Here is a 56,013-nt window from a genome sequence, read left to right on the forward strand (position 1 = left end):
GTTGCCGCTCAGCGCGCTGGTGGTGCAGCTCTCTGAAATGAGCTGGTCCCAGTACTGGGAAGTGGTCACTAACCCGCAGGTGGTGGCCGCCTATAAGGTCACGCTGCTGTCCGCGTTTGTGGCCTCAATATTTAACGGCGTGTTTGGCCTGCTGATGGCGTGGATCTTAACCCGCTACCGCTTTCCGGGCCGCACGCTGCTCGACGCGCTGATGGATCTGCCTTTTGCGCTGCCGACGGCGGTGGCCGGTTTAACGCTGGCGTCGCTGTTTTCCGTGAACGGCTTTTACGGCGAATGGCTGGCAAAGTTCGATATCAAAGTTACGTACACCTGGCTCGGCATCGCGGTGGCGATGGCCTTTACCAGCATCCCGTTCGTGGTGCGTACCGTGCAGCCGGTGCTGGAAGAGCTGGGCCCCGAATATGAAGAGGCCGCAGAAACGCTGGGCGCCACGCGCTGGCAGAGTTTTCGCAAGGTGGTGCTGCCGGAACTTTCGCCGGCCCTGCTGGCGGGCGTGGCGCTCTCCTTTACCCGCAGCCTCGGTGAATTTGGCGCGGTTATTTTTATCGCCGGGAACATCGCGTGGAAAACCGAAGTCACCTCGCTGATGATTTTTGTGCGTTTGCAGGAGTTTGATTATCCGGCCGCGAGCGCGATCGCCTCGGTGATCCTTGCCGCGTCGCTGCTGCTGCTGTTCTCGATTAACACTCTGCAAAGTCGCTTTGGTCGACGTGTGGTAGGTCACTGATGGCGGAAGTTACGCAATTGAAGCGCTATGACGCGCCCCGCATCAACTGGGGCAAATGGTTTCTGATTGGTACCGGCGTGCTGGTTTCCGCCTTCATCCTCGTTGTGCCAATGGTATACATCTTCGTTCAGGCCTTCAGCAAGGGGATCATGCCCGCGCTGCAAAACCTGGCCGATCCAGACATGCTGCACGCCATCTGGCTGACGGTGATGATTGCCCTCATCACCGTTCCGGTGAATCTGGTGTTTGGCGTATTGCTCGCCTGGCTGGTGACGCGCTTTAACTTCCCGGGGCGTCAGCTGCTGCTGACCCTGCTGGATATCCCGTTTGCGGTTTCGCCGGTAGTGGCGGGCCTGGTTTATCTGCTCTTCTACGGATCCAACGGCCCGCTGGGCGGGTGGCTTGATGAGCACGACCTGCAGATCATGTTCGCCTGGCCGGGTATGGTGCTGGTGACGGTCTTTGTGACCTGCCCGTTCGTGGTGCGCGAGCTGGTGCCGGTGATGCTAAGCCAGGGCAGCAACGAGGATGAAGCGGCCGTTCTGTTAGGCGCTTCCGGCTGGCAGATGTTCCGCCGCGTGACGCTGCCGAATATCCGCTGGGCGCTGCTTTACGGCGTGGTGCTGACCAACGCCCGCGCGATTGGCGAATTTGGTGCGGTGTCGGTGGTATCCGGCTCGATTCGCGGCGAAACGCTGTCGCTGCCGTTACAGATTGAACTACTGGAACAGGACTATAACTCCGTCGGTTCCTTTACTGCCGCAGCGTTGCTGACGCTGATGGCGATTTTGACCCTGTTTTTGAAGAGTGTGGTGCAGTGGCGTTTAGAGAATCAGGAAAAACGTCAGCATCAGGAGGGAAATCATGAGCATTGAGATTGCCAATATTAAGAAGTCTTTTGGTCGCACCCAGGTGCTGAACGATATCTCGCTGGATATCCCTTCCGGACAAATGGTGGCGCTGCTGGGGCTGTCGGGATCCGGTAAAACCACGCTGCTGCGTATTATCGCCGGCCTTGAGCACCAGAGCAGCGGGCATATCCGCTTCCACGGTACCGACGTGAGCCGTCTGCATGCCCGCGACCGCAAGGTGGGCTTTGTGTTCCAGCATTACGCCCTGTTCCGCCACATGACGGTTTTCGATAACATCGCCTTTGGCCTGACCGTGCTCCCGCGTCGCGAGCGTCCGAATGCCGCAGCCATCAAAGCGAAAGTGACCAAACTGCTGGAGATGGTGCAGCTTGCTCATCTGGCCGATCGCTTCCCGGCGCAGCTTTCCGGCGGGCAGAAACAGCGCGTGGCGCTGGCGCGCGCGTTAGCCGTTGAGCCGCAAATCCTGCTGCTGGATGAACCGTTCGGCGCGCTGGATGCGCAGGTGCGCAAAGAGCTGCGCCGCTGGCTGCGCCAGCTGCACGAGGAGCTCCAGTTCACCAGCGTCTTCGTGACCCACGATCAGGAGGAGGCGATGGAAGTGGCCGACCGCGTGGTGGTGATGAGTCAGGGCAACATCGAGCAGGTTGATGAGCCGGAACAGCTCTGGCGTGAACCGGCGACCCGCTTTGTGCTGGAGTTTATGGGCGAAGTAAACCGCCTGAAGGGCACCATTCGCGGCGGCCAGTTCCACGTCGGCGCGCATCGCTGGCCGCTGGGCTACACCTCCGCGCATCAGGGGCCGGTCGATCTGTTCCTGCGCCCGTGGGAAGTGGACGTCAGCCGCCGCACCAGCCTGGATTCACCGCTGCCGGTGCAGGTGCTGGAGGCTAGCCCTAAAGGGCACTACACCCAGCTGGTGGTACAGCCGCTGGGCTGGTACACCGAGCCGCTGACCGTTGTTATGCGCGACGACGAGCCGCCGCACCGCGGTGAACGCCTGTTTGTGGGGCTGCAGCATGCCCGTATTTATTACGGCAGCGAGCGCATCGAGACGCGCGAGGATATTGCTCTGGCGGAGTCAGCCTGATAGGTTAGTAGGATATTTATCGCCCGGTGGCATCGCGCCTGCCGGGCGTACAGTTATCACTGCGTCTTGTAGGCCGGGATCGCTACGCGTCACCCGGCTTTTTTATTGAGTAAAAATCGTGAATACACTCGAACACACCATCGGCAATACTCCTCTGGTCAAGCTTCAGCGCATGGGGCCGGACAACGGCAGCGAAATCTGGGTCAAACTCGAAGGCAATAATCCGGCAGGCTCGGTAAAAGACCGCGCGGCGCTGTCGATGATTGTCCAGGCCGAAAAGCGCGGCGAGATAAAGCCCGGCGACGTGTTAATTGAAGCCACCAGCGGTAACACCGGGATCGCGCTGGCGATGATTGCCGCCCTGAAAGGCTACCGCATGAAGCTGCTGATGCCTGACAACATGAGCCAGGAGCGCCGTGCGGCCATGCGCGCCTACGGGGCCGAGCTGATTCTGGTGACCAAAGAGCAGGGAATGGAAGGGGCGCGCGACCTGGCGCTGGCGATGGCCGAGCGCGGGGAAGGCAAGCTGCTCGACCAGTTCAATAACCCGGACAACCCGTACGCGCACTACACCACCACCGGCCCGGAAATCTGGCAGCAAACCGACGGGCGCATTACCCACTTTGTCTCCAGCATGGGCACCACGGGCACCATTACCGGCGTGTCGCGTTTTCTGCGCGAGCAGGCAAGCCCGGTAACGATTGTCGGCCTGCAGCCGGAGGAGGGGAGCAGTATTCCGGGGATCCGCCGCTGGCCTGAGGAGTATATGCCGGGCATCTTTAACGCGCAGCTGGTGGACCAGGTGCTGGATATTCACCAGCGCGAGGCGGAGAATACCATGCGTGAGCTGGCCGTGCGTGAAGGCATCTTCTGCGGCGTCAGCTCTGGCGGTGCCGTAGCGGGCGCGATCCGGGTGGCAGAGTCCACGCCGGGGGCGGTTGTCGTGGCGATTATTTGCGATCGCGGCGATCGTTACCTTTCTACCGGCGTCTTTGGTGAAGAGAGTTATTCGCAGGGGGCGGGGATTTAAGCGTCATGGAGATGATTTTATTCCGGGATAAAACCCGGGCGCAGCAAACCGATATTGTCGCCGTACAGTCGCAGGTGGTGTACGGCAGCGTGGGTAACAGCATTGCGGTACCGAATATTCGTACCCACCGGCTTAACGTGACCGCCGTGCCGACGGTGCTGTTCAGCAATACGCCGCACTATGACACCTTCTACGGCGGCGTGATCCCGGATGAGTGGTTCAGCGGCTACCTTAAGGCGCTCGAAGAGCGCGAAATCCTGCGCGAGCTTAAGGCGGTGACCACCGGCTATATGGGCAGCGCCAGCCAGATCGTTCTGCTGGCTCAGTGGCTGAAGGCGATCAAAGTGCTGCATCCTGAACTGCTGGTGCTGGTCGATCCGGTGATCGGCGATATCGACAGCGGCATGTACGTGAAACCCGATATTCCTGAGGCCTATCGGGAGCATCTGCTGCCGCTGGCGCAGGGCATTACGCCCAACGTGTTTGAGCTGGAAGTGTTAAGCGGAAAGCCGTGCCGCACGCCGGAAAGCGCCATTGCCGCCGCGCAGGGGCTGCTGTCTGATACGCTGAAGTGGGTGGCGATCACCAGTGCGCCCGTGGCCGACGATCCGCAGAATATTCACGTCGTGCTGGTGAGCAAAGCGGGCGTTACCGTAAGCGCGCACCCGCGCGTCGAGACGGATCTCAAGGGAACCGGCGATCTGTTCTGTTCAGAACTGGTGAGCGGTATTGTGGGAGGGAAAACCGTTGCTGACGCTATCCGCATGGCAGGCGATCGGGTGACTGACGTCATGATCTACACGCAGTCGAAAGGCTATGATGAGCTGATCCTGCCCGCATAAACAAAAATGGCGCCCGAAGGCGCCATTTTTCTGTGCGGTAAGAATTACTTCTTGATGCGGATAACCGGGGTTTCACCCACGGTGACGCTGCCGGACAGTTTGATCAGCTCTTTGATTTCGTCCATGTTGGAAATAACAACCGGAGTCAGGGTAGACTTCGCTTTTTCTTCCAGCAGAGGCAGATCGAATTCAATTACCGGGTCGCCAACCTTAACACGCTGGCCTTCTTCCGCGATACGTTTGAAGCCTTCGCCTTTCAGTTCAACGGTGTCGATACCGAAGTGAACAAACAGTTCGATACCGCTATCGGACTCGATAGAGAACGCATGGTTGGTTTCAAAAATCTTACCAATGGTGCCGTCAACTGGAGCAACCATTTTGTTGCCAGTTGGTTTGATAGCAATGCCATCACCAACGATTTTCTCAGCAAACACTACATCCGGCACGTCTTCGATGTTGACGATCTCGCCGGAGAGCGGAGCAACAATCTCAATAGTTCCGGAGTCGCTATTGCTTTTGTCACCGAACAGTTTACTAAATAAACCCATTAGACTTATCTCCTAAGCAGTAATTTGGGCCGCATCTCGTGGATTAGCAGATTGTTTTTTCTTCAATGAACTTGTTAACCAGCGTCATTAACTCGTCCGTTGTCGGTTGAGCAAGAGCCTGCTCTGCTAATACCTTCGCATCTTCGAAGTTCGTGTTACGGATAATCTTCTTAATGCGCGGGATGGAAATGGCGCTCATAGAGAATTCGTCCAGACCCATACCCAGCAACAGAAGTGTAGCACGTTCGTCGCCTGCAAGCTCACCACACATGCCAGTCCATTTACCTTCTGCATGAGAAGCATCAATAACTTGCTTGATCAAATTCAGTACAGACGGTGACATTGGCTGGTAGAGATGTGAAATCATATCATTACCACGGTCAACTGCCAGGGTGTACTGCGTTAAATCATTGGTACCGATACTAAAGAAATCAACTTCTTTGGCTAAATGACGCGCAATGGTCGCGGCTGCCGGTGTTTCCACCATCACGCCGATCTCGATTGACTCGTCAAACGCTTTACCTTCGTCACGCAGTTCCTGCTTGTAGATTTCGATCTCTTTTTTCAGTGCACGCACTTCTTCAACAGAGATGATCATCGGGAACATGATGCGCAGCTTACCGAAAGCGGAGGCACGCAGGATAGCGCGAACCTGGTCACGCAGGATCTCTTTGCGATCCATAGCGATACGCACGGCACGCCAGCCCAGGAACGGGTTCTCTTCTTTAGGGAAATTCATGTACGGCAGCTCTTTGTCGCCGCCGATGTCCATGGTACGGACGATAACTGCCTGAGAGCCGCAGGCTTCAGCAACAGCTTTGTACGCCGCAAACTGCTCTTCTTCAGTTGGCAGGGCGTCGCGGTCCATGAACAGGAATTCAGTACGATACAGACCTACGCCTTCCGCACCGTTGCGCTCAGCGCCATCAACGTCGCGTACGGTACCGATGTTGGCACAAACTTCAACCTGATGGCCGTCCAGCGTGATGGCTGGCAGGTCTTTCAGTTTAGCGAGTTCTGCTTTCTCGGTAGCAACCTGCTCCTGAACGGCACGCAGTTGCTCGATCACATCGTTAGTTGGGTTGACGTAAACCACGTTGTTTACGGCATCCAGAATCAGATAGTCGTCGTTTTTAACCTGAGAGGTGACGCTACCGGTACCCACGATGGCTGGCAGCTCCAGAGAACGCGCCATGATTGAAGTGTGGGAGGTACGTCCACCTGCGTCAGTAATGAAACCCAGCACCTTGTTCAGGTTCAGCTGTGCGGTTTCAGACGGGGTCAGGTCAGCGGCAACCAGGATCACTTCGTCCTGAATCGCGCTCAGATCGATGATGGCCAGACCCAGGATGTTGCGCAGCAGGCGCTTACCGATGTCACGTACGTCAGCCGCACGCTCTTTCAGGTATTCATCGTCCAGCTCTTCCAGGGCAGATGCCTGACCTTCGATAACTTCATGCGCAGCCGCGTCGGCCGTCATGCCTTTATCTTTAATCAGGGCTATGATTTCCTGCTCCAGCTCCTCATCTTCGAGCAGCATAATGTGCCCTTCGAAGATGGCTTCTTTTTCTTCACCGAAAGTTTCGCCAGCTTTAGTTTTGATCGCTTCCAGTTGCGCAGATGCCTTGGCACGACCGCTCAGAAAACGTTCAACTTCCTGATCAACCTTGTCGGCAGAAATTTTTTTCCGGTCAATGACGATTTCGTCTTCTTTCAGCAGCAGTGCTTTGCCGAAAGCGATACCCGGGGATGCTAAAATGCCTGAAATCATAACCCTACCTTACTTGTGACTGATATTGAAAAGATCCCGGTAAACTTACTCGAGCTCAGCCATCAGCTTAACCAGATGCTCAACTGCTTTCTGCTCATCTTCACCTTCTGCGGAGATGGTCACAACGGTACCCTGAGTCAGACCCAGAGTTTGCAGTTTGAACAGGCTTTTCGCGCTAGCGCTTTTGCCGTTAGAAGTCACAGTGATTTCAGAAGTGAAGCCTTTCGCTTCTTTAACAAACTGAGCAGCAGGGCGGGTGTGCAGACCGTTCGGAGCGGTAATGGTAACTTCTTGCTGGAACATTGTATTTCCCCAACTTATAGGTTTAGTGTTGTGGAACTAAAGTCTAGCCTGGCGACTTAACTTTAGCCTGTATAGTTAGCGCTGACGTTTCAATCGTCATTAAACATTATGCAGTGAAAGCAAGACTTGAACCAAATCATAAAATCGATTCAGCAGCGCTATTTCGTTCACTGATTAATTTCGCGCATCAAAATAATTGCTGGTTTAAATACCAGACCCAACGGGGTGAAGCAATGCCAGGAGGGGTAAAAGTTTGAAGCAGGCCACAAAAAAGCACCTGAAAAGGTGCTTTTTTACGCGTTTTTAACATACTGGCATCACTGTTGCAGCTCTTTCTCTGTGAAGAGATCGGCAAACAGTGCGGTGCTCAAGTAACGCTCACCCGAAGACGGTAGGATAACCACAATATTCTTGTTGGTAAAGGTTTCATCTTCCAGCAGCTTAAGGGCTGCCGCAACTGCCGCACCGGAAGAGATGCCTGCCAGAATACCCTCTTCGTCCATCAGGCGACGCGCCGTAGAGATAGCTTCTTCATTGGTAATGGCCACGACTTTATCAATCAGCTTAAGATCCAGGTTGCCTGGAATAAAGCCCGCGCCGATACCCTGAATTTTGTGCGGGCCTGGTTTGATCTCTTCACCCGCCAGCGCCTGCGCTATAACCGGAGAATCGGTTGGCTCAACGGCAACGGTAATCAGATCTTTTTTACCCTTCGTGCCTTTAATATAGCGAGACACGCCGGTCAGCGTGCCGCCGGTGCCGACGCCGGAGATAAACACATCGACCTGGCCGTCGGTATCTTCCCAGATTTCCGGGCCCGTGGTTTTCTCGTGGATTTCCGGGTTAGCCGGGTTGCTGAACTGCTGAAGCAGCAGATATTTTGCCGGATCGCTGGCGACAATCTCTTCCGCTTTCTGAATCGCACCCTTCATGCCCTTCGCGCCTTCGGTCAGGACCAGATTTGCTCCCAGCGCCTTCAGCAGCTTACGGCGTTCAATGCTCATGGTTTCAGGCATGGTCAGCGTCAGCTTATAGCCGCGCGCCGCCGCAACATAGGCCAGCGCGATCCCGGTATTGCCGCTGGTTGGTTCAACCAGCTCAACGCCCGGCTTCAGCACGCCACGTTTTTCAGCATCCCAAATCATATTCGCACCGATACGGCACTTAACGCTGAAGCTCGGGTTACGTGATTCGACCTTCGCCAGAATGCGTCCATTACCGATACGGTTCAGTCGAACCAGGGGCGTATGACCGATAGTCAGCGAGTTGTCTTCATAAATCTTACTCATGGCCTGTCCTTAACTGTATGAAATTGGGATACCGACCCAGCATACCTGTTGAACAGGTATGGGGAAGTAAGGAAATCGCATATCTATATGCTGCAAGGAAATAATGGGGATCAGTATGGAATAAGGGATAGCATAAGCTACCCCTTGTTTACACATTTTTGCATTATTTCCATAACGCGTGCTTTGCACGATAGCAGTCAACCCACATCGCCGTCGCACCGCATACCGCAACCGGCATGATGAACAAGTTGAGGAAAGGAATCATGGTGAACAGGCTGGTGAGCGCGCCGAACTGCATATTGGCGACCTTCCGGGTGCGCAGAGCCGTGCGCATCTCCCTAAACGGCACCTTATGGTTATCAAACGGGTAGTCACAGTACTGGATGGCAAGCATCCAGGCGCTGAACAGGAACCACAGCACGGGCGCGACCGTCTGGCCGATGCCGGGCACAAAATAAAGGATAAGCAGCACGACCGCGCGCGGCAGGTACCAGGCAAACTTTTGCCATTCGCGCTTCATAATGCGGGGGATGTCTTTCATGATCCCCAGTACGCCCGTGTCGGGTGGCGTTGCACCGGTAAGGCGCGCTTCCAGCTGTTCGGCCAGCAGGCCGTTGAACGGCGCGGCTATCCAGTTCGCAATCGTCGAGAAGAAATAGCCGAAGACCAGCAGCACGGAGATAACCGCAATTGGCCAGAGCAGGTAGTTAAGCCACTGCAACCAGTCCGGCACATAGCTCATAAGAGACGGGATCCAGCTTTCCAGCCTGGTGAACAGCCACCAGAAGGCGCCGCCCATCAGAATAATGTTGATCAGCAACGGCAAGATCACGAAGCGCCGAATGCCCGGCAGGGAGACAAGTTTCCAGCCCTGAGAAAAATACCAGACCCCGCTGCGTGGGGCAGAAGAAGATGTTGAAACCATACCAGGCTGTACTCCTTTTTACACAACCAGTGGAATTGCCCGCCTATATTATCCAGTTACGGGACAATGACCAGTTCGGAAATGTTCGAAAAACCAGCAAAAAGCACGATTTAGTTCATCTTTATGCTGTGAATGCTCTGCACACACTTGCACTTGACGTAAACGGCAAATACTCTTAGTGAGTAAATGTTTGCCGTGGTGGCAAGGTGTTAGAACAACAGAGAATATAATGATGCAGGATTTGCGTCTGATATTAATCATTGTTGGCGCGATCGCCATAATCGCTTTACTGGTACATGGTTTCTGGACCAGCCGTAAAGAGCGTTCCTCAATGTTTCGCGATCGTCCACTGAAGCGCATGAAGTCCAGTCGTGATGACGATGACGTGGAAGACGACATCGACGGGCTGGACGATGACGGCGTGGGTGAAGTTCGTGTGCATCGGGTCAATAGTGCGCCCGGCGCGGCTCATGGGGAGCATGAAGCCCCCCGCGCTCCGCAGCACCAGTATCAACCGCCGTACGCCTCAGCCCAGCCGCGCCAGCCAGCGCCGCAGCCGGTGGAAGAGCCTGTACGTCAGGCACCGCCGCAGCCTGTGCAGCAGCCCGTGGCGCCACAGCCGGTACAGCCGCAACCCGTGCCACAACCTGCGCCGCCAGTTCAGCAGCCGCAGCAGGTGCAGCCGCCGCAGCCTGAACCCGTGCAGCCTGCGCCACAGCCCGCACCTGCTCCGCGCGTAGAGCCTGAGCCGGTCGCAGAGCCAGAACCGGTTGTTGAAAAGCCGCAGCGTAAAGAAGCGGTGATCGTCATGAACGTGGCCGCCCATCATGGCACCCATCTGAACGGCGATGTGCTGCTTAACAGCATTCAACAGGCGGGCTTCAAATTTGGCGATATGAATATTTTCCATCGTCATTTGAGTCCTGACGGCAGCGGTCCGGCACTGTTTAGCCTGGCCAATATGGTGAATCCAGGAACGTTTGACCCGGAAATGACCGGTGATTTCGTCACGCCGGGCGTAACCATCTTTATGCAGGTGCCGTCCTACGGTGACGAACTGCAAAACTTTAAGCTGATGCTCCAGTCCGCTCAGCACATTGCCGACGAAGTGGGCGGTGTGGTGCTCGACGACCAGCGTCGAATGATGACGCCGCAGAAGCTGCGCGAATATCAGGACCGCATCCGCGAAGTTAAGGAAGCTAACGCGTAATCGTCGCGTTTACTTCAACTCCTCCTCAACCCCCGCCTGTCGGGGGTTTTTCTCATTGATGGTGCGATATGGACCCAATCGAACAACAACTTACTGAACTGCGAACCACGCTTCGCCATCATGAATATCTCTATCATGTTATGGACGCCCCGGAAGTGCCGGATGCGGAATATGACCGCCTGATGCGCGAGCTGCGCGAGCTGGAAGCCCGCCATCCGGAGCTGATTACGCCCGACTCCCCGACGCAGCGCGTCGGTGCGGAACCGCTTGGCGCATTCAGCCAGGTGCGCCACGAGGTGCCGATGCTGTCGCTGGATAACGTGTTTGATGAAGAGAGTTTTCTGGCTTTCAACAAGCGCGTGCAGGATCGCCTGAAGAGTGTCGACAACCTGAGCTGGTGCTGCGAGCTGAAGCTGGACGGTCTGGCCGTCAGTATTCTTTATGAAAACGGCGTAATGGTGCGTGCCGCGACGCGCGGCGATGGCACCACCGGGGAAGATATCACCACCAACGTGCGCACCATCCGTGCGATCCCGCTGAAGCTGCGCGGCGATAACATTCCCGCGCGGCTGGAAGTACGCGGGGAGGTGTTCCTTCCGCAGGCGGGCTTCGAGAAGATCAACGAAGAAGCGCGCCGCACCGGCGGAAAAGTATTTGCGAACCCGCGTAACGCGGCGGCAGGCTCTCTGCGTCAGCTCGATCCGCGCATCACCGCGAAGCGACCGCTTACTTTCTTCTGCTACGGCGTCGGGATTCTGGAAGGCGGAGAACTGCCTGATACCCACCTGGGACGTTTACTCCAGTTCAAAGAGTGGGGCTTGCCGGTAAGCAACCGCGTGCAGCTTTGCGACTCCCCTGAGGCGGTGCTGGCGTTCTATCACAAGGTAGAAGAAGATCGTCCTGCTCTCGGGTTTGATATTGACGGCGTGGTGATCAAGGTTAACTCCCTGGCATTGCAGGAGCAGCTGGGCTACGTGGCTCGCGCGCCTCGCTGGGCGGTGGCCTTTAAATTCCCGGCCCAGGAGCAGATGACCGTCGTTCGCGACGTGGAGTTCCAGGTTGGCCGTACGGGAGCGATTACGCCGGTAGCGCGTCTGGAGCCGGTGCAGGTGGCTGGCGTGCTGGTCAGTAACGCCACGCTGCACAACGCCGATGAAATCGCGCGTCTGGGCCTGCGCATTGGCGACAAAGTGGTTATTCGCCGCGCGGGGGATGTGATACCGCAGGTGGTTAACGTTGTGGAGTCAGAGCGTCCCGCCGATACCCGCGCCATTGAGTTTCCGGCCCACTGCCCGGTATGCGGTTCGGACGTAGAGCGCGTGGAGGGTGAAGCGGTAACGCGCTGTACGGGCGGGTTAATCTGCGGGGCACAGCGTAAGGAGTCGCTCAAGCACTTTGTCTCCCGCCGGGCGATGGACGTCGACGGAATGGGTGACAAGATTATCGATCAGCTCGTTGAAAAAGAGTACGTTCATACGCCAGCAGACCTCTTTACGCTGACGGCAGGTAAGCTGACCGGCCTTGACCGGATGGGGCCGAAATCTGCCCAAAACGTGGTCAATGCGCTGGAAGCGGCAAAAAATACAACCTTTGCCCGTTTCCTTTACGCGCTCGGCATTCGTGAAGTGGGGGAGGCGACGGCGGCAGGTCTGGCGGCCTATTTCGGCACGCTGGACGCGCTGGAGAAAGCCAGCATTGAAGAGTTACAGAAAGTCCCGGATGTGGGCATTGTGGTCGCAACCCACGTCTTTAACTTCTTCGCCGAAGAGAGTAACCGCGAGGTGATCGGCAAATTGCTGGAGCAGGGCATTCACTGGCCCGCGCCGGTAGTGGTTAATGTAGAAGAGATCGACAGCCCGTTCGCGGGTAAAACGGTGGTCCTGACCGGTAGCCTGAGCCAGCTCTCGCGCGATGATGCGAAGGCGCGGCTGGTGGCGCTGGGGGCAAAAGTGGCGGGCAGCGTGTCGAAGAAAACGGATCTGGTGATTGCCGGGGAAGCGGCCGGCTCCAAGCTCGCCAAAGCGCAGGAGCTCGGCATTGACGTGATCGGCGAAGCGGAAATGATGCGTCTGTTAGGAGAATAACGTGGAAAAAGAGCAGCTCGTTGAGATCGCCAATACGGAGATGCCGTTCGGTAAATATAAGGGCCGCAGGCTCATTGATTTGCCGGAGGAGTATCTGCTGTGGTTTGCCCGTAAGGACGAGTTTCCCGCCGGGCGTCTGGGCGAGCTGATGGCCGTCACGTTACTGATCAAAACCGAGGGGCTGACCCAGCTGGTTCAGCCCCTGAAGCGTCCTTAAGCCTTTGCGGCGCGGGTCTCTTCCTGCGCCAGTTTTTCCTTCTGCGCCTTGTAACGGCGCGCCAGGACCGCACAGACCATCAGCTGGATTTGGTGGAAAATCATCAGCGGCAGCACCATCATCCCAATGACCGAGGTCGGGAACAAAATATTGGCCATCGGAATCCCGTTGGCCAGGCTCTTTTTCGAGCCGCAAAACACGATGGTGATTTCATCGGCTTTACTGAAGCCGCATTTGCGGGCCACGAAGACGTTAACCGCGATGACGATCGCCAGCAGAACGATACTGACCACAACAATAAACAGCAGCGAACCGGCCCCCACCTTGTGCCAGATGCCGTTGACAACGGCTTCGCTAAAGGCGGTGTAAACCACGAGCAGAATCGAGCTCTGATCCGTTTTCGCGATCCATTTTTTGCGTTTAGCCACGAACGCGCCGATCCAGGGGCGGGACAGGTGCCCAAGCACAAACGGCAGCAGCAGCTGCAGGCAAATTTTACCCACCTGCTCCAGGTTACCTTCCGCGCCGTGCATATTCATCAGCAGCCCAACCAGCAGCGGGGAAACAAAGATCCCCAGCAGGCTGGAAGCGGAAGCGGAGCAGACCGCCGCCGCGACGTTGCCGCCCGCCAGTGAGGTAAAAGCGATGGCGGACTGTACGGTGGCCGGCAAAATACACAGATAGAGGAAACCGGTATAAAGCGCCGGATCGACGTTCACCGGTGCCCACCAGGCAAACAACACCCCCAGAACCGGGAAGAGGATAAAGGTGCTGCACATTACCCAGAGATGCAGCCGCCAGTGGCTGCCGCCTGCAATAATCGCTTCCCGGGAGAGCTTGGCGCCGTGCATAAAGAACAGCAGCGCGATGGCGGCCGTGGTCAGCCCTTCAATAACTGGAACGAAACTTCCGCGCGCCGGGAAGAAGGAGGCCAGCAGGACGACGGCAATTAGGGTCAGCGTAAACGGATCAAGGATACGAAAAAGTTTCATAATCACTCCTGAAATCAGATATCGCTATTGTGCTTTCTTCCCTTTGAGAAATAAAATTGATTTATTGCATTTATTCATGAATTAATTAGATGAATTATTCACTACGTCAGCTTCGCGTTTTTGTTACCGTCGCGCAGGCCCGCAGCTTTAGCCGGGCAGGGGAGATGATCGGCCTCAGCCAGTCGGCGGTCAGCCATAGCGTTAAGGAGCTGGAAACCCAGACCGGCGTAAAGCTCCTTGACCGCACGACGCGGGAAGTGGTGCTCACCGAAGCAGGACAGCAGCTGGCCGCGCGTCTGGAGAGGCTGCTGGACGAACTGAACAGCACGCTGAGGGATGTGGGCCGGCTTGGGCAACAGCTTTCCGGCACCGTGAGAGTGGCGGCGAGCCAGACGATCTCCGCGCACCTTATCCCCCAGTGCATCGCTGAAGGCAACCTGCGCTACCCGGATATCGATTTTGTTTTGCACGACAGGCCGCAGCAGTGGGTGCTGGAGAGCATCCGCCAGGGCGAGGTGGATTTTGGCATCGTTATTGACCCCGGCCCGGTGAGCGATCTGGTTTCGGAGGTTGTCCTGTCTGAACCCTTCCTGCTGCTGTGTCGCGACGACGATCCGCTGGCATTGTTACCGCAGGTGGGCTGGCAGTCGCTCCAGGGGGCGAATCTGGTTTTGCAGGATTACGCGTCGGGAAGTCGCCCGCTGATTGACGCAGCCCTGGCGGCGCAAGGCGTTCAGGCTACCATCGTTCAGGAGATCGGCCACCCCGCAACGTTATTCCCCATGGTAGAAGCGGGAATCGGTATCAGCGTATTGCCAGCGCTGGCGCTGCCCCTGCCGCAGGGAAGCCGCCTGGTTGTTAAGCGTTTTACGCCGGCTATCGAGCGTCAGCTGATGCTGGTACGCCGTAAAAATCGCTCGCTCTCGGGAGCGGCGCAGGCTATCTGGGAAGTGGTGCGCATACAGTCTCAGAAATTAACCCAGGCCCGCACGCGCGACCCGCTGTTTAGCGTTTCTGATTGTCAGATATAGACATCAATCTGACGATCGTCGGAAGGGTGATTAACCCCTTCGGCTTTACCCAGCATTTGCTCCTGCTTTTTCTGCGCTTCTTCGGCCTGCTGGCGCTGCAATTGTGCCAGCTGCGCCTGTAGCATTTTGATTTGCGTCTGGATCAGCTCCTGCTGCTTTTTCTTTTCTTCTGCGCTGGCGGAGCTATCGGCAAGCTCTTTTAACTGCTGAGTCAGCTTTGTGATCTGCTTCGTGATCCGCATGATTTGTGCGGAGATATCGTTGCCGCTCACATTTCCGCTGCTGCCGGTGCTTTGGCTCTGAACGGATGGCGTTGATGCATGAATGGTGGTCATCTTTATTCCTCTTGCCATAAATAAGAGGTATCGGCACGGCGGCGGGGAGCTTGAGAAAAACTGCAGCAGAAGGTGCTGTATCGCAGATAGCAAAAAAGCGCCTTTAGGGCGCTTTTTTACACTGGTGGGTCGTGCAGGATGACTCGCTTCGCTCGCCCTTCGGGCCGTCGTCGTAAACGACTCCGGTGCCTCACTGCGTTCGGCTCGAACCTGCAGCAGGTTCGAATCATCCATATTGCAGATAGCAAAAAAGCGCCTTTAGGGCGCTTTTTTACATTGGTGGGTCGTGCAGGATGACTCGCTTCGCTCGCCCTTCGGGCCGTCGTCGTAAACGACTCCGGTGCCTCACTGCGTTCGGCTCGAACCTGCAGCAGGTTCGAATCATCCATATTGCAGATAGCAAAAAAGCGCCTTTAGGGCGCTTTTTTACATTGGTGGGTCGTGCAGGATTCGAACCTGCGACCAATTGATTAAAAGTCAACTGCTCTACCAACTGAGCTAACGACCCGAAATGGTGGGCGATGACGGGCTCGAACCGCCGACCCCCTCCGTGTAAAGGAGATGCTCTACCAACTGAGCTAATCGCCCATTTCGGAACTGCTGCGATAAGGTGAGAATGGTGGGCGATGACGGGCTCGAACCGCCGACCCCCTCCGTGTAAAGGAGATGCTCTACCAACTGAGCTAATCGCCCAATCTCAATTCTTATCTACACTGCGAGCCTACCGAAGTAGATGGTGGGTGATGACGGGCTCGAACCGCCGACCCCCTCCGTGTAAAGGAGATGCTCTACCAACTGAGCTAATCACCCCCGCTGTGTGGAGTCGCATTATAGGGAGAGTTGAAAATGAGTCAACGCATTTTCTAAAGTTTTTATTCGTTCGTCGTAAAATTAGTCAAAACGATCGCAAAACCGACTGCGGTGCATGATTTCTAAACAAAAACAGCAATCTCGGGCCGGATAAAGTGATCGACATTGAGGAATCGGCCCACAGTGATAGAATATTGCCCATTGTTTTCTCCCCAGGATTTGCCGATTACCGGCATCTTTATAACGTAAGGCCATTTCATGAAAATCAAAACTCGCTTCGCGCCGAGCCCGACAGGCTATCTGCACGTCGGTGGTGCACGTACTGCTCTCTATTCCTGGCTTTTCGCACGTCACAACAAAGGTGAGTTTGTGCTGCGTATTGAAGACACCGATCTTGAGCGCTCAACGCCGGAAGCAATTGAAGCCATTATGGATGGGATGAACTGGCTGAATCTGCAGTGGGATGAAGGCCCTTACTTCCAGACCAAACGTTTTGACCGCTATAACGCCGTGATTGACGAGATGCTGGTCGCAGGTACCGCCTATAAGTGTTACTGCTCCAAAGAGCGTCTGGATGCGCTGCGCGAAGAGCAGATGGCAAACGGTGAAAAACCACGCTATGACGGCCGCTGCCGTCATGACCACAGCGAACATGCCGCTGACGAACCGTGCGTGGTGCGTTTTGCTAACCCGCAGGACGGCTCCGTTATTTTTGATGACCAGATCCGTGGCCCAATCGAATTCAGCAACCAGGAACTGGACGACCTGATTATCCGTCGTACCGATGGTTCTCCTACCTATAACTTCTGCGTGGTGGTGGACGACTGGGATATGGAGATCACCCATGTGATCCGTGGGGAAGACCATATCAATAACACGCCTCGTCAGATCAACATTCTCAAAGCGCTTAACGCGCCAGTGCCGGTGTATGCGCACGTATCAATGATCAACGGTGACGACGGTAAAAAACTGTCCAAGCGTCATGGTGCGGTGAGCGTGATGCAGTACCGTGATGACGGCTATCTGCCGGAAGCGCTGCTGAACTATCTGGTGCGTCTGGGCTGGGCTCACGGCGATCAGGAGATCTTCAGCCGCGAAGAGGTGATCGAGCTGTTCTCTCTGAACTCGGTGAGCAAATCAGCCAGCGCGTTCAACACTGACAAGCTGCTGTGGCTGAACCACCACTACATCAATACCATGCAGCCAGAATATGTGGCGACGTACCTGCAGTGGCATATTGAGCAGGCAAATATCGATACCCGTACCGGCCCCGAGCTGGCGGATCTGGTGAAACTGCTCGGCGAACGTTGTAAAACGCTGAAAGAGATTGCCCAGAGCTGCCGCTACTTCTATGAAGAGTTTGACGAGTTCGACGCCGACGCGGCGAAGAAGCATCTGCGTCCGGTTGCGCGCCAGCCGCTGGAAGTGGTGCGCGACAAACTGGAAGCCATTACCGAGTGGACTGCTGAAAATGTTCACCACGCGATTCAGGCTACCGCTGATGAGCTGGAAATCGGCATGGGTAAAGTTGGCATGCCGCTGCGCGTTGCGGTGACGGGTGCTGGCCAGTCTCCGGCGCTGGACGTGACCGTTCATGCGATCGGTAAATCACGCAGCATTGCGCGTATCAACAAGGCGCTGGGTTTTATTGCCGAGCGTGAAAGCCAGCAGTAATTCTGGCGTGTTACGGTAAACGGCAGGGTGACCTGCCGTTTTTTATGTCTGCTATTCAGCAATACCGAGACGTGTAAGAAAACCCTGCAAGCCTTCGCGGGCGAGCAACGTGCGTAAACGTTCCTGTTCGGCAGTCGTCATGTTTTCCAGCGAGTCGATGATTTGCGGAAGCAGGCTCGCTGAGGTCGCCACGCCATACGGGGAAGGACTTTCCGCCAGCTGGTATACGGCGCGACGGTTACGAATGGCAGGAAGGCTGATGATATGCTCTTTTACGTGAGCATCGATACAGACCACCCTTGCTCTTCCACCCTTTACACCGTTAATGCCCTCTGTTTTCCAGCCTTTTTGTCGTATCCAGCGATTAACGGTTTGTCGGGCTACGCCCAGACTGTCCGCCAGCTCTTCCGTGGTCATTTTGCTGCGTAATCTTTTCATATCAGCTCTGTTCGCGAATCCCTAAACGTTGCAATAATCCGGTAATCCCTTCCCGCAGTAACAGAGAGGTTAACTGCTTTTGCTCATCCGGCGTCATTTCATTCGCCAGCGTCAGAAGCAGGGCATGAAGCGAACCGTCGTGGTAAGCATTTTCCGGCATGTCCGGCGTCTCTGTTGCCCGGCGCGCGCTGCGAATAAAGTCGCGCACCTTATCATTGACGTGTACCAGACGCGCCTTGCCGCCCTGAACGCCTGGCTTTGGCGAAGTAATCCAACCCTCTTTACGTACCCATTTATTGATGGTCTGTCGGCTATAGCCAGTCAGCAAGGCTAACTCTTCTGGCGTCATTCGTTCCTTGATCATGCAATTTCCTGAATATCTGTGGGGTTAATTTAGTGGTTCATCTTATAGCACCGTTTTACGTGAAAACGTGACAGGCTTAACTCCTGACTGCGAGCAGGCTCGCAAAGTGGTTTATTTGCATGATTTTTCGGCGATTGAAAGGCAGAGACTGAATTTGCCGTTGACACTCTGCGGCGGAATTCATATTATGCCGCCCGTCAACATGACAGCTTTACGATGGGGCTATAGCTCAGCTGGGAGAGCGCCTGCATGGCATGCAGGAGGTCAGCGGTTCGATCCCGCTTAGCTCCACCAAACTCTGAACCCAACAGAGTGCGGTCGGTAAAGTAACATGTGGGGCTATAGCTCAGCTGGGAGAGCGCTTGCATGGCATGCAAGAGGTCAGCGGTTCGATCCCGCTTAGCTCCACCAAAATTTAAACCCTCGTCGCAAGACGGGGGTTTTTTTATATGTTGTAAAATATTTTTACTGGTTTTGTTGCCAGTTACGTCGTTTTCTATACCTCACCTCAATCCAAATCAATAAACATGTCCATAATTAGACTTGAACTTGATTCGTGCAATTAATAAACCTATTATCCATGCGGTCAATAAGACGATGGTAAAATAGATTTTCTTAATTAATGAATAGAAAAATATACAATAATGTAAAGATATTTATCATTGCCCTGGCGCTATGCCTGTTTGTGATCCCCCTTTCCCGTTATGTTTCTCCGCGCGCCATTGTAAACGAAAATGATGTTTATTTAGCATGGCTGCCGCTGAGCGCCATGCTCGCCATCGTGCTGTTATTCGGGCGACGGGCAGTCATTCCGCTGCTGTTTGGTTTTAGTTTTACTAACATATATAACCTTGATTTAGCGCCGCTACAATCTGCCGCGCTATTATTTTGCCAGACGTTCGCGGTTTTTGCGGCATGCGGCGTAATCCGCCTGCTGCTGGGCAAGCGCTGGCGGTACAGCATGCCAAATAAGTCTGTTGGTATTCATATATTCTGGCTCGGTTTTATGGTACCTGTCGGTATCAAATTATCAATGTATCTGGCTGGCTATTTATTTGATTTTCCGGTGACAATCTCCTCTTATTTCGGCGAAGGCTCCGCAATTTATAATGTTATCGATATTCAGAGCCTGATTTGCGCCGCGCTGATTTTTACCATGATGTTCTATTATCCATTAAGAATGATTATTAATCCCCGTTATGCCCGCACGTTCTGGCGACGCAGCGTTAAGCCTCTCTTCGCAGACAGAAAAGCCGTATTTACAGTAGTGTGGCTAATGCTTTTAGTCTCCCTCATTGCAATTTTGTGCGCGCCTTTTGAATCGCAGATTATTGCAGGCTATTTGATGCCTTTAGTTTTCATTCTTTTCACGCTTGGTATTGGTCGCCTGAGCTATGCTCCCATCTCGCTGCTGTGGGCGGCGTCGGCGCTCATGCTATTGACCTATAATTATAATTTCCTCAACGGCGTCGAGTCGGGTCACTCGCTCTCCTTTATCCTGTCCGTTCTGATCTCATTCGCCATCTGCCTGCTTTTTATGTCGCGGATTTACCAGAAAAGCGAGTGGCTAAAGCAGGGCTGGCAGGACAGGGCACTTACCGATCCGCTCACCGGTTTGCCCAACGTCCGCGCGCTGGAAGCGTTCCTGCAAACACATCCAGACGCCAGGGTGTGTTGTCTGCGCCTGGATAACCTCGAGTTCCTGAGCCGCTACTACGGCATTCTTATGCGCGTGCACTGTAAAAAGATGATTGCCACGTCGCTGCAACCGCTTTTGCAAAAAGACGAGAAGCTCTTCCATTTGCCTGGAAGCGAGCTGGTTCTGGTATTGCTGGGGCCGGGCACCGCCGAGCGGCTGCAATACATGGTTGACCATCTGAACAGCCGTAAGATTATCTGGAACAAGACGGAGCTGGACATTGAGTTTGGCGCATCCTGGGGAGAAGTGCCGGATGGTGAAAGCCTGCACCACACGCTGGGACAGCTGAGCTGGCTCTCCGAGCAGTCTTGTGCCGGGCATAATGTGCTGGCGTTAACGAACAGCCTGGACGATGTCTCCGGGCAGACAACGGACAGGGTGCTGATGCTGGCCCGTATCAAACGCGCCCTGGATATCGGCGGGATTCACCTGTACGCCCAGCCCATTCAGAACGCGCGCGGGGAAGGCTACTTCGAAATTCTTTCTCGCCTGGAAAGTGAGGGTGAGATCATCACCCCGGACCGTTTTATCCCGCTGATTGCGCAGTTTAACCTGAGCCACCGGTTCGACCTCAACGTGGTGGAAAAGCTGCTGGTCTGGCTGCGCGATCACCCGTCCAGCGAGGCCGGAACGCGTTTTTCCGTTAATCTGATGCCGCTGACGTTAATGCAAAATGAGAGTGCAGCAGAGATTATCGCGCTTTTTGAACGCTATGCCGTCGCGCCGCAGGATATCGTTATCGAGATTACCGAGGAGCAGGCGTTTTCCGACTCGGGCAGCAGCATGAAAAATATTCAGCTGCTGCGGGATTACGGCTTTCGTATCGCTATTGATGACTTTGGTACCGGGTATGCCAACTTTGAGCGCCTGAAGCGGCTGGAGGCCGATATCATCAAGATTGATGGCTGCTTTGTGAAAGATATCTGTACCGACAGCATGGATGCGATGATCGTGCAGTCCATTTGCAATCTGGCAAAAACAAAATCCCTTTGCGTGGTGGCTGAATATGTGGAGTCACCGGAACAGCGTGAGGCGCTGCTGGGCCTTGGCGTGGATTACATGCAGGGGTACTTAATCGGCAAGCCTGTGCCGCTCACGGCGCTGGAGAAATAAAAAAACTGGGAGCAAAAGCTCCCGGTTTTCGTTAAGCGGTCAGGATTACAGAACCAGAGCTGCAATAGAGGCAGACAGTACGCTCACCAGCGTTGAACCGTAAACAAGCTTCAGGCCGAAGCGAGAAACCACGTTACCCTGCTCTTCGTTCAGGCCTTTAATCGCGCCAGCGATGATACCGATAGAAGAGAAGTTCGCGAAGGAGACCAGGAACACGGACAGAATGCCTTCCGCACGTGGAGACAGCGTGCTGGCAATCTTCTGGAGATCCATCATCGCCACGAATTCATTGGAAACCAGCTTGGTTGCCATGATACTTCCCACCTGCAGCGCCTCGTGCGCCGGCACGCCCATTACCCAGGCGACCGGATAGAAGATGTAGCCCAGGATACCCTGGAAGGAGATCCCCAGAACGGCCGCAAACAGGGCGTTCAGCGCTGCAATCAGCGCGATGAAACCAATCAGCATCGCGGCAACGATAATCGCGACCTTGAAACCAGCCAGAATGTATTCACCCAGCATTTCGAAGAAGCTCTGTCCTTCATGCAGGTTGGACATCTGGATGTTCTCTTCGCTGGCGTCCACGCGGTATGGGTTGATGATCGACAGAACGATAAAGGTGCTGAACATGTTCAGAACCAGCGCCGCAACCACGTATTTTGGCTCCAGCATGGTCATATACGCGCCCACGATAGACATGGAAACGGTAGACATTGCGGTCGCCGCCATGGTGTACATGCGGTTGCGGGACATCTTGCCGAGGATATCTTTATACGCGATAAAGTTTTCAGACTGGCCCAGGATCAGCGAGCTGACGGCGTTGAACGATTCCAGCTTGCCCATGCCGTTGACTTTGGACAACAGGAAACCAATCGCACGGATAACCACGGGCAGAACGCGGATGTGCTGCAGGATCCCGATCAGGGCGGAGATGAAGACGATAGGGCAGAGAACCTTCAGGAAGAAGAAGGCCAGACCCTGATCGTTCATGCTGCCAAAGACGAAGTTTGTCCCTTCGTTGGCAAATCCGAGCAGTTTTTCGAACATTTCGGAGAAGCCTTTCACGAAGCCGAGGCCTACGTTGGAGTTCAGGAAGAACCACGCAAGTAAAACTTCAATGACCAGCAGCTGGACAACATAGCGAATACGAATTTTTTTGCGGTCTGTGCTGACCAGCAATGCAAGTGCAGTAACGACAACGAGTGCCAGGACAAAATGAAGGACGCGGTCCATATTTGCTCCAAATATGAGGCAGGTTTAATTTCCGTGCACATTCTATGTAACAAGCACAAAGAAAACGAGATCAAGGCCACACTATAGTTACATCCTGTGACGAGTCTCAAAAATAGTGATCAACAATACATTTTTGTTATGTTAGGTAAATGAGTGAAAAGTTAAGTTTGTGTGCTACGCTTCACAAATGTTCGTGCATTTTCACATTCTGTGATATCGCTCCACCTGCCTGTCTATCGTTCCCGGCTATCAGAGAAATCATGTTAACCACTTTAAATGATCTTGATAATCATTCTCATTTTGATAGCATAAAACATAGCAAAGGCTATATTTCCAGAGGCAGAAATGACTAACAGTCGCGTAGAGCGTAGCAGCGGCAGGGCGGCACGCAAGTTGCGGTTCGCATTAATGGGACCTGCATTCATTGCCGCTATTGGCTACATCGATCCGGGTAATTTTGCGACCAATATTCAGGCCGGAGCCAGTTTCGGCTATAAGCTGCTGTGGGTGGTGGTGTGGGCTAATCTGATGGCAATGCTGATTCAGATGCTCTCGGCCAAACTCGGCATTGCCACCGGAAAAAACCTGGCGGAGCAAATCCGCGACCACTATCCGCGACCGGCGGTATGGTTTTACTGGGTTCAGGCGGAAATTATCGCCATGGCCACCGATCTCGCCGAGTTTATCGGGGCGGCGATCGGGTTCAAGCTCATCCTCGGCGTCTCCCTGCTGCAGGGGGCTGTGCTGACGGGTATCGCCACGTTTCTTATACTGATGCTTCAGCGGCGGGGACAGAAGCCCCTGGAGAAAGTTATCGGCGGCCTGCTGCTGTTTGTCGCTGCCGCCTATATCGTTGAGCTGGTATTCTCTCAGCCGAACCTGGCGCAGCTGACGAAGGGAATGGTAATCCCTTCGCTACCTACGTCCGAAGCCGTATTTCTGGCGGCCGGGGTGCTGGGGGCAACCATCATGCCGCACGTTATTTATCTCCACTCTTCCCTGACCCAGAACCTGCATGGTGGGACGAGTAAGGAGCGTTACTCCGCGTCGAAATGGGACGTGGCTATCGCGATGACCATCGCCGGATTTGTGAATCTGGCAATGATGGCGACCGCCGCTGCCGCCTTCCACTTTAACGGACATACCGGTGTCGCCGATCTCGATCAGGCCTATCTGACGCTGGAGCCGTTGCTGAGCCATGCCGCTGCCACAATTTTTGGCTTGAGCCTCGTTGCCGCCGGTCTCTCTTCGACGGTTGTAGGCACGCTGGCAGGCCAGGTGGTTATGCAGGGTTTCGTCCGTTTCCATATTCCGCTGTGGGTGCGTCGCTCGGTAACTATGCTGCCTTCTTTTATTGTCATTCTGATGGGGCTGGATCCAACCCGCATTCTGGTGATGAGCCAGGTATTGCTGAGTTTCGGAATTGCGCTTGCGCTGGTGCCGCTGCTGATCTTTACCAGTGACAAAACGCTGATGGGCGAGCTGGTCAATACGGCGCTGGTGAAACGCACCGGATGGGCCATCGTGCTGGTGGTCGTGGCGCTAAACCTGTGGCTGCTGGTCGGCACAATCGCAGGGCTATAAAAAAAGGAGCCGCAAGGCTCCTTTCAGAATTAATGGTGATGGCCGTGTCCGCGGCCTCTCCCGTGACCCCTGCCGCCGTGGCGGTCATCGCGGTCGCGCCAGCCTTCACGGTAGCCGCGTTCATAGGCTTTGCGTTTATCCCAGCCGCGGTGATAGCCGTTGTCGTGTTTCCACCAGCGGTTTTTACGCCATTCATAATGACGATGCCAGTAGTCACGGTCGCGCCAGTAGCCACCGTCCCAGTATCTGCCGTAGTCATCACGATCGCCAATTTGTAATTTTACGGATGGCAACAGGGTGATTTCGCCCGCGTTGGCGACCAGCGGGGCCGAAGCCAGTAATACCGCTGCAAGAATCAGTGACCTGAACATACTTTTCTCCTTCACGATCGGGGCCGTTGTCCGGCCTGTTAACGCAATATTAAGGGGTGGTAAAGTCCCTTATCATCGCCTCAACTCCGAAATCTCAGGTGAGAGCACTTTTTGCTAAAGATGATTTTATGTTGTGCTACTGAGTATGTTGTCGATCGCGATTAACTCGTCCGCAGAGAAATGCAAATTCCCCAGCATGCCGACCGCATCATCGATTTGTGCGGTCTTACTTGCACCAATCAGCACTGAGGTAACGGCTTCATGGCGCAGTACCCACGCCAGGGCCATCTGCGACAGCTTCTGCCCGCGGCTTTCGGCCAGAGCGTTAAGCTGTTGTACCTTTTCCCGTTTCTCTTCGGTTATCTGCTCTGGGTTAAGAAACTTACTGCCGCTGGCTGCGCGGGAATCTGCGGGTATCCCGTGGAGATAGCGATCGGTCAGCTGTCCGCCCGCCAGGGGAGAGAAGGGAATACAACCCACCCCTTTCTGCTGCAACACCTGGAGCAAACCCGCTTCCGGGGCGCGTTCGAACATGGAGTACTTCGGCTGGTGGATAAGACAGGGCGTGCCCAGATCCTCCAGTATTTCAATCGCCTGTCGCGCCAGCTCTGCCGGGTAGTTGGACAGGCCGATGTACAGCGCTTTGCCCTGGCGCACCAGATGGTCAAGCGCTTTCATCGTTTCACCGAGCGGCGTTTCCGGATCGGGACGGTGGTGATAGAAAATATCCACATACTCGAGTCCCATGCGTTTGAGGCTCTGATCCAGGCTGGAGATCAGATATTTACGCGAACCCCAGTCGCCGTAGGGCCCGTCCCACATGGTGTAGCCCGCTTTGGTGGAGACGATCACCTCATCGCGCCAGGGCAGGAAATCTTCCTGCAGGATGCGCCCGAAGTTGCGTTCGGCTGAGCCGGGAGGCGGGCCGTAGTTATTGGCAAGGTCAAAATGCGTAATACCTAAATCAAAGGCGCGCTGTAAAAGTTGACGGCTGTTTTCGAGCAGCGTCGCGTCGCCAAAATTATGCCAGAGGCCCAGCGAGATGGCGGGTAACCTGAGTCCGCTCTGCCCGCAGCGGCGGTACTGCATTGTCTGGTAACGATTTTTGTCAGGCTGATAGCCCATAGTCATGTCCTCTGGCGCAGGTAAGAAAAGTCAGTGTATGCGTTTACACAAACCTGAAGAAAATGAGAATAGCCGAGCTTTTTTCGTAAAGCATTCTTTCCATAACCTGTTTGTCGCCAATTCTGGACACGCTTCACGCTTATTTAATACTCAGAGGGAGGTCAACGTCAGAAGGACACCTGTATATGCGTACCCCATATTGCGTCGCCGATTACCTGCTGGACCGTCTTACAGATTGTGGTGCCGATCATCTGTTTGGCGTGCCGGGCGACTATAACCTGCAGTTTCTCGACCATGTGATAGACAGCCCGGACATCTGCTGGGTGGGCTGTGCCAACGAGCTGAACGCGTCTTATGCCGCGGACGGCTATGCCCGCTGCAAGGGCTTTGCCGCGCTCCTGACGACATTCGGCGTTGGGGAATTAAGCGCCATGAACGGGGTGGCGGGCAGTTTTGCTGAACACGTTCCGGTGCTCCATATTGTGGGGGCACCGGGCATGGCGTCCCAGCAGCGCGGTGAATTACTTCACCATACGCTGGGCGATGGTGAGTTCCGCCACTTCTACCACATGAGCGAGCCGATTACGGTTGCGCAGGCGGTGCTGACGGAACAAAACGCCTGCTATGAAATTGACCGGGTGCTCACCACCATGCTGAGGGAGCGTCGTCCGGGCTACCTGATGCTGCCTGCCGATGTTGCAAAAAAAGCCGCCACTCCGCCTGTAAGCGCTCTCACGATGGACCCCGCTCCGGCCGATGCTGCCTGCCTGCAGGCATTCCGTGAAGCTGCCGAAAAACGCCTGTCCGTGAGTAAACGCACGGCGCTGCTGGCGGATTTCCTGGTGCTCCGCCATGGGCTGCGGGCTGCCCTTCAGAAATGGGTCAGCGAGGTGCCGATGGCGCACGCGACCATGCTTATGGGCAAGGGAATTTTTGACGAACGACAGAGCGGTTTCTACGGCACCTATAGCGGATCGGCCAGTGCCGATTCGGTCAAGATGGCGATTGAGAGGGCCGATACGGTGCTGTGCATTGGTACGCGCTTTACCGATACGCTCACTGCCGGGTTTACCCACCAGCTGACTTCCGCCCAGACGATAGAGGTTCAGCCCCATGCTGCTCGCGTGGGTGACGTCTGGTTTACGGGGATCCCGATGCGCCAGGCCATTGAAACGCTCACTGCGCTGTGCAAAGCGCACGTTAGCGATATGCGAGCGCCATCGGATCCCAGCGGCTATTCCTTCCCGACCGTCGAAGGCTCGCTCACCCAGGAGAGCTTCTGGCGCACGCTGCAGACGTTTATTCGCCCCGGCGACATCATTCTGGCCGATCAAGGCACGTCCGCTTTTGGCGCTATCGATCTGCGGCTACCGGCAGACGTGAACTTTATCGTCCAGCCGCTCTGGGGATCGATCGGCTACACGCTGGCAGCGGCCTTTGGCGCGCAAACGGCGTGCCCGGACCGACGTGTAATCGTCCTGACGGGGGACGGCGCCGCGCAGCTGACCATTCAGGAGCTGGGGTCCATGTTACGCGACAAGCAGCGCCCGATTATTCTGGTACTGAACAACGAAGGCTACACGGTTGAAAGGGCCATCCACGGGCCAGAGCAGCGGTATAACGATATCGCCCTCTGGAACTGGACGCAGATCCCGCAGGCGCTGAGCCTGGCGCCCGAGGCCGAGTGCTGGCGCGTCAGCGAAGCGGAGGAGCTGGCGGAGGTGCTGGATAAAGTGGCGCACCATGAGCGGCTTTCGCTGATAGAAGTAATGCTGCCGAAAGCCGATATCCCACCGCTGCTGAGCGCGCTTACGAAAGCGCTGGAGGCGCGTAATAACGCCTGATTACCTGTCGTTTCGCCATCCCATCATTATCGGTTTGCCCGCCAGCAGGAGCCAGGCGGGCAACATCACGATGCAGAGCAGCGGCAGAAGCGTGGTATCCGGAACGACCACGGCCGCCATAAACAGGCTCAGCCAGGCATCGCGCGTCACCACCAGTACCAGCCCCAGAATGGAGCAGGAGACGGTAATCGCCGCAGGAACAGCGTCAACATGCTCATGCAGCATAAGCCCCAGCGCGACGCCAACAAACACCGCCGGGAAGATACGCCCCCCGCGGAAGCCGCACGCCGCGGCCACCACCAGCGCCGCCAGCTTCACCAGCGCAAACAGCAGATAATCTGAAACGCTGAAGACCTGGCTGAACGCCAGCTGCTGCATCTCGTCCAGGCCCTTGAACAGGGTTACCGTCCCGCCGATCGCGCCTAACGCGCCCAGAACAAAGCCACCCGTGCCCAGAATCAGCACCGGATGCTTCAGCCTGTGCATCAGACGATGCAGGCGCGGAAGGCACCACACCGCGACCATCCCCAGCGCGATCGCTATCGCAACGACGACGGCACCGCTGAGAATATCGGCTATTTGCATCTGGCCGTAGTGGGGGATAGGGAGGGAAAAGTGGGGATTGAAAAACAGGCTGGTGGTAAGTGCCCCCGCCGCCGCCGCCATCAGCGGCGCAAAAAGTTTATCCCACAGCGGCACGTCCTGGTTACTGCTGAGGGTTTGAGAAAAGATGAGCGCAGCCGCGACGGGGGTGCCGAACAGCGCTCCGATGGTCCCGGCGGAGGCGAGGATCGTCCAGTCCAGCGCGCCGACGCGCGGGAAGAGACGCGCTCCCAGAAAAACCGCCAGCGCGATGTTAACCGCCATAATGGGATGCTCGGGGCCGAGGCTGACGCCACCCGCAAGGCCGAGAATCAGCGCGATAATGAGCCCCGGCAGCGCAGAGGGAGCGATCGGCTCGCCAATCAACGGCTCCAGTGCCGGATCGGGACCGGCATGACCCGGGCTGTAGCGGATAACCAGACCCACGGCTATCCCGGTCAGGGTCAGCATCATCACGATCCATCCCGGCGAGTCAATGCTGATGCCGAGTTTTACCGGAAGCGCTGTCCATAATATCGTTTGCAGCACCGACGCCACTTTCATGACGACAATGAGCACCAGGCTCGACGCTACGCCAATAATCAGCGCCGGGATAGCCAATAACAGCATGGTTCTGGCTCGCGGATGGAGCATGATGATTTCCTTGTACAAAACGGCTTAACGTTACTTTGCACAATCAGCATTGTGGCAATAGTGCAAAAGGTGCTGAAACGGTAAAGTTATTATGTGACGAAGATCGATAATCCATGGGCAGTCACCTTCTGGTCGTTGTTGTTATCACGCCTTGAATTTACAGTGTCCCAAAGATTTATTCTGACTTTAGCGGAGCAGTAGAAGAATGACAAAGTATGCTTTGGTAGGTGATGTGGGCGGCACCAACGCGCGCCTTGCCCTGTGTGATGTGAATAGCGGTGAAATTTCCCAGGCGAAAACCTATTCAGGGCTGGATTTCCCAAGCCTGGAAGCGGTGGTTCGCGTCTATCTGGAAGAGCATCACGTTAACGTGGAAGACGGCTGTATCGCCATTGCCTGCCCAATCACCGGCGACTGGGTGGCGATGACCAACCACACGTGGGCATTCTCCATTGCCGAAATGCAGAAAAACCTCGGTTTCTCTCACCTTGAAATTATTAACGACTTCACCGCGGTCTCCATGGCTATTCCGATGCTTAAGCCCGAGCATCTGATCCAGTTCGGCGGCACCACACCGGTGGAAGGCAAGCCGATTGCCGTTTATGGCGCTGGCACGGGCCTCGGGGTAGCGCACCTGGTCCACGTCGACAAGCGCTGGGTGAGCCTGCCGGGCGAGGGCGGTCACGTGGATTTTGCGCCGAACAGCGAAGAAGAGGGGATCATTCTTGAGGAGCTGCGCGCGGAGATTGGCCACGTGTCGGCCGAGCGCGTGCTGTCCGGGCCGGGGCTGGTGAACCTGTATCGCGCAATTGTGAAATCAGACGGCCGTCTGCCGGAAAATCTGCGGCCGAAAGATGTAACCGAACGCGCGCTGGCCGACAGCTGTATCGACTGCCGACGTGCGCTGTCGCTGTTCTGCGTAATCATGGGACGCTTCGGCGGCAACCTGGCGCTGAATCTCGGCACCTTTGGCGGCGTCTATATTGCGGGTGGGATTGTGCCGCGCTTCCTCGACTTCTTTACCGCCTCCGGTTTCCGCGGCGGCTTTGAAGACAAAGGACGCTTTAAAAGCTACGTGCAGGACATCCCCGTTTACCTGATTGTCCACGACAACCCCGGCCTGCTTGGGGCCGGTGCGCATCTGCGTCAGGTGCTCGGTCAGATCCTCTGACAACCGTCTCCCTCTCCTGCGGGAGAGGGAACATTCTACAGGTGCATGAGCTGGCGGAACGCTTTTACCCTGCTGCGGCTTACCGGCACCTGAAAATCCAGATCCTTAAGCCGCAAAATGTAGGTGTTATTAAACCAGGGTTCGATTTCGCGGATCTTGTTCAGGTTCACGCAGAACGAACGGTGGCAGCGGAAGAAGTGGGCGGCCGGCAGTTTGTTGCAGAATTCGGTAATGTTCATTGCCATCACGTAGGATTCATGCCGCGTATAAACAAACGTCATTTTTTCATGCGCTTCGGCATAGTAAATATCGTCGATCGGCGTGACGATAATCCGCTCGTCCTTCACCAGATTAATGGTGTCGTTTTCCCGCGCTGCCGGGCTGTTGCCTGCGGGCTGCGCCTGCTGCTGCCATGCCGCCTCCAGCTTATGCAGCATGCTGATAATCCGCGACTCCTGGTACGGCTTGAGAATGTAGTCAAACGCCTCCAGCTCGAAGGCCTCCACCGCATGCTCTTTCCAGGCAGTGACAAACACGATAAACGGCTTGTGGGCGAACTGGTTGATATTTTGCGCCAGCAGGACGCCGTCCAGCGAGGGAATATTGATATCGAGAAAAATGGCGTCGACCCGGTTATGCTGCAGAAATTTCAGCACGTCCAGACCGTCGTCAAAACAGCCGACAATCTCCATCTGGCTGTGGGTTTTAATCAGCCAGCTCAGCTCCTGTTGAGCCAGAAATTCATCTTCTACGATGATTACTTTCATGCGTTACTCCGGCTTACGGCAACAAGGATATGGGGGCATGAACGGGGGTTCGTTCATTTGGAACATAAAAGGCGATTTCGGTGCCCGGCTCAAGGCGGTGAATGTGCAGCCCGTCGCCGAACAGTAGCTTGACCCGGTGATGCACGTTCAGCAGCCCAATTTTATTGCCCGGCATTTCGTTAGATTCAACGCGTTCAATCACTTTTGGATCAATGCCGTGTCCGGTATCGCGGACGGCAATACGCACGCGGTTGCCGCTTTCCGTCACGCTAATCGTTACCACGCCCTTGCCTTTACACGGCTGAATGCCGTGAACAATGGCGTTTTCCACCAGCGGCTGGATCAGCAGGCTTGGGATCACGCAGTTGACCTCTTCATCAATATCGTAAATGACGGTGAGCTTATCGCCAAAGCGCGCCTGCTCAATGGCGATGTAATCCTTGATTTGGTATAGCTCTTTTTTGATGTCGATCTGCTCGTCGTCTTTCAGCTCAATGTTGTAGCGCAGATAGCGTGACAGATTGAAAATCAGCTGGCGTGCGGTGTCCGGATTAAGACGGATGGAGGAGGAGATAGCATTCAGGGCGTTGAACAGGAAATGGGGATTGATTTTACTTTGCAGCGCACGCAGCTCTGCCTTATTTGCCATCTCGCGCAGCTGCTCGGCGCGGGAAACCTCAAGCTGGGTAGAGATGATCTGCGACAGGCCAATCGCCATCTCCTGAAGCGAGGAGGTAATTTGGTGCGCATGGCAGTAGTAAATTTTCAGCGTCCCCGTCACCACGCCCTTTTCCCACAGGGGGATCACCAGCATCGAGTGGATCTCTGGCGTTCGGTGGGCTTCATCATTGTTTTTAATGATGATTTTACCGTAGTTAATCGCCTGTCTGGTGGTGGGGCTGATGGTGTCGTCATTGTCGCGATAGTTGTGTTCACCCACGCCCACGTAAGCCAGCACGTGATTGATATTGGTGATGGCAACCGCATCGGCGTGAATATCCCGACGGATGATCTCGCACACCTGGCGCAACGATTCGGCGTTAACGTGACGGAAAAGCGGCAGCGTTTTGTTGGCAATATCCAGCGCCAGCTTGGCCTGACGTGCGGCGCTGGCCTCCTTTTCCCCTTCCACGCTCTGCACCAGCAGCACGATAAAACCGATACAGACGCTGCCGAGGATCATCGGAATGCCGATCTTAGAGACGATGTCCAGCCCCAGCGCAACGGTTGGTGCCCAGGCGACAACCAGAATCATGGTCAGCGTTTCGCAGATCATCCCGGCGATAATCCCCGCCCGCCAGTGCTGTTTTTTCGGGAATTTGCGGTTAATCCAGCCGGAGAGCACCCCGGCGATAATGCTGGTGATAAAACAGGGGATTGCCGTTACGCCGCCAATATCAATCAGGTAACGATGGGTACCGGCGATAATGCCCGTAATAATCCCGACCCAGGGGCCAAAGAGGATCCCGCCTGACATCACGGCGATGATGCGCACGTTGACCAGCGAGCCTTCTACCGGCACGCCGGACCAGGTACTGAACAGGGCAAGCAGCGAAAAGATGAACGTGACGGCCAGGAGCTCTTTTGGTGAGTGGGCAGATTTATGCAAAAGCTCGCGGAACAGGCGAATGCGTATAAGGAAAAACAGACAGATCAGCATTAACGCCGCGCGGTCAAACACCGCCAGAAGCATATTGAAGATTTCGTGCACGGTCAGGCCTGGGAATACGGGAAAAAGCTATGATAAAAAACCTCGCGTCCGATCGCCAGTTATCCGTCAGATTTATCAAATGGGGAAAAACCATAATTCTCAAAGGGGATTGTTCGCTTTTGACTGAAAGACGCTGCGTTTCCGTTTGTCGGAAAATGCCAGGTAAAGATACTGATAACAACCTGTTAAATCGTAGCGGTAAAAACTGGCCGCTCGCGATAATGGTTCCGCTTTTCACTGCGATGTGATTCCCGTTTTAGTGCAAAATGTTTTTTTGTCGATTGCCCCTCGACAGCATCTTTTTCTTCAGGTTATTTTCTAGGCATGCCACGCTGGTGGCAGCGTCGCTCGGACGGTCCGGGCGCTAACGTGACTCTGAGGAACCTATGGCTGAATTCAGTCCTGAACGCCGTTTTACGCGTATCGATCGTCTCCCCCCTTATGTTTTTAACATCACTGCTGAACTGAAAATGGCTGCGCGTCGGCGCGGCGAAGACATTATTGATTTCAGCATGGGTAATCCTGACGGCCCTACGCCTCCCCACATTGTGGAAAAACTCTGCACGGTCGCCCAGCGGCCTGATACGCACGGCTACTCGACGTCGCGGGGTATTCCCCGGTTGCGCCGGGCGATCTCACGCTGGTATCAGGATCGCTATCAGGTCGATATCGATCCCGAAAGTGAAGCGATCGTGACCATCGGCTCGAAAGAGGGGCTGGCGCACCTGATGCTGGCGACCCTCGATCATGGCGATACCGTACTGGTGCCAAACCCGAGCTACCCGATTCATATTTACGGTGCGGTGATTGCCGGCGCGCAGGTTCGTTCGGTACCGCTGGTGGAAGGCGTCGACTTCTTTAACGAGCTGGAACGTGCCATTCGCGAAAGCTACCCGAAGCCGAAGATGATGATCCTCGGCTTCCCGTCAAACCCAACGGCACAGTGTGTCGAACTGGAATTCTTTGAGAAAGTGGTGGCCCTGGCGAAGCGTTACGACGTGCTGGTGGTACACGATCTGGCCTACGCCGATATCGTCTATGACGGCTGGACAGCCCCGTCAATTATGCAGGTGCCCGGCGCCCGTGACGTGGCGGTAGAGTTCTTTACGCTGTCGAAAAGTTACAACATGGCGGGCTGGCGTATTGGTTTTATGGTCGGGAACAAGACGCTGGTGAGCGCCCTGGCGCGGATTAAAAGTTACCACGACTATGGCACCTTTACGCCGCTGCAGGTTGCGGCCATCGCTGCGCTGGAGGGCGATCAGCAGTGCGTGCACGACATCGCCGCCCAGTACAAGCGCCGCCGTGACGTGCTGGTCAAAGGGCTTCATGAGGCCGGCTGGATGGTGGAAATGCCAAAAGCGTCGATGTACGTCTGGGCGAAAATTCCCGAGCCGTATGCGGCGATGGGCTCGCTGGAATTTGCTAAAAAATTGCTTCAGGACGCGAAGGTGTGCGTCTCGCCGGGCATCGGCTTTGGTGACTACGGTGACACGCACGTTCGGTTTGCGCTTATCGAAAACAGCGACCGTATTCGTCAGGCCGTGCGGGGAATAAAAAGCATGTTCCGTGCCGACGGCCTGCTTGCGACGAAGAGCGTGGCGGAACAACCCGAATCGTAACCGACAAAAAAAACAGGCGCCGCTGGCGCCTGTTTTTTTGACTGCATTTTCTTAACTAGATCATCAGAGCAAACGTTCCGGCCCAAACTAAAACAATAACCGAAATGCCCATAAAGAAATATTTCACGTTTCATCGCTCCGCGTATCTACCGGTACGCATTAAAAAAACAGAGTCCAACTGAGTATAGAAAGTTGAAATCGCGCGCAGGGGTAAATAAGAATTATCCCGTTACGCCGCTAACTTCAGCTCAGAATTCTGTGCTTTCCTGTCGCCAGACGGCGCTAATGTACGCCTAAATTTCAGGGGTGACAAGAGTCATTTTTTTAAATAATTTCCTATACTTACAGGTGTCGTGGAACGGCGACAGTTTGATTTCATCACGCAATAAAAGTGTATTGAGCGACGGCTCGAATAAGCCGTCACGCAATGTGATTACAGGTGATTGAAAAGGTTAGTTTCTTAGCGAAACTAACCTTCAGAAAGGCTTAGACGTAGAGGGAGGCTTCGCCCAGAGGGCGGGTTTTAAAGCGGCGGTGCATCCACAGATACTGCTCAGGCGCGCGCATAATCTCGAACTCAATCACCTTGTTGATAAAGGAGGCAGCTTCGCCTTCGTTTTCAGGATAGTCGGCCATTTCAGGAGAGATGTGCAGGCGGTAGCCTGATTTATCCGCTTTCCTGACCATGGTCACCGTTAACATCGCGGCGCCTGAAAGACGTGAAATCACAAAGGTACCGTTCGTCGTGGCGACATTTTTCACCGCAAAGAAGGGGGCAAAGCTGCTGCCTTTAGGACCGTAGTCCTGGTCCGGTGCAAACCAGACGGCTTCGCCTTTCTTCAGGGCACCGACCATGCCGCGCAGGTTGTTTCGGCTGATCATGGCTTTATTCGAACGCATGCGACCGCGCGTTTGTACCCACTCCATCAGCGCGCTGTTATGCGGACGATAGGTAGCCATCATCGGCTGGCAAAGGCCCATAACGCGGCCACCCAGCTCAAGGGACATAAAATGCACGCCGACAACCATCACGCCGCGGTTTTGCAGCTGGGCGCGCTTCAGGTTATCCAGACCTTCAACGTCAAACCATTTACGCACGCGCTCGTCTGACCAGAACCAGGCCATGCCGGTTTCGAGCAGCGCCATACCGATAGATTTAAAGTTTTCAGCAATCAGCTTTTCACGCTGCTGCGCGTTGTAATGCGGAAAGCAGAGTTCGAGATTTTTACGGGCGATGGATTCGCGGCGCTTCAGGAAATGGCGCGATGCGCTACCCAGCTTCGAACCCAGGAAACGAATCACGGGGTAAGGAAGTTGCACCAGCAGCCAAAGCACGCCAAGACCGAACCATGTAAACCAGTAGCGCGGGTGCAGAAACGCCCGCTGAAATTTGGATTGAGACAAAATAGTGGAACCTTTGTAAAGCCTGTGAAGGTAGCGCAGACTTCGCGATACCACGTGCCATTAAGACCGTAGGACGAGGTCATGGTTGCAGGCTTTACCGTTCTTTACGACGTTGCCTGGCCATTGCTGACTTGGGTGGGCGGCATAATGTAGCACCGTTATACGATATGAGCTATCACTCCTTTTTGTTTAAAAAAGCGACAATTGCGGAGTGGGTTGATTTTGCTATTGTTAAATCTGCATTCCCGCGTGTCTCCTGAAGGAGCTGACCATGGAAACCTACCTGCAAACGGTAAAACAAGAGTGGGTAAAGCTGATTAATGAAACCGATCCCGAAGTGCACCGGCTTGCGGCCGAGCTTGCCGGGGATAATGCCACGGCGCTGATCGATGAATTCTATCGTATTGTTCTGGCCGATCCCTCCGTCGCTGAATTTCTGACTACCGAGCAGGTGGAAAGGCAGCTTCAGGAGGCGCTGCGTCGCTGGCTTACCGACGTACTTTCCTGCGAGGCCGGCCAGGTTGAAGAACAGATCCGGGCCCAGCAGCGCGCCGCGGACGTTCATGCCCGTATCGGCATTTCGGTTGATTTGGTCGAAATGGGGTTTCGCGTCCTGAAAAAGCTGCTGTTGCCCATCATCACCACCAGCCCTCATTCGTCTGAGGTAAAGCTCCATATTTATCATTACGCGATAAACAGCATCGACCTGGCTATGGAAGTGATGTCGCGGGCGTACGTGTTTAGCGAAAACAATGCGGCGAAAGAGGACGAAAACTACCGAATCTTTTCCTTAATGGAGAATGCCGAAGAGGAGAAGGAGAGGCAGACCGCGGCGCTGCTGACATGGGAAATGGTGCTTCTGTATAAAATCACGCTTAATTCCAGCATCGGCAACAGCCTGCCGCTGGGCCAGTCTGAGTTTGGGCTGTGGTTTAGCCATAAGGGACGCCACTATTTCAGCGGGATCGCTGAGGCCGGTCATATTTCGCGTCTGATTCAGGAGTTTGACGAAACCTTCGAGCGCATCCGTCAATCCGAGCAGGGCCTGAACGATAACGTGCACCGGGATAAATTCCTGCACCAAATGCGAAACTCGCTCTCCCAAATCATTACGCTGCTGCGGGAGCTGTTTGACGAGGTCTCACGTCACGAGGTCGGCGTGGATGTCCTGACCCGGCTGCTGAACCGCCGTTTCCTGCCAACCATATTCAAACGCGAAATTCTGCACGCCAGCCGGGCCGGAACCAGGCTTTCTACGCTGCTTATTGACGTTGATAAATTTAAGCAAATTAACGATACCTGGGGGCACAACACGGGAGATGAGATCCTGCGCAAGGTCGCCGGCGCGTTTTATGACAACGTGCGGACCTGCGATTACGTTTTTCGCTACGGCGGAGATGAGTTTCTGATTGTGCTAACGGAAATCTCAGAGGCAGACACGCTGCGAATTGCCGAGCGGATTCGCAAACGGGTGGAAAAAATCAAGGTTAACTCTCCGGCCGGCGATATTATCCCGCTCTCTCTTTCGATAGGGGCGGCGATGTTTAACGGACATCCTGACTACGAGCGGTTGATTCAGGCAGCGGATGAAGCGCTGTACGGCGCGAAACGTCGTGGCCGCAATTGCGTGGAGCTGTGGAAGGAGGCATAAGGGAAATCGGAAGTGTCCCCTGCAGGAATCGAACCTGCAACTAGCCCTTAGGAGGGGCTCGTTATATCCATTTAACTAAGGGGACGAAGCGGCAAGAGTATAGCGTTATTTACACTTTTCGTTAAGCGCCTTGCCGCCTGACTGGTCAAAGAGTCACCGTTTAGCCCGATTTTTTAGCGGATTGCGCCTTTTTTTCCTGTGCTTTTAGCTCTGCCTTACGCTTGTTGGACATATCGTTACGGATTTGCGCATGGCTCAGCAGCGCGAAGATAAAGGTTCCGCCACAAATGTTGCCCGCAAGGGTGGGGATCGCAAACGGCCAGAAGAAATCGCTCCAGTGCAGGGTGCCGTTAAAGACCAGATAAAGGATCTCAACGGTTCCGACCACAATGTGCGTGGTATCGGCGAGGGCGATTAGCCAGGTCATCAGGATAATCACCACAATCTTCGCGCTGCCCGCTGACGGGAACATCCAGACCATGGTGGCGATGATCCAGCCGGAAATGATGGCGTTAGAGAACATTTCCACCGGCGTGTTTTTCATCACGTCCATACCGATCTTCACGAAGGCGTCGCGGGTAGGTTCATCAAATATTGGCATATATTCGAAGGCCCAGGCGGCTACGCCTGTACCGATGAGGTTACCCAGCAGCACGACGCTCCACAGGCGCATCAGCAGGCCAAAATTCCCGAGGGTAGGATTTTGCATCACTGGCAACACGGCGGTGACGGTGTTCTCGGTGAAAAGCTGCTGCCGCGCCATAATGACGATAATAAAGCCGAACGTGTAGCCTAAGTTTTCCAGCAGAAACCCGCCCGGTACGCCTTCCAGCTGCACGTGAAATATCCCTTTGGCAAGCAGCGATGCGCCCATCGACAGGCCAGCGGCTATGGCCGACCACAGCAGGGCCATCGCGTCGCGCTCCATCTCTTTTTCGCCGTCCTGGCGAATATGCTCATGAATGGCCATGGCGCGCGACGGCAGGCGGTCCTCATCGACCTCTATCTCTTCTCCCCGGTCTTTCTCCTCGCTCTCAATCTCAGGTTCTTCATTATTCTCGCCAATTTTTTCTTCGTTAATGTCTTTCATAACAGCTCCTTCGGGGTTATCGCTCATTTAAGCGTAGCGGCTTTTAGCGCGCTGCCCGTGGGGAAGCTCTTAAATTGCTGAAAATGGCAATAAAGGTGAGACATCCCTTTCAAAGCCAATATAAAATTGCCGGCGAAACGAATTCTGAAAGCCAGGCTATGCTGAAATTAGCGTGATGACGAGAGCGGGTCGTCATTGTCCTCGTAGACATCGGTAAGCGTGCTGTTACAATCACTTGCACGTTTCGGCGGAGCGTAAGATGCTCCGTCTCGGATGGCATTCAACGATAGCCATACTGAACAGGGAGAAATTTATGAAACTTCGGCTGTCGGCGCTTGCGCTGGGCGTCACAATGCTCGTGGGCTGCGCCAGCTCTGGCGAGCAGACGGGACGCTCCGATCCTCTCGAAGGATTTAACCGTTCAATGTACAGCTTTAACTACAATGTGCTGGATCCGTACCTGGTTCGACCGGTTGCCGTGGCGTGGCGTGACTACGTTCCGCAGCCAGCGCGTAACGGCCTGAGCAACTTCACCAGCAACCTGGAAGAGCCTGCGGTGATGGTGAACTACTTCCTCCAGGGCGACCCGTATCAGGGAATGGTGCATTTCACCCGATTCTTCCTGAACTCCCTGCTGGGGATGGGCGGCTTAATTGATGTCGCCGGCATGGCGAACCCGAAACTGCAGCGCGAGCAGCCGCACCGTTTCGGCAGTACGCTGGGGCATTATGGCGTGGGTTATGGTCCGTATGTGCATCTGCCATTCTACGGCAGCTTCACCGTGCGTGACGATGGCGGCGACATGGTGGATACGCTGTATCCGGTGCTGTCATGGCTCACCTGGCCGCTGTCGATTGGTAAATGGACGGTGGAAGGCATTGAAACACGAGCGCAGTTGCTGGACTCTGATGGTCTGCTGCGTCAGTCGTCAGATCCGTACATTATGGTGCGTGAGGCCTACTTCCAGAACCACGACTTTATTGCCAACGGCGGCAAGCTGAAGCCGGAAGATAATCCGAACGCGAAAGCCATCGAGAATGAATTAAAAGATATCGATTCGGAATAAATAAAAAAGGTGAGCGATGCTCACCTTTTTTGACGCCTGCGCGATTAGAACGCGTAGTTGAAGTTGGTACCGAACAGCCACGCTTTACCTTCAGAGGTAAACTCGTAAGGGCCTTCCTGGAACGTCACTTTCTGACCGTGCATATAAGAGACGCCAGCGTCGATGGAGGCATTCTCGTTAAACGCATAGGTTGCACCCGCACTCAGCCAGAAGCGGTCCTGATCAGGAATGGAGATGGAGCGTTTATCTGCCGGAACCGGGCTGTCATCAAACGCGATACCGGTACGGAACGTCCAGTTGTCATCCATATAGTAGGTTGTACCCAGCGCCAGACGGTATGCGTCGTGGAAGCTTTCGTCCTTATAGAACAGCGTCTGACCGTTGGTGCCGGTGGCTTTCAGCTCCTGGAACTGACTCCAGCTGGTGTAAGCCAGGCTATAGTGGATCGCCCACTGTGGCGCGACGCGGTTATAGCCGGAGACTTCCCACATTTCTGGCAGATGCAGCGACAGTGAACCCGGTACGGTCTGGTTAGATGTACCCCATGGAATGGTGGTGCCCGCACCCGGAACCAGGCCGTTAACAGGGCTCAGGATGCCGCTTTTGTAATCGCCATCGAAATCAATTTTCACTTCTGAGCGATAGGTCAGACCCCAGCGGTTGTTCTTGTCCAGCTCGTACAGGATCCCGGCGTTCCAGCCGTAACCCCATTCATCGCCTTTCAGGCTGGCAATTTTATTGCTGTTTTTCGGCAGCGCGGCGGTTTGCTCGCCGGTGTAACGCTCAATTTTCGCATCAGCATAAACGGCATTGAAGCCCAGACCGAAGCTCCAGCTTTCGTTCAGACGATAAGCGCCGCTCAGGTTGAGGTTCAGGGTGGTCAGATCGGTTTTACCGCCGTATTCCCCGGCCGGATAGTCGTTATTGAATTCCGTCGCCAGGCCATAGTTAGAGGTAACGGAAGCCCCCCAACCAAACTGCTCGTTAATAGGGGCAACGAAGTGCAGGTTAGGCACCCACGCCGTCGGCGCAATGTTATCCGCCTTCAGGTCTGCACCGGTGAAGCGAGATTTGCCGGAAATGTTGACATCAGGATCGATGTAAACCGCACCAGCAGAGAAGGTAGGGCGATCGAACATCATGATCAGCGCCGGGTTACGGCTCGCGTTGCCTGCGTCATCGGCAATCGCACCTTCCCCGGAATACGCACGGCCAAGGCCAGAGGAAGAAAATTCGTTTAACTGGAAGCCCGCTGACCAGGCGGACGTTGAGACGATTGCCACTGCAACTGCTAAAGCAGTTTGTTTGAACAGGGTTTTCTGGCTCATGACCATAACCTCATTGAGTTATTTTTATTCAATAATTGTTACATACCGTAACAGGAGCGCGAAGTGTAGGGTCTGAGGTATGACTTACAAATCAGACCAGTGGCGAGAGTATAGGTCTGACCAGCTGGGATGTTGCAAGTTTGTTTATTAATATTTTCAGATATGTTTCTTGAAACGAGATCTGGTTGGCAAAATTGTGACCAGTGCGAATCATCTGAAAAGGTGAATTTTGTTTTAGATCATTTTTTAGTGTGATATTGCTCACTTATCCGATTTTGCGCCATTAACGGCTGGAGGGGGCGCGCGAGGGGGCGTAAAATAGTCGCATCGTGTTTATCTCGCGCGCTGCGCGAATACAGAGGAAATTGAGCTATGAGTAAATGCAGTGCTGATGAAACCCCGGTTTGCTGCTGTATGGATGTTGGCACCATCATGGACAACACCGATTGCACCGCCTCTTACAGCCGCGTATTCACTAACCGCGCTGAAGCAGAAGAGACGCTGGCTGCGCTGAGCAAGCGCGCGCGCGACGTGGAGTCCGATCCGTGCGAAATCAAATCCACCTTCACGGAAGTGGACGGCGGCGTGAAGCTGGATATCGACTTTGTCTTCGCCTGTGAAGCAGAAACGCTGATTTTCCAGTTAGGGCTGCGTTAATCTCCGCGGCCTGATGCCCTCACCCCCAGCCCTCTCCCACGGGAGAGGGTGCAAACACTAAAAACGGTAACCTATGGGTTACCGTTTTGCTTTTACCTCGGTGCATTTTCTTTTTCTTCTCTGTGCCTTAGCTCGCAATTTTTCGCTTCCCCGATTGGCTCAATGTAAAAAAATAGTTAAGACTATTATCAGGTCAGACCACTTTGTGCGTGCGCAAAATTTTTTTACAGGGGAGTGTTATGAGTCAGGCATTACCGCTTATCACCCGACACGGTGACCGCATTGCCATCGTCAGCGGGCTGCGTACGCCGTTTGCGCGTCAGGCAACCGCATTCCACGGAATACCGGCTGTCGATCTGGGAAAAATGGTGGTGGGGGAGATGCTGGCTCGCAGCGACATTCCGCCTGAAATCATAGAGCAACTGGTTTTTGGTCAGGTCGTGCAGATGCCGGAGGCGCCAAATATCGCGCGTGAAATCGTTCTGGGAACGGGCATGAACGTGCACACCGACGCCTACAGCGTCAGCCGTGCCTGTGCCACCAGTTTCCAGGCGGTGGCGAACGTGGCGGAAAGCCTGATGGCGGGCACCATTCGCGCCGGGATCGCCGGAGGCGCAGACTCCTCATCCGTGCTGCCCATCGGCGTCAGCAAAAAGCTGGCCCGCATTCTCGTTGATGCCAATAAAGCCCGCACCACCGGGCAGAAGCTGAAGCTTTTCTCGCGTTTGCGCCTGCGCGATCTGCTGCCTGTTCCACCCGCCGTCGCCGAATACTCCACCGGCCTGCGCATGGGCGACACCGCCGAGCAGATGGCGAAAACCTACGGCATCACGCGTGAGCAGCAGGATGCGCTGGCGCACCGTTCCCATCAGCTTGCCGCAAAGGCCTGGTCGGAAGGCAAACTGACCGGCGAAGTGATGACCGCCTATGTCCCGCCCTATCGTGAGCCGCTTTCGGAAGATAACAATATTCGCGGCACCTCGACGCTGGCGGACTATGCGAAGCTGCGCCCGGCCTTTGACCGTAAACACGGAACGGTAACCGCGGCTAACAGTACGCCGCTGACGGACGGTGCTGCCGCCGTGATCCTGATGACGGAGTCCCGGGCCAAAGAGCTGGGCATAACGCCGCTGGGCTATTTGCGCAGCTACGCCTTCACCGCTATCGATGTCTGGCAGGACATGCTGTTAGGGCCCGCCTGGTCCACGCCGCTGGCGCTGGAGCGCGCGGGGCTGACGCTCTCCGATCTCACGTTAATTGATATGCACGAAGCCTTTGCCGCACAAACGCTGGCAAACGTTCAGCTTATGGCGAGCGAGCGCTTTGCCCGCGACGTGCTGGGCCGCGCGCATGCCACAGGCGAAGTGGATCAGAGCAAATTCAACGTGCTGGGTGGCTCCATCGCTTACGGCCATCCGTTTGCGGCGACGGGGGCGAGAATGATAACCCAGACGTTACATGAGCTACGCCGCCGGGGCGGCGGCTTTGGTCTTGTCACCGCCTGTGCGGCGGGCGGTCTGGGCGCAGCAATGGTTCTGGAGGCTGAATAATGGAAACGACATCTGCATTTAACCTGACCGTTCGCCTCGATAACGTGGCCGTTATCACCATTGACGTGCCCGACGAAAAGATGAATACCCTGAAGGCCGAGTTTGGCGTTCAGGTGCGCGACATGCTCAGACAAATTCGTGAAAACAAGGCGATTCGCGGGCTGGTGTTTATTTCGGCAAAGCCGGATAACTTCATTGCCGGGGCCGATATCAACATGATTGCCCGCGCCAGAAGCGCGCAGGAAGCAGAGGATCTGGCGCGCCAGGGCCAGCAGGTGATGGCGGAAATCCATGCGCTGTCGATACCCGTTGTTGCCGCAATTCACGGCGCCTGCCTCGGCGGCGGGCTTGAACTGGCGCTGGCCTGCCACAGCCGCATCTGTACCGACGATGCGAAAACCGTGCTGGGCCTGCCGGAGGTGCAGCTTGGACTGCTGCCCGGTTCCGGTGGAACGCAGCGCCTGCCGCGTCTGGTGGGCGTCAGCACGGCGCTGGAGATGATCTTAACCGGAAAACAGCTGCGCGCCCGTCAGGCGTTAAAGGCGGGGCTGGTTGACGAGGTCGTTCCGCACGCCATCCTGCTCGATGCCGCCGTTGAGCGGGCGCTTAAAGGCCGCCAGGCAAAACGTCCGCTGCCGGTGCGCGAGCGCGTCCTTGCCGGGCCGCTGGGGCGCACGCTGTTGTTTAATATGGTGGGTAAAAAAACCGGGCAAAAAACTAAAGGTAATTACCCGGCCACGAAGCGCATTCTGGACGTGATTGAAACCGGGCTGTCGCAGGGCAGCAGCAGCGGCTATGCCGCCGAAGCGAAAGCTTTTGGCGAGCTGGCGATGACGCCGCAGTCGCAGGCGCTGCGAAGCATTTTCTTCGCCAGTACTGACGTGAAAAAAGATCCGGGCAGCGACGCTGAGCCTGCTCCGCTGCGCGCCGTTGGCGTACTGGGCGGTGGGCTGATGGGCGGCGGCATCGCGTTTGTCACCGCCAGCAAAGGCAAATTGCCCGTACGTATCAAAGACATCAACCCTAAGGGCATCAACCACGCGCTGCAGTACAGCTGGCAGAACCTCGATCGAAAGGTTAAACGCCGCCATATTAAAGCCAGCGAGCGCGATAAAACGCTCGCGACGATCTCCGGCACCACGGACTACAGCGGGTTTACGCATCGCGACGTTGTGATTGAAGCCGTTTTCGAAGATCTGGCTCTTAAGCAGCAGATGGTGGCGGAGGTTGAGGAGCACTGCGCGCCGCACACCATTTTCGCTTCAAATACCTCCTCCCTGCCGATTGGCGATATCGCAGCGAAAGCCGCGCGTCCGGAGCAGGTGATAGGGCTGCACTATTTTAGTCCGGTCGAAAAAATGCCGCTGGTAGAGGTTATCCCTCACGCCACAACCCGTCCGCAAACTATTGCCACGGTGGTGAAGCTGGCGAAAAAACAGGGGAAAACCCCCATCGTGGTAGCGGACAAAGCCGGTTTCTACGTCAACCGCATACTGGCGCCGTACATCAACGAAGCGATGCGGCTCCTGACGGAAGGCGAGAAGATTGAGCACGTTGACGAGGCCTTAGTAAAGTTTGGCTTCCCCGTAGGCCCTGTCCAGCTTTTGGATGAGGTAGGCATTGATACCGGCACTAAAATTATCCCCGTGCTGGAAGCCGCTTACGGCGATCGTTTTTCGCCGCCTGCAAACGTTGTTTCTGCAATTTTGAAGGACGATCGCAAAGGCAGAAAAAATGAACGCGGTTTCTATCTTTACGGCGCGAAAGGGCGTAAAAGCAAGAAACAGGTCGACCCTTCGGTTTATGGGCTTATACCTGCCGCGGGGCAGGGAAAATTGTCGGCGGATCAGTGTGCTGAACGCTGCGTGATGATGATGCTCAATGAAGCGGCACGCTGCTTTGGTGAGAAGGTTATTAAAGGCGCGCGCGATGGCGACATCGGTGCCGTCTTTGGCATTGGTTTCCCGCCGTTTCTTGGCGGCCCGTTCCGGTATATGGATACCCTCGGAGCGGGTGAAGTGGTTGCGATCCTGCAACGTCTGGCCTCGCAGTATGGTCCGCGGTTTACACCTTGTGACGAATTATTGCAGATGGCGGAACGGGGCCAGACCTTCTGGCCCGCAAGGGAAACTGATTTCGTAAACTGAAGTCAAAGAAGGGTAAATCCTCCGGTGAGGGGGCCTGTTCTGGCGAAATTGTAAACAGAGATTGACTATACTTACGCCATTGAGGTAAAAAACAGCGTTTCATTCACCGAATGGATCAGGCACAATGCCCGGCCATCGGGTTTTCTACCTCAGAGCATTTATCGCGGGTAGTTAACGCCGGTGATTCTGGTTAACAAAAGCGGTGCAATATGCAAGTTTTTATCATGCGTCACGGCGACGCGGCACTCGATGCCGCCAGTGACTCAGTACGTCCTTTAACCGTCTGTGGCTGCGACGAATCCCGTCAGATGGCGACATGGCTTAAAGGTCAAAAAGTGGACATTGAACGCGTTCTGGTGAGTCCGTACCTGCGGGCAGAACAGACGCTGGATGTGGTGGGGGAGTGTATGAACCTGCCATCCAGCGTGGATGTTCTCCCTGAACTCACGCCGTGTGGCGATGTTGGCCTTGTCAGCGCTTACCTTCAGGCGTTATGCAACGAAGGCGTCGCTTCCGCACTGGTCATTTCCCACCTGCCGCTGGTCGGCTATCTGGTATCTGAGCTGTGCCCGGGCGAAACGCCACCGATGTTCACGACGTCCGCCATTGCCAACGTCACCCTCGACGACATGGGCAAAGGGGTCTTCAACTGGCAAATGAGTCCGTGCAACCTGAAGATGGCAAAAGCAATCTGACGTGACGTGCGATATGGCGGGGTGCAGCGTGCCTCCCGCCATGCTGTCAGGGTAATTCTGGCGGCTGCCACTCCTCAACTTCAATCAATACCAGCAATGCGGCATCTCCGCCGTACTCTTTTGGTGCCTGATGAAAAGCCATCACGTGCGGATGCTGAGCCAGCCACAGCGGCGTCTGTTGTTTGAGGATATGCTTACCGTGACCGTGCATTACGCAGGCGCAAAAAACATGTTCGCGACGACACGCTGCTATCAACGCCCCAAGCTCCTGTTTCGCCTGCATCTGGGTCAAACCATGCAAATCGAGAAACAGCTCCGGCGAATAATCTCCCCGACGTAATTTTTTCAGCTCAAAATGGCTGACGTCTTCGCGCACGTATTTCACCGCACCCTGGGTATTCAGCAGCGGCTGAAATTCATCTGAAAAATAGTGGCTGTTATCGGCCTGCTCCTGGAGCAGCCGTTTGACCGGTACTTCGCTGATTTTTTTACGCTGCGGGCGATGAACAATGGTGTCCTGCCTGATCTGGCGCGTGCCGGTCATAAGCTGTCGGAAGAGAGCCTGATCCTCCTCGCTGAGCGATGTTTTCTTTTTCATTCGTCATTCTCATCTCGTATTTCCGATAGTGTACCCGACTAAATGCATTTTTTAACCTCAAGCGGCACGCGTCATTGCTGATTTATCGCCGTCTTCATGGCAAACTAGCCGCCGAAAATTATGCGAGCATGCCCTGGAGGAAAGAGTGGATAAAATTTTTGTCGATGAAGCAGTAAACGAGCTGCATACCATACAGGACATGTTGCGCTGGTCGGTTAGCCGCTTCAGCGCCGCCAATATCTGGTACGGTCACGGTACGGATAACCCGTGGGATGAGGCCGTTCAGCTGGTGCTGCCGTCGCTCTACCTGCCGCTGGATATTCCGGAAGACATGCGCCCCGCGCGCCTGACCTCCAGCGAAAAACACCGCATCGTAGAGCGCGTGATCCGCCGCGTGAACGAGCGCATTCCGGTGGCTTATCTGACCAACAAAGCCTGGTTCTGCGGCCACGAGTTCTACGTGGACGAGCGAGTGCTGGTGCCGCGCTCGCCGATTGGCGAGCTGATTAACAACCACTTTGACGGCCTGATCGATCGTCAGCCGCAGCACATTCTCGATATGTGCACCGGCAGCGGCTGCATCGCGATTGCCTGCGCGTACGCCTTCCCTGAAGCGGAAGTGGATGCCGTGGATATCTCCACCGACGCGCTGGCCGTCACCGAACACAATATTGAAGAGCACGGGCTGATCCACCACGTTACGCCAATCCGCTCTGACCTGTTCCGCGACCTGCCAACGCTGCAATACGATCTGATCGTTACCAATCCGCCGTACGTGGATGCGGAAGACATGTCCGATCTGCCGAACGAGTATCGCCACGAGCCGGAGCTGGGCCTGGCGTCAGGCACTGATGGCCTGAAGCTGACCCGCCGCATTCTGGCCTGCGCGCCGGATTACCTGACCGACCACGGCGTTCTGATTTGTGAAGTAGGCAACAGCATGGTACATCTGATAGAGCAGTACCCGGATGTGCCGTTCACCTGGCTTGAGTTCGACAACAGCGGTGACGGCGTCTTTATGCTGACCAAAGCGCAGCTCCTCGACGCTCGCGAATACTTCAGCATTTACAAAGACTAATCCAGCGGGCTTCGGCCCGTTTCACAACGCTCAAACACAAACAACAACATCGGAGCCGTGATGGCAGGAAACAGTATTGGACAGGTATTCCGCGTGACCACCTTTGGGGAGTCGCACGGGCTGGCACTGGGTTGTATCGTTGATGGCGTCCCGCCAGGCATCGAACTGACCGAAGCCGATTTACAGCACGACCTCGATCGTCGTCGTCCGGGCACCTCTCGCTACACCACGCAGCGTCGCGAGCCGGACCAGGTTAAAATTCTCTCCGGCGTTTTCGAAGGCCGCACCACCGGCACCAGCATTGGCCTGCTGATTGAAAATACCGATCAGCGCTCCCAGGACTACGGCGCGATCAAAGACGTCTTCCGTCCGGGCCACGCCGACTACACCTACGAGCAAAAATACGGATTCCGCGACTATCGCGGCGGCGGCCGCTCATCGGCGCGTGAAACCGCGATGCGCGTGGCGGCAGGGGCGATTGCCAAAAAATACCTTCAGCAGAAGTTTGGCATCGCGATCCGCGGCTGTCTGACCCAGATGGGCGACATTCCGCTGGCGATCAAGGACTGGGATCAGGTCGAGCTTAACCCGTTCTTCTGCGCCGATGCCGACAAGCTGGACGCGCTGGACGAACTGATGCGCGGCCTGAAAAAAGAGGGCGACTCAATTGGCGCGAAGGTTACCGTGGTAGCGGACGGCGTGCCGGCAGGCTGGGGCGAGCCGGTATTCGACCGCCTCGATGCCGATATCGCCCACGCGCTGATGAGCATCAACGCGGTGAAGGGCGTGGAAATCGGCGACGGATTTGACGTGGTTCAGCTTCGCGGCAGCCAGAACCGGGACGAAATCACCAGAGACGGTTTCCAGAGCAACCATGCGGGCGGTATTCTCGGCGGGATCAGCAGCGGGCAGCAGATAGTTGCCAACATTGCGCTGAAGCCAACCTCCAGCATTACGGTGCCCGGGCACACGATTAACCGCGCTGGCGACGAAGTTGAGATGATCACCAAAGGGCGTCACGATCCGTGCGTGGGGATCCGCGCGGTGCCGATCGCAGAGGCGATGCTGGCGATCGTGCTGATGGATCACTTCCTGCGCCAGCGCGCGCAGAATGCGGATGTGACGACCACCATTCCACGCTGGTAACTATGAAAAAAACCGCAATCGCGCTGCTGGCACTGCTTGCCAGTGGCGCCAGCCTGGCCGCCACGCCGTGGCAAAAAATCACCCATCCGGTGGCGGGAAGCGCGCAGTCCATCGGCGCCTTCTCTAACGGCTGTATCGTGGGCGCGCAGGCGCTGCCGCTCCAGTCGGATACGTATCAGGTGATGCGTACCGATCAGCGCCGTTATTTCGGTCATCCCGATCTGGTGCTGTTTATTCAACGTCTGGGGAATCAGGTGCATAACCTGGGGCTGGGTACGATGCTGATTGGGGATATGGGGATGCCTGCCGGAGGTCGCTTTAACGGCGGACACGCCAGCCACCAGACCGGTCTGGATGTGGATATCTTCCTGCAGCTGCCGAAAGCGCGCTGGAGCTCAGCGCAGCTGCTGAAGCCCCAGGCGCTGGATCTGGTGTCGGCCGACGGGAAACGGGTCGTTGCTTCGCGCTGGTCGCCGGAGATCTCCAGCATGATCAAGCTGGCGGCGGAAGATAACGACGTCACGCGGATCTTCGTTAATCCGGCCATCAAGCAGCAGCTCTGTCTGGATGCGGGAACCGATCGCGACTGGCTGCGTAAAGTGCGACCATGGTTCCAGCACCGGGCGCATATGCACGTTCGTCTGCGCTGCCCGGCGAACAGCCTTGAATGTGAAGATCAGCCGCTGCCGCCGCCTGGCGATGGCTGTGGCTACGAACTGCAAAGCTGGTTTGAGCCGGCCAAGCCTGGAACCTCAAAGCCTGAGAAGAAGACACCGCCTCCGTTGCCGCCTTCCTGCCAGGCGCTACTGGATGAGCACGTACTTTAATGGATACTTTCGTCGATCTGTTTATGGTGTCGCCGCTGCTGCTGGCGGTACTCTTTTTTGTTGCGATGCTGGCCGGATTCATTGATGCCCTGGCGGGCGGCGGCGGGTTGCTCACCGTTCCGGCGCTGCTGGCGGCAGGCATGAGTCCAGCTCAGGCGCTCGCCACCAACAAACTTCAGGCGTGCGGCGGCTCGCTCTCCTCCTCGCTCTATTTTGTTCGCCGCAAGGTGGTGAATCTCGCCGATCAGAAGCTCAATATCCTGATGACCTTTATCGGCTCGACGGCGGGCGCGCTGCTGGTGCAGCACGTGCAGTCAGACATTCTGCGCCAGATCCTGCCGATTCTGGTTATCTGTATCGGCCTTTACTTCTTACTGATGCCAAAGCTTGGTGAAGAAGACCGTGCGCGGAGGCTGCACGGCCTGCCGTTTGCGCTGATTGCCGGTGGCTGCGTCGGTTTTTACGATGGTTTCTTTGGGCCGGGTGCCGGCTCGTTTTACGCGCTGGCGTTCGTGACGCTGGCCGGGTTTAACCTCGCTAAATCCACCGCCCACGCCAAGGTCCTTAATGCGACCTCCAACGTTGGCGGCCTGCTGCTGTTCATCATTGGCGGCAAAGTTATCTGGGCAACCGGCTTTGTAATGATGGCAGGACAGTTTTTGGGCGCGCGCGTCGGCTCGCGTCTGGTTTTAAGCAAAGGGCAAAAGCTGATCCGCCCGATGATTGTTGTCGTCTCGGCGGTGATGAGCGCCAAACTTCTTTATGACAGCCATGGACAGGAGATCCTCACCTGGTTGGGGATGCACTAATGAACAGTACGCATAAATACGAGCAGCTGATTGAGATCTTTAACGGCTGTTTTGCTGATGATTTTAATACCCGTCTGATTAAAGGCGACGACGAACCGATCTATCTTCCAGCAGATGCCGAGGTTCCTTACAACCGCATCGTGTTCGCGCACGGCTTTTACGCCAGCGGTTTGCACGAGATTTCACACTGGTGCATCGCGGGAAAAGCGCGTCGCGAGCTGGTGGACTTCGGTTACTGGTATTGCCCGGACGGGCGCGATGCCGCTACCCAGGGCCGGTTTGAAGATGTGGAAGTGAAGCCGCAGGCGCTGGAATGGCTGTTCTGCGTGGCGGCGGGTTTCCCGTTCAACGTGAGCTGTGACAACCTTGAGGGCGACTTCGAGCCCGATCGTATCGTTTTCCAGCGCCGCGTACACGCGCAGGTGATGGAATATCTTGAGAAAGGCATCCCGGAACGTCCGGCACGCCTGATCGAGGCTTTACAGAATTGTTACCACACGCCGGAAATAACGGCGGAATGCTTCCCGTGGCCGGAAGATCTTTAACAGAGGAAAGAAGATGATCGCAGAATTTGAATCACGCATTCTGGCGTTAATTGATGACATGGTGGAACACGCCAGTGATGATGAGCTGTTCGCCAGCGGTTATCTGCGTGGGCACCTGACGCTGGTGGTTGCCGCGCTGGAAGCAGGGGACGATCACTCTGCCGGGGCGGTGCATGATGAAGTGACCCGCAGCCTGGAAAAGGCCATTCAGGCGGGGGAACTCTCCCCGCGCGACCAGTCGCTGGTGCTGGGTATGTGGGACAGTTTGTTCCAGCAGGCGAACGCGAAGTAAGTGTTTCACCACCCTCTCCCGGTGGGAGAGGGCACCAGACCCGATCCTACTTAACCAACTTCCCCTTCAGTAATTTTCTTACCCATAACCGGTTGGGGTTCAGCCCCGCAAGCGTTACGCTGTCCAGCGGAAGGGGCTCGTCGCTCATTTGTGCGGCTAACACTTCAGCCAGCAGCGGCGCGGTGCACAACCCGCGCGAGCCTAACCCACCCAGCATGTATAGCTCCGGATAAACCGGCGCACTCAACGCGCTTTCCCGGCTTTCAGCGAGGTTGTGATATACCTCAAGCGTGGCCTCGTAGTCCGGCACGCTTCCCGCCATCGGCAGGTGATCGCGAGTGGCGCAACGCACGCCGCAGCGGGCTTCACCTTTGCTCACGTCAACCTCTTTTGCCCATTCGGCATCCGGGAAACAGTCAATCAGGCGCTGGCGATTCTGCTGCTGATCCGCGTCGCTGTATTGCATAACCGCTTCACCGCGATGGTAGCTGGCGCCGATGCAGTGATGGCCGTTTGACGGGTTTTGTGGCGTCAGATAGCCGTCGTAGCACAGTACCTGGCGCAGTTCGTTCAGCGCGGGCGTGGAAGGGATATGGCTCACCTGGCCGCCGACGGGGTAGACAGGCAGCTTTTCCGTCTGAACAAACTGGCTGATGCAGTGCCCGTTTGCCAGCACAACGCTGGCATGCTCTGCCTCTTTTCCATCAGCAAAATGCAGACTCCAGCGTTCTGCACGACTGAGCGATTCAACCTTGTGGGCATAGCGCACCGTCAGCCCGCGCGACTGGCCGAGGGCAATCGCCGCAGAAGTCAGTTCGGCCGGGCACAGCCAGCCGCCGAGCGGATACTGAATACCGCCGCAGCCGGTGTCGACCCCAGCGGTTTCTAAAACCTGCTGCGCAGTCACCGCCTGGGCGATGGCCTCCGGTAAACCCAGCGACAGCATTTGCGTGATTTTTTGCTGGCTCTTCTCATCCCAGCCGAGCTGCGTCACGCCGCACCAGTCGTGGTCGAACGCGACCGGCAGGCTATCATAAAGACGTCGGGCGAAAGTAAACGCCGCCGGGAAAAACTGGAACAGCGCGGGATCGTGGGCGCTCAGCAGCGGGTAGAGCGCTCCCTGACGGTTGCCCGAGGCGCCGTTTGCCGGCGCCTCGTCAGCGCAGTAGAGCGTCACCTGCCAGCCACGGTTCAGCAGCGCCAGCGAGAGCAGGGCGCTGGCAATGCCGCCGCCCACGATTGCGACCTCACGCGAGGTGCTGGCGCGACGCGCGAACCAGGGGGTTTTGGCGGGGAGCGCCAGTTCCTGCTCCATCACGCCAACCAGCATGTCGCGTTTGCGGCCAAAGCCTTTGGTTTTGCGCATGGTAAAACCCGCCTCCTGTAACCCACGGCGGACAAAGCCCGCCGAGGTGAAGGTGGCAAGCGTCGCGCCGGGACGGGCCAGCCGCGCCATGGCGCTGAACAGATGCTGGCTCCACATGTCCGGGTTTTTAGCGGGCGCGAAGCCGTCCAAAAACCAGGCATCAACCTTCTGATTCATCGCGTCATCGAGCTTATCGGTCAGGTCGTTAATGTCGCCCAGCCACAGGTCGAGCGTGACGCGCCCGTCGTCCAGAATCAGACGATGGCAGCCGCCGATAGCCGGTGGCCACTGGGCCTGAAGCTGCTCCGCCCAGCGGGCAAGCTCCGGCCAGCGCTGATGGGCAAGCCGCAGATCGTGCGCGGTGAGCGGAAATTTTTCGAAACTGATGAAATGTAATCTTTGTAGCGTAGCCTCGGGGTGTGCAGCGCGAAACTGGTCGAACGCCTGCCAGAGGGTCAGAAAATTCAGCCCGGTTCCGAAACCGCTCTCCGCCACGACAAACAGACCGCGCGGATGCTCGGGAAAACGGGTGCCGAGATGATTTCCGTCGAGGAAAACATAGCGCGTCTCTTCCAGTCCGTTATCATTAGAAAAGTAGACGTCATCAAAATCTCGGGAAACAGGTGTACCCTCAGCGTTGAATTCGAGGTTGGCAGGTTGTATGGCGTTTTGTTTCACGTAAGTTACTCGTCCGACAGGCAGTGGCACGATCTTAGCGATGTGGGCCCATCGGTGCAAATTTCCACAGAAAATCGCTGATCGGACTTGTTCGGCGTACAAGTGTACGCTATTGTGCGACTCGAAACTTTTTATAGTGCGACTTACAGAGGTATTGAATGAAACGTGCAGTGATTACTGGCCTGGGCATCGTTTCCAGCATCGGTAATAACCAGCAGGAAGTCCTGGCATCTCTGCGTGAAGGACGCTCCGGGATCACTTTCTCTGAAGAGTTTAAAGATTCTGGAATGCGTAGCCACGTATGGGGTAACGTTAAACTGGACACCACCGGTTTAATTGACCGTAAAGTGGTTCGTTTCATGAACGATGCCTCTATCTACGCCTATCTTTCCATGCAGGAAGCGATCAAGGATTCTGGTCTGAGCGAAGACGCCTACCAGAACAACCCACGCGTTGGCCTCATTGCAGGCTCCGGCGGTTCCTCTAAAGCACAGGTATTCGGTGCTGACGCCATGCGTAGCCCGCGCGGCCTGAAAGCGGTAGGTCCCTACGTTGTGACCAAAGCGATGGGTTCTGCGGTTTCCGCGTGCCTGGCAACGCCGTTCAAAATCCACGGTGTGAACTACTCCATCAGCTCTGCATGTGCGACCTCCGCGCACTGCATCGGTAATGCGGTAGAGCAGATCCAGCTGGGCAAGCAGGACATCGTATTTGCTGGCGGCGGCGAAGAGCTGGGCTGGGAAATGGCCTGCGAATTCGACGCGATGGGCGCACTGTCCACCAAATATAACGAAACCCCGGCGAAGGCTTCCCGTACCTATGATGCGCACCGCGACGGTTTTGTTATCGCAGGCGGCGGCGGTATGGTTGTGGTTGAAGAGCTGGAACACGCTCTGGCACGCGGTGCTCATATCTACGCTGAGATCGTTGGCTACGGCGCAACGTCTGACGGCGCCGACATGGTTGCCCCATCCGGTGAAGGCGCGGTGCGCTGCATGAAGATGGCGATGCACGGCGTTGATACCCCAATCGACTACCTGAACTCCCACGGGACCTCTACTCCGGTAGGCGACGTGAAAGAGCTGGGTGCGATCCGCGAAGTGTTCGGCGACAACAGCCCGGCTATCTCTGCAACCAAAGCCATGACCGGTCACTCTCTGGGTGCGGCAGGCGTGCAGGAAGCAATCTACTCTCTGCTGATGCTGGAAAACGGCTTTATCGCCCCAAGCATCAACATCGAAGAGATGGACGAGCAGGCCGCTGGCCTGAACATCGTAACCGAAACCACCGAACGTGAGCTGACGACCGTTATGTCTAACAGCTTCGGTTTTGGCGGCACCAACGCCACGCTGGTGATGCGCAAGCTGAAAGCGTAAGCGTTTGAAGGTATAGTAGAAGGGAGCCGCGCGGCTCCCTTTTTTTATGCCTGAACACGGAGTTATGCATGAAGGCCGTTATCCCTGAGAAGCGTACCCCTTCCGGGAACCTTTCCCTTTTCCGCATCGCCTTTGCGGTATTTCTGACCTACATGACCGTTGGCCTGCCGCTGCCTGTTATTCCACTTTTCGTACATCACGAGCTGGGCTACGGCAACACCATGGTCGGCATTGCGGTGGGCATTCAGTTTTTAGCCACGGTATTAACCCGGGGCTACGCCGGACGACTGGCGGACCAGCACGGCGCAAAACGCTCGGCGTTGCAGGGCATGCTGGCCTGCGGGCTGGCCGGAGGTGCGTGGCTGTTGGCGGCACTCCTGCCGGTAGACGCCGCGTATAAGTTCGCCCTGCTGGTGGCGGGACGCCTGATCCTCGGCTTCGGCGAAAGCCAGCTGCTGACCGGCACCCTGACCTGGGGAATGGGGCTGGTTGGCCCTGCGCAGTCGGGCAAGGTGATGTCGTGGAACGGGATGGCGATTTATGGCGCACTGGCGGCAGGCGCGCCGTTGGGGCTGCTGATCCACAGCCAGTTTGGTTTTGCGGCGCTGGCAGCAACCACTATGGTATTGCCGCTGCTGGCGTGGGCATTTAACGGTTCGGTGCGCAAGGTGCCAGCCCATAAAGGCGAGCGTCCTTCGCTGTGGAGCGTGGTGGGGCAAATCTGGCAGCCGGGTCTGGGGCTGGCGCTTCAGGGAGTGGGCTTTGCGGTTATCGGTACCTTCGTCTCCCTCTATTTCATGAGCCGCGGCTGGGCGATGGCGGGCTTTACGCTGACGGCTTTTGGTGGCGCGTTTGTCCTGATGCGCGTGCTGTTTGGCTGGATGCCGGATCGCTTTGGCGGCGTGAAGGTCGCCGTGGCGTCTTTGGCGATCGAGGCCATTGGCCTGCTGCTGCTCTGGCAGGCGCCCGGCGCGTTCGTTGCGTTACTGGGGGCGGCGTTAACCGGCTGCGGCTGTTCGCTGATCTTCCCGGCGCTGGGCGTCGAAGTTGTGAAGCGCGTCGCGCCGCAGGTTCGCGGCACGGCGCTGGGGGGCTACGCGGCGTTTCAGGACATTTCATATGGCATCGCCGGACCGCTGGCGGGGCTGCTTGCAACCTCGTTTGGCTACCCTTCCGTATTTCTCGCCGGTGCGGTGTCCGCGGTGGTGGGGATTGTGGTGACGCTGGTGGCGTTTCGAAAGGGCTAACGTGTTGCCGGGTGGCGGCTACGCCTTGCCCGGCTAAGCGTCAGGCAACCAGCCAGAAAATCGCCAGCGCAATCATCAACGCGACAAACATCAGTCCCGGTCGGGCTGAAAGCGTTTTAAACGTGTCGACCACCGGCGCAAACAGCGGGCTGTAGACAGGCTGAATATCCCGCACCTCCGGCACGCCACCTTCACGCTCGGCGCGGCGGATAAAGATCTGATTCAGTAAATCCTGCACCTGCGCGGTTGTCAGCACCGTTTGCGGGGTGGCCTGCCAGGCCTGCTGAGCGTAGTCCCGAACCGCTGCAAACTCCTGCGGCTCAAGGGGCTGCTTAAGCGACGCCTGCACCGTATGCAGCGTCGGGGCGCTCTGGGCGCTGAGCGTCTGCCGCGCCTGGAGCCAGGTGACCAGATGGG

51 protein-coding genes, 7 tRNA genes and 2 other RNA genes (2 of these 60 running past the window's edge) are annotated in these 56,013 nt (G+C 56.0%); 31 read left to right on the plus strand and 29 right to left on the minus strand.

Annotation, left to right across the window (positions count from 1 at the left end; all coding sequences use genetic code 11):
- From cysT to pdxK, 5 genes are all read left to right on the plus strand, one after another.
- Positions 1-748, plus strand: the 3' portion of a protein-coding gene (gene cysT, locus HWQ14_RS11605) for a sulfate/thiosulfate ABC transporter permease CysT (protein ID WP_107533459.1). Its footprint begins 86 nt before the window's first position; the window shows 748 of its 834 coding nt (coding positions 87-834); its start codon lies beyond the left edge, outside the window; it ends in the stop codon at positions 746-748.
- Entirely contained in the window at positions 748-1,623 is an 876-nt protein-coding gene (gene cysW / locus HWQ14_RS11610; protein WP_148419999.1) for a sulfate/thiosulfate ABC transporter permease CysW, read from the plus strand. Before cysT ends, cysW begins: the two co-directional genes overlap by 1 nt.
- On the plus strand, positions 1,613-2,707 hold the full coding sequence (gene cysA, locus HWQ14_RS11615; RefSeq protein ID WP_176609803.1) for a sulfate/thiosulfate ABC transporter ATP-binding protein CysA: 1,095 nt from the start codon (positions 1,613-1,615) through the stop codon (positions 2,705-2,707). The genes cysW and cysA overlap by 11 nt, the downstream gene beginning before the upstream one ends.
- Before the next feature lie 118 nt (positions 2,708-2,825).
- The gene (gene cysM, locus HWQ14_RS11620; RefSeq protein WP_176609804.1) at positions 2,826-3,737 is read left to right on the plus strand and encodes a cysteine synthase CysM; all 912 of its coding nucleotides are present in this window, start codon (positions 2,826-2,828) and stop codon (positions 3,735-3,737) included.
- Between the two features lie 5 nt (positions 3,738-3,742).
- The gene (gene pdxK / locus HWQ14_RS11625) at positions 3,743-4,579 is read left to right on the plus strand and encodes a pyridoxine/pyridoxal/pyridoxamine kinase (RefSeq protein ID WP_176609805.1); all 837 of its coding nucleotides are present in this window, start codon (positions 3,743-3,745) and stop codon (positions 4,577-4,579) included.
- A gap of 44 nt (positions 4,580-4,623) precedes the next feature.
- On the opposite strand, the gene crr is transcribed toward pdxK, so the two are convergent.
- The 5 genes from crr to cysZ form a co-directional block, all read right to left on the minus strand.
- Entirely contained in the window at positions 4,624-5,127 is a 504-nt protein-coding gene (crr, locus tag HWQ14_RS11630) for a PTS glucose transporter subunit IIA (protein WP_022648946.1), read from the minus strand.
- 43 nt (positions 5,128-5,170) lie between these two features.
- Positions 5,171-6,898, minus strand: a complete 1,728-nt coding sequence (gene ptsI, locus HWQ14_RS11635) for a phosphoenolpyruvate-protein phosphotransferase PtsI (protein ID WP_023314613.1) — start codon at positions 6,896-6,898, stop codon at positions 5,171-5,173.
- Positions 6,899-6,943: 45 nt separating this feature from the next.
- Entirely contained in the window at positions 6,944-7,201 is a 258-nt protein-coding gene (gene ptsH / locus HWQ14_RS11640) for a phosphocarrier protein Hpr (RefSeq protein ID WP_000487600.1), read from the minus strand.
- Positions 7,202-7,518: 317 nt separating this feature from the next.
- Positions 7,519-8,490, minus strand: coding sequence for a cysteine synthase A (gene cysK, locus HWQ14_RS11645; RefSeq protein WP_006811453.1), 972 nt, complete (start codon positions 8,488-8,490; stop codon positions 7,519-7,521).
- Positions 8,491-8,653: 163 nt separating this feature from the next.
- On the minus strand, positions 8,654-9,415 hold the full coding sequence (cysZ, locus tag HWQ14_RS11650) for a sulfate transporter CysZ (protein WP_176609806.1): 762 nt from the start codon (positions 9,413-9,415) through the stop codon (positions 8,654-8,656).
- Between the two features lie 229 nt (positions 9,416-9,644).
- Here cysZ and zipA point away from each other — a divergent pair, with 229 nt between their 5' ends.
- The 3 genes from zipA (at position 9,645) to HWQ14_RS11665 (ending at position 12,926) form a co-directional block, all read left to right on the plus strand.
- Positions 9,645-10,625 (plus strand): cell division protein ZipA, encoded by a 981-nt coding sequence (gene zipA, locus HWQ14_RS11655; protein WP_176609807.1) that lies wholly within the window; start codon positions 9,645-9,647, stop codon positions 10,623-10,625.
- 68 nt (positions 10,626-10,693) lie between these two features.
- Positions 10,694-12,709, plus strand: a complete 2,016-nt coding sequence (ligA, locus tag HWQ14_RS11660) for an NAD-dependent DNA ligase LigA (protein ID WP_176609808.1) — start codon at positions 10,694-10,696, stop codon at positions 12,707-12,709.
- A 1-nt stretch (position 12,710) separates the two neighbouring features.
- A complete protein-coding gene (locus HWQ14_RS11665; RefSeq protein WP_048959525.1) occupies positions 12,711-12,926 on the plus strand; it encodes a DUF3820 family protein in 216 nt (71 codons plus the stop codon).
- On the opposite strand, the gene HWQ14_RS11670 is transcribed toward HWQ14_RS11665, so the two are convergent.
- On the minus strand, positions 12,923-13,918 hold the full coding sequence (locus tag HWQ14_RS11670; protein WP_176609809.1) for a bile acid:sodium symporter family protein: 996 nt from the start codon (positions 13,916-13,918) through the stop codon (positions 12,923-12,925). The genes HWQ14_RS11665 and HWQ14_RS11670 overlap by 4 nt on opposite strands.
- 89 nt (positions 13,919-14,007) lie before the next feature.
- Here HWQ14_RS11670 and HWQ14_RS11675 point away from each other — a divergent pair, with 89 nt between their 5' ends.
- A complete protein-coding gene (locus HWQ14_RS11675; RefSeq protein ID WP_148419991.1) occupies positions 14,008-14,949 on the plus strand; it encodes a LysR family transcriptional regulator in 942 nt (313 codons plus the stop codon).
- Here HWQ14_RS11675 and HWQ14_RS11680 read toward each other — a convergent pair.
- The 7 genes from HWQ14_RS11680 to HWQ14_RS11710 form a co-directional block, all read right to left on the minus strand.
- Positions 14,940-15,284: a FlxA-like family protein gene (locus tag HWQ14_RS11680; protein ID WP_176609810.1), complete on the minus strand. Its 345-nt coding sequence runs from the start codon at positions 15,282-15,284 to the stop codon at positions 14,940-14,942. The genes HWQ14_RS11675 and HWQ14_RS11680 overlap by 10 nt on opposite strands.
- Positions 15,285-15,406: 122 nt before the next feature.
- Positions 15,407-15,532, minus strand: a non-coding RNA gene (locus tag HWQ14_RS11685) — RtT sRNA.
- Positions 15,533-15,561: 29 nt separating this feature from the next.
- Positions 15,562-15,687: non-coding RNA, RtT sRNA (locus HWQ14_RS11690), on the minus strand.
- 29 nt (positions 15,688-15,716) lie between these two features.
- Positions 15,717-15,792 (minus strand) — tRNA-Lys (locus HWQ14_RS11695).
- Between the two features lie 4 nt (positions 15,793-15,796).
- Positions 15,797-15,872 (minus strand) — tRNA-Val (locus HWQ14_RS11700).
- Between the two features lie 29 nt (positions 15,873-15,901).
- Positions 15,902-15,977: transfer RNA gene (locus HWQ14_RS11705), tRNA-Val, on the minus strand.
- A 41-nt stretch (positions 15,978-16,018) separates the two neighbouring features.
- Positions 16,019-16,094 (minus strand) — tRNA-Val (locus HWQ14_RS11710).
- A gap of 258 nt (positions 16,095-16,352) precedes the next feature.
- Between HWQ14_RS11710 and gltX the strand changes: the two genes are divergently transcribed.
- Positions 16,353-17,768 (plus strand): glutamate--tRNA ligase, encoded by a 1,416-nt coding sequence (gene gltX / locus HWQ14_RS11715; protein WP_176609811.1) that lies wholly within the window; start codon positions 16,353-16,355, stop codon positions 17,766-17,768.
- Positions 17,769-17,819: 51 nt separating this feature from the next.
- Here gltX and HWQ14_RS11720 read toward each other — a convergent pair whose 3' ends face one another.
- Together HWQ14_RS11720 and HWQ14_RS11725 are read right to left on the minus strand one after the other, a co-directional pair.
- A complete protein-coding gene (locus tag HWQ14_RS11720; RefSeq protein WP_209007142.1) occupies positions 17,820-18,206 on the minus strand; it encodes a YfeC-like transcriptional regulator in 387 nt (128 codons plus the stop codon).
- A 1-nt stretch (position 18,207) separates the two neighbouring features.
- Positions 18,208-18,570: a YfeC-like transcriptional regulator gene (locus tag HWQ14_RS11725; RefSeq protein WP_148419988.1), complete on the minus strand. Its 363-nt coding sequence runs from the start codon at positions 18,568-18,570 to the stop codon at positions 18,208-18,210.
- Between the two features lie 218 nt (positions 18,571-18,788).
- Here HWQ14_RS11725 and HWQ14_RS11730 point away from each other — a divergent pair.
- The 3 genes from HWQ14_RS11730 (at position 18,789) to HWQ14_RS11740 (ending at position 21,382) form a co-directional block, all read left to right on the plus strand.
- Positions 18,789-18,864 (plus strand) — tRNA-Ala (locus tag HWQ14_RS11730).
- A 41-nt stretch (positions 18,865-18,905) separates the two neighbouring features.
- Positions 18,906-18,981, plus strand: a tRNA-Ala gene (locus HWQ14_RS11735).
- Positions 18,982-19,192: 211 nt separating this feature from the next.
- Positions 19,193-21,382 (plus strand): sensor domain-containing phosphodiesterase, encoded by a 2,190-nt coding sequence (locus tag HWQ14_RS11740; RefSeq protein WP_176609812.1) that lies wholly within the window; start codon positions 19,193-19,195, stop codon positions 21,380-21,382.
- Between the two features lie 45 nt (positions 21,383-21,427).
- Here the strand turns inward: HWQ14_RS11740 and nupC are convergent, their stop codons facing one another.
- Positions 21,428-22,615 (minus strand): nucleoside permease NupC, encoded by a 1,188-nt coding sequence (gene nupC / locus HWQ14_RS11745; protein ID WP_148419986.1) that lies wholly within the window; start codon positions 22,613-22,615, stop codon positions 21,428-21,430.
- Between the two features lie 345 nt (positions 22,616-22,960).
- Here nupC and HWQ14_RS11750 point away from each other — a divergent pair, with 345 nt between their 5' ends.
- Positions 22,961-24,199 carry an Nramp family divalent metal transporter gene (locus tag HWQ14_RS11750; RefSeq protein ID WP_148419985.1) on the plus strand — a complete coding sequence of 413 codons (1,239 nt, stop codon included), beginning with the start codon at positions 22,961-22,963 and terminating at the stop codon, positions 24,197-24,199.
- Between the two features lie 29 nt (positions 24,200-24,228).
- Here HWQ14_RS11750 and HWQ14_RS11755 read toward each other — a convergent pair whose 3' ends face one another.
- The gene (locus tag HWQ14_RS11755) at positions 24,229-24,570 is read right to left on the minus strand and encodes a DUF2502 domain-containing protein (protein ID WP_148419984.1); all 342 of its coding nucleotides are present in this window, start codon (positions 24,568-24,570) and stop codon (positions 24,229-24,231) included.
- Between the two features lie 126 nt (positions 24,571-24,696).
- The gene (gene mgrA / locus HWQ14_RS11760) at positions 24,697-25,695 is read right to left on the minus strand and encodes an L-glyceraldehyde 3-phosphate reductase (protein WP_176609813.1); all 999 of its coding nucleotides are present in this window, start codon (positions 25,693-25,695) and stop codon (positions 24,697-24,699) included.
- 185 nt (positions 25,696-25,880) lie between these two features.
- Here mgrA and ipdC point away from each other — a divergent pair, with 185 nt between their 5' ends.
- Positions 25,881-27,539: an indolepyruvate decarboxylase gene (ipdC, locus tag HWQ14_RS11765; protein WP_176609814.1), complete on the plus strand. Its 1,659-nt coding sequence runs from the start codon at positions 25,881-25,883 to the stop codon at positions 27,537-27,539.
- Here ipdC and HWQ14_RS11770 read toward each other — a convergent pair whose 3' ends face one another.
- The gene (locus HWQ14_RS11770) at positions 27,540-28,775 is read right to left on the minus strand and encodes an ion channel protein (RefSeq protein WP_176609815.1); all 1,236 of its coding nucleotides are present in this window, start codon (positions 28,773-28,775) and stop codon (positions 27,540-27,542) included.
- A gap of 205 nt (positions 28,776-28,980) precedes the next feature.
- Here HWQ14_RS11770 and glk point away from each other — a divergent pair, with 205 nt between their 5' ends.
- Positions 28,981-29,946: a glucokinase gene (gene glk / locus HWQ14_RS11775; protein WP_148419980.1), complete on the plus strand. Its 966-nt coding sequence runs from the start codon at positions 28,981-28,983 to the stop codon at positions 29,944-29,946.
- A 35-nt stretch (positions 29,947-29,981) separates the two neighbouring features.
- Here the strand turns inward: glk and HWQ14_RS11780 are convergent, their stop codons facing one another.
- Positions 29,982-30,713 carry a LytR/AlgR family response regulator transcription factor gene (locus tag HWQ14_RS11780; RefSeq protein WP_176609816.1) on the minus strand — a complete coding sequence of 244 codons (732 nt, stop codon included), beginning with the start codon at positions 30,711-30,713 and terminating at the stop codon, positions 29,982-29,984.
- Positions 30,714-30,726: 13 nt separating this feature from the next.
- Entirely contained in the window at positions 30,727-32,424 is a 1,698-nt protein-coding gene (locus tag HWQ14_RS11785; protein ID WP_148419978.1) for a sensor histidine kinase, read from the minus strand.
- 386 nt (positions 32,425-32,810) lie between these two features.
- On the opposite strand from HWQ14_RS11785, the gene alaC reads away from it, so the two are divergent.
- Entirely contained in the window at positions 32,811-34,046 is a 1,236-nt protein-coding gene (alaC, locus tag HWQ14_RS11790) for an alanine transaminase (protein ID WP_176609817.1), read from the plus strand.
- 55 nt (positions 34,047-34,101) lie between these two features.
- On the opposite strand, the gene ypdK is transcribed toward alaC, so the two are convergent.
- A complete protein-coding gene (gene ypdK, locus HWQ14_RS11795; RefSeq protein ID WP_099458937.1) occupies positions 34,102-34,173 on the minus strand; it encodes a membrane protein YpdK in 72 nt (23 codons plus the stop codon).
- Between the two features lie 359 nt (positions 34,174-34,532).
- Positions 34,533-35,453 carry a kdo(2)-lipid IV(A) palmitoleoyltransferase gene (lpxP, locus tag HWQ14_RS11800; protein ID WP_176611187.1) on the minus strand — a complete coding sequence of 307 codons (921 nt, stop codon included), beginning with the start codon at positions 35,451-35,453 and terminating at the stop codon, positions 34,533-34,535.
- Between the two features lie 268 nt (positions 35,454-35,721).
- Here lpxP and HWQ14_RS11805 point away from each other — a divergent pair, with 268 nt between their 5' ends.
- Positions 35,722-37,101 (plus strand): diguanylate cyclase, encoded by a 1,380-nt coding sequence (locus HWQ14_RS11805; RefSeq protein WP_176609818.1) that lies wholly within the window; start codon positions 35,722-35,724, stop codon positions 37,099-37,101.
- 13 nt (positions 37,102-37,114) lie between these two features.
- Here the strand turns inward: HWQ14_RS11805 and HWQ14_RS11810 are convergent.
- Positions 37,115-37,186 (minus strand) — tRNA-Arg (locus HWQ14_RS11810).
- Between the two features lie 75 nt (positions 37,187-37,261).
- A complete protein-coding gene (locus HWQ14_RS11815) occupies positions 37,262-38,191 on the minus strand; it encodes a formate/nitrite transporter family protein (RefSeq protein ID WP_148419972.1) in 930 nt (309 codons plus the stop codon).
- Between the two features lie 313 nt (positions 38,192-38,504).
- Between HWQ14_RS11815 and mlaA the strand changes: the two genes are divergently transcribed.
- Positions 38,505-39,257 carry a phospholipid-binding lipoprotein MlaA gene (gene mlaA / locus HWQ14_RS11820; RefSeq protein ID WP_003861365.1) on the plus strand — a complete coding sequence of 251 codons (753 nt, stop codon included), beginning with the start codon at positions 38,505-38,507 and terminating at the stop codon, positions 39,255-39,257.
- A 44-nt stretch (positions 39,258-39,301) separates the two neighbouring features.
- Here the strand turns inward: mlaA and fadL are convergent, their stop codons facing one another.
- Complete coding sequence (gene fadL / locus HWQ14_RS11825) at positions 39,302-40,585, minus strand: long-chain fatty acid transporter FadL (RefSeq protein ID WP_148419971.1); 1,284 nt, start codon at positions 40,583-40,585, stop codon at positions 39,302-39,304.
- Positions 40,586-40,957: 372 nt separating this feature from the next.
- Here fadL and HWQ14_RS11830 point away from each other — a divergent pair, with 372 nt between their 5' ends.
- The 4 genes from HWQ14_RS11830 (at position 40,958) to sixA (ending at position 45,634) form a co-directional block, all read left to right on the plus strand.
- Positions 40,958-41,242 carry a YfcZ/YiiS family protein gene (locus tag HWQ14_RS11830; RefSeq protein WP_028013973.1) on the plus strand — a complete coding sequence of 95 codons (285 nt, stop codon included), beginning with the start codon at positions 40,958-40,960 and terminating at the stop codon, positions 41,240-41,242.
- A gap of 239 nt (positions 41,243-41,481) precedes the next feature.
- Positions 41,482-42,792 carry an acetyl-CoA C-acyltransferase FadI gene (gene fadI / locus HWQ14_RS11835; protein ID WP_176609819.1) on the plus strand — a complete coding sequence of 437 codons (1,311 nt, stop codon included), beginning with the start codon at positions 41,482-41,484 and terminating at the stop codon, positions 42,790-42,792.
- Complete coding sequence (gene fadJ, locus HWQ14_RS11840) at positions 42,792-44,939, plus strand: fatty acid oxidation complex subunit alpha FadJ (RefSeq protein WP_176609820.1); 2,148 nt, start codon at positions 42,792-42,794, stop codon at positions 44,937-44,939. The genes fadI and fadJ overlap by 1 nt, the downstream gene beginning before the upstream one ends.
- Before the next feature lie 209 nt (positions 44,940-45,148).
- Positions 45,149-45,634: a phosphohistidine phosphatase SixA gene (sixA, locus tag HWQ14_RS11845; RefSeq protein WP_176609821.1), complete on the plus strand. Its 486-nt coding sequence runs from the start codon at positions 45,149-45,151 to the stop codon at positions 45,632-45,634.
- Positions 45,635-45,680: 46 nt separating this feature from the next.
- Here sixA and smrB read toward each other — a convergent pair whose 3' ends face one another.
- Positions 45,681-46,232, minus strand: a complete 552-nt coding sequence (gene smrB, locus HWQ14_RS11850; protein WP_148419966.1) for an endonuclease SmrB — start codon at positions 46,230-46,232, stop codon at positions 45,681-45,683.
- A gap of 145 nt (positions 46,233-46,377) precedes the next feature.
- On the opposite strand from smrB, the gene prmB reads away from it, so the two are divergent.
- The 6 genes from prmB to HWQ14_RS11880 are packed head-to-tail and all read left to right on the plus strand — an operon-like array spanning position 46,378 to position 50,929.
- Positions 46,378-47,310: a 50S ribosomal protein L3 N(5)-glutamine methyltransferase gene (gene prmB, locus HWQ14_RS11855; protein WP_176609822.1), complete on the plus strand. Its 933-nt coding sequence runs from the start codon at positions 46,378-46,380 to the stop codon at positions 47,308-47,310.
- 60 nt (positions 47,311-47,370) lie between these two features.
- Complete coding sequence (gene aroC, locus HWQ14_RS11860) at positions 47,371-48,456, plus strand: chorismate synthase (protein ID WP_148419964.1); 1,086 nt, start codon at positions 47,371-47,373, stop codon at positions 48,454-48,456.
- A gap of 2 nt (positions 48,457-48,458) precedes the next feature.
- On the plus strand, positions 48,459-49,283 hold the full coding sequence (gene mepA, locus HWQ14_RS11865) for a penicillin-insensitive murein endopeptidase (RefSeq protein ID WP_176609823.1): 825 nt from the start codon (positions 48,459-48,461) through the stop codon (positions 49,281-49,283).
- Positions 49,283-50,092, plus strand: a complete 810-nt coding sequence (locus tag HWQ14_RS11870; RefSeq protein WP_148419962.1) for a sulfite exporter TauE/SafE family protein — start codon at positions 49,283-49,285, stop codon at positions 50,090-50,092. Before mepA ends, HWQ14_RS11870 begins: the two co-directional genes overlap by 1 nt.
- Positions 50,092-50,637: an elongation factor P hydroxylase gene (locus HWQ14_RS11875; protein ID WP_176609824.1), complete on the plus strand. Its 546-nt coding sequence runs from the start codon at positions 50,092-50,094 to the stop codon at positions 50,635-50,637. Before HWQ14_RS11870 ends, HWQ14_RS11875 begins: the two co-directional genes overlap by 1 nt.
- A gap of 13 nt (positions 50,638-50,650) precedes the next feature.
- Positions 50,651-50,929 carry a YfcL family protein gene (locus tag HWQ14_RS11880; RefSeq protein WP_176609825.1) on the plus strand — a complete coding sequence of 93 codons (279 nt, stop codon included), beginning with the start codon at positions 50,651-50,653 and terminating at the stop codon, positions 50,927-50,929.
- A gap of 46 nt (positions 50,930-50,975) precedes the next feature.
- Here the strand turns inward: HWQ14_RS11880 and mnmC are convergent, their stop codons facing one another.
- A complete protein-coding gene (mnmC, locus tag HWQ14_RS11885; protein ID WP_176609826.1) occupies positions 50,976-52,973 on the minus strand; it encodes a bifunctional tRNA (5-methylaminomethyl-2-thiouridine)(34)-methyltransferase MnmD/FAD-dependent 5-carboxymethylaminomethyl-2-thiouridine(34) oxidoreductase MnmC in 1,998 nt (665 codons plus the stop codon).
- 158 nt (positions 52,974-53,131) lie between these two features.
- Between mnmC and fabB the strand changes: the two genes are divergently transcribed.
- A complete protein-coding gene (gene fabB / locus HWQ14_RS11890) occupies positions 53,132-54,349 on the plus strand; it encodes a beta-ketoacyl-ACP synthase I (protein WP_176609827.1) in 1,218 nt (405 codons plus the stop codon).
- A gap of 68 nt (positions 54,350-54,417) precedes the next feature.
- Positions 54,418-55,596: an MFS transporter gene (locus HWQ14_RS11895; RefSeq protein WP_148419957.1), complete on the plus strand. Its 1,179-nt coding sequence runs from the start codon at positions 54,418-54,420 to the stop codon at positions 55,594-55,596.
- Between the two features lie 40 nt (positions 55,597-55,636).
- On the opposite strand, the gene flk is transcribed toward HWQ14_RS11895, so the two are convergent.
- Positions 55,637-56,013, minus strand: partial view of a flagella biosynthesis regulator Flk gene (gene flk, locus HWQ14_RS11900; RefSeq protein ID WP_148419956.1) — the final stretch only. Its footprint extends 628 nt past the window's final position; 377 of the gene's 1,005 nt are visible here — the last part of the coding sequence; the start codon falls outside the window, past its right edge — the gene reads right to left on this strand; its stop codon occupies positions 55,637-55,639.

The sequence above is a fragment of the Enterobacter cloacae genome (assembly GCF_013375935.1).
Taxonomy (GTDB): Bacteria; Pseudomonadota; Gammaproteobacteria; order Enterobacterales; family Enterobacteriaceae; genus Enterobacter; species Enterobacter pasteurii.

What these genes read in the sequence shown, in the direction of transcription:
- HWQ14_RS11830 (WP_028013973.1), top strand. Translation starts at nt 40,958, where the DNA reads ATGAGTAAATGCAGTGCTGATGAAACCCCGGTTTGCTGCTGTATGGAT.
- ipdC (WP_176609814.1), top strand. Translation starts at nt 25,881, where the DNA reads ATGCGTACCCCATATTGCGTCGCCGATTACCTGCTGGACCGTCTTACA.
- HWQ14_RS11880 (WP_176609825.1), top strand. Translation starts at nt 50,651, where the DNA reads ATGATCGCAGAATTTGAATCACGCATTCTGGCGTTAATTGATGACATG.
- HWQ14_RS11805 (WP_176609818.1), top strand. Translation starts at nt 35,722, where the DNA reads ATGGAAACCTACCTGCAAACGGTAAAACAAGAGTGGGTAAAGCTGATT.
- HWQ14_RS11780 (WP_176609816.1), bottom strand. Translation starts at nt 30,713, where the DNA reads ATGAAAGTAATCATCGTAGAAGATGAATTTCTGGCTCAACAGGAGCTG.
- fadL (WP_148419971.1), bottom strand. Translation starts at nt 40,585, where the DNA reads ATGAGCCAGAAAACCCTGTTCAAACAAACTGCTTTAGCAGTTGCAGTG.
- cysK (WP_006811453.1), bottom strand. Translation starts at nt 8,490, where the DNA reads ATGAGTAAGATTTATGAAGACAACTCGCTGACTATCGGTCATACGCCC.
- HWQ14_RS11670 (WP_176609809.1), bottom strand. Translation starts at nt 13,918, where the DNA reads ATGAAACTTTTTCGTATCCTTGATCCGTTTACGCTGACCCTAATTGCC.
- smrB (WP_148419966.1), bottom strand. Translation starts at nt 46,232, where the DNA reads ATGAAAAAGAAAACATCGCTCAGCGAGGAGGATCAGGCTCTCTTCCGA.
- HWQ14_RS11680 (WP_176609810.1), bottom strand. Translation starts at nt 15,284, where the DNA reads ATGACCACCATTCATGCATCAACGCCATCCGTTCAGAGCCAAAGCACC.
- HWQ14_RS11755 (WP_148419984.1), bottom strand. Translation starts at nt 24,570, where the DNA reads ATGTTCAGGTCACTGATTCTTGCAGCGGTATTACTGGCTTCGGCCCCG.
- HWQ14_RS11740 (WP_176609812.1), top strand. Translation starts at nt 19,193, where the DNA reads ATGAATAGAAAAATATACAATAATGTAAAGATATTTATCATTGCCCTG.
- HWQ14_RS11770 (WP_176609815.1), bottom strand. Translation starts at nt 28,775, where the DNA reads ATGCTCCATCCGCGAGCCAGAACCATGCTGTTATTGGCTATCCCGGCG.
- sixA (WP_176609821.1), top strand. Translation starts at nt 45,149, where the DNA reads ATGCAAGTTTTTATCATGCGTCACGGCGACGCGGCACTCGATGCCGCC.
- nupC (WP_148419986.1), bottom strand. Translation starts at nt 22,615, where the DNA reads ATGGACCGCGTCCTTCATTTTGTCCTGGCACTCGTTGTCGTTACTGCA.
- HWQ14_RS11870 (WP_148419962.1), top strand. Translation starts at nt 49,283, where the DNA reads ATGGATACTTTCGTCGATCTGTTTATGGTGTCGCCGCTGCTGCTGGCG.
- mlaA (WP_003861365.1), top strand. Translation starts at nt 38,505, where the DNA reads ATGAAACTTCGGCTGTCGGCGCTTGCGCTGGGCGTCACAATGCTCGTG.
- cysZ (WP_176609806.1), bottom strand. Translation starts at nt 9,415, where the DNA reads ATGGTTTCAACATCTTCTTCTGCCCCACGCAGCGGGGTCTGGTATTTT.
- ligA (WP_176609808.1), top strand. Translation starts at nt 10,694, where the DNA reads ATGGACCCAATCGAACAACAACTTACTGAACTGCGAACCACGCTTCGC.
- mgrA (WP_176609813.1), bottom strand. Translation starts at nt 25,695, where the DNA reads ATGGGCTATCAGCCTGACAAAAATCGTTACCAGACAATGCAGTACCGC.
- HWQ14_RS11875 (WP_176609824.1), top strand. Translation starts at nt 50,092, where the DNA reads ATGAACAGTACGCATAAATACGAGCAGCTGATTGAGATCTTTAACGGC.
- ptsI (WP_023314613.1), bottom strand. Translation starts at nt 6,898, where the DNA reads ATGATTTCAGGCATTTTAGCATCCCCGGGTATCGCTTTCGGCAAAGCA.
- HWQ14_RS11895 (WP_148419957.1), top strand. Translation starts at nt 54,418, where the DNA reads ATGAAGGCCGTTATCCCTGAGAAGCGTACCCCTTCCGGGAACCTTTCC.
- cysA (WP_176609803.1), top strand. Translation starts at nt 1,613, where the DNA reads ATGAGCATTGAGATTGCCAATATTAAGAAGTCTTTTGGTCGCACCCAG.
- glk (WP_148419980.1), top strand. Translation starts at nt 28,981, where the DNA reads ATGACAAAGTATGCTTTGGTAGGTGATGTGGGCGGCACCAACGCGCGC.
- cysW (WP_148419999.1), top strand. Translation starts at nt 748, where the DNA reads ATGGCGGAAGTTACGCAATTGAAGCGCTATGACGCGCCCCGCATCAAC.
- HWQ14_RS11675 (WP_148419991.1), top strand. Translation starts at nt 14,008, where the DNA reads ATGAATTATTCACTACGTCAGCTTCGCGTTTTTGTTACCGTCGCGCAG.
- fadJ (WP_176609820.1), top strand. Translation starts at nt 42,792, where the DNA reads ATGGAAACGACATCTGCATTTAACCTGACCGTTCGCCTCGATAACGTG.
- HWQ14_RS11725 (WP_148419988.1), bottom strand. Translation starts at nt 18,570, where the DNA reads ATGATCAAGGAACGAATGACGCCAGAAGAGTTAGCCTTGCTGACTGGC.
- alaC (WP_176609817.1), top strand. Translation starts at nt 32,811, where the DNA reads ATGGCTGAATTCAGTCCTGAACGCCGTTTTACGCGTATCGATCGTCTC.
- fabB (WP_176609827.1), top strand. Translation starts at nt 53,132, where the DNA reads ATGAAACGTGCAGTGATTACTGGCCTGGGCATCGTTTCCAGCATCGGT.
- HWQ14_RS11720 (WP_209007142.1), bottom strand. Translation starts at nt 18,206, where the DNA reads ATGAAAAGATTACGCAGCAAAATGACCACGGAAGAGCTGGCGGACAGT.
- HWQ14_RS11750 (WP_148419985.1), top strand. Translation starts at nt 22,961, where the DNA reads ATGACTAACAGTCGCGTAGAGCGTAGCAGCGGCAGGGCGGCACGCAAG.
- crr (WP_022648946.1), bottom strand. Translation starts at nt 5,127, where the DNA reads ATGGGTTTATTTAGTAAACTGTTCGGTGACAAAAGCAATAGCGACTCC.
- fadI (WP_176609819.1), top strand. Translation starts at nt 41,482, where the DNA reads ATGAGTCAGGCATTACCGCTTATCACCCGACACGGTGACCGCATTGCC.
- zipA (WP_176609807.1), top strand. Translation starts at nt 9,645, where the DNA reads ATGATGCAGGATTTGCGTCTGATATTAATCATTGTTGGCGCGATCGCC.
- ptsH (WP_000487600.1), bottom strand. Translation starts at nt 7,201, where the DNA reads ATGTTCCAGCAAGAAGTTACCATTACCGCTCCGAACGGTCTGCACACC.
- mepA (WP_176609823.1), top strand. Translation starts at nt 48,459, where the DNA reads ATGAAAAAAACCGCAATCGCGCTGCTGGCACTGCTTGCCAGTGGCGCC.
- aroC (WP_148419964.1), top strand. Translation starts at nt 47,371, where the DNA reads ATGGCAGGAAACAGTATTGGACAGGTATTCCGCGTGACCACCTTTGGG.
- HWQ14_RS11815 (WP_148419972.1), bottom strand. Translation starts at nt 38,191, where the DNA reads ATGAAAGACATTAACGAAGAAAAAATTGGCGAGAATAATGAAGAACCT.
- gltX (WP_176609811.1), top strand. Translation starts at nt 16,353, where the DNA reads ATGAAAATCAAAACTCGCTTCGCGCCGAGCCCGACAGGCTATCTGCAC.
- pdxK (WP_176609805.1), top strand. Translation starts at nt 3,743, where the DNA reads ATGGAGATGATTTTATTCCGGGATAAAACCCGGGCGCAGCAAACCGAT.